Below are 55969 nucleotides of genomic sequence, written 5' to 3'. Positions count from 1 at the left end.
CCGTGCCGGGCGACCTGAGCGCCGCGGACAGCCCGGCCAAGCTCGCGGCCGCCGCCTTCGGCGGGCCGGCCGTCGACCGGGTCACGAAGGGCTTCAACGAGTTCGACGTCTCGGGCTCGGTGCGGCGCAACGGCACGTACACGTTCGCGCTGACACAGGAGAGCCTCAACACCCGGATCTACTGGGCGTCGCGGGAGAACTCGAAGGAGGGCCTGCACCCGGAGCTGGTCCTGTCCTACGAGACGGGGACCAAGCCGTCTGCGACGACGACCAGCGCCACGACGGCCGGGCCGACCACCTCCGCGCCCGAGCGTTGGCGGTTGGTCTGGGGCGACGAGTTCGCCTCCGGTGTCCTCGACACCTCGAAGTGGAACCTGCGCGGCCCCGAAGGCCGCAGCATCGATCTGGGCTGCAACGTCGACCATCCGCGGAACACGTTCGTCAGCGATGGGAAGCTGACGCTGCGTGCGCTGCGGGAGACCTCGTACTGCAGCTCGCAAACCCGGCAATACACCCAGTCCTACCTGGACACCAGGGGCAAGGCCTCGTTCACGTACGGCCGGTTCGAGATCCGGGCCAAGTCGCCGAACAAGCCGGAGACCTCGACCGGCCTGTGGCCCGCGTTCTGGCTGCGGCCCGACGACAGCGGCAACGGCGAGATCGACGTCACGGAGCTGCCCGGCGGCGCCGCCTGGTATGCCCAGTCCACCGCGGGGATCTTCTGGGACTACAGCCCGGTCAAGCAGGACACCCGGCTCGCCGTTCCCGGCGGCGGCTATCCGGGCGACGGATACCACACATACGCCACCGAATGGGACGCCAATGCGCTGAGGTGGTACATCGACGGCAAGCTGCTCTGGACCCGGGACCGCACCACCACGCCCTGGTACGACAAGGCGTTCAACAAGCCCTACAACCTGCGGCTGAACTTCCAGGTCGGCGGCTGGCTGGGCGACCCGGACGCGAGCACGAGCTTCCCGGCGGACTTCGTCGTCGATTACGTCCGCGTGTACCAACGGCCTATCGTCTAGGCCGTGCTGAGCGAGTCGAGACAGGCGTCGATCCCGGGCCAGCGCAGGCCGCCGGACCCACTGGTCACCGAGGCGGACCCGCGCGAGCGCCAGGACGGCCTCGGGTGGGTCACCCGGGCCATCTTCGGCGACCCCGGCGTCCGGGTCGCGGTCGGCGACGATCCGGCGGCCACCGTCCGGTACGCGGTCATCCCGTCGCTCGACGACGCCCGGTTCCTGCTCCCGCTGGCGTCCCGCCGGGTGACGGCGGCGTCGCTGCTCGCCTACAACGCGCTGCGCCCGCCCAAGGTGCGCGCCGGCCGGGCGGCGGTCGGCCTCCTCGCCCGCGCCGGCGCGCTCGGCCTGACCCGGGCCCCGATCCTTTCCGTGTACGCCGAACCGCCCGCAACGCTGCTCGCCGGGTTCCTCGCCGGCGAACTGGGCGAGCCGGAGCTGCACGCGGCCATCGGGATCCGGCCGCCGGACCCGCACCACAAGCCGACCCTCCAGCTCTTCGACGGCGCCGGGCGCCCCCGGGGGTACGCGAAGATCGGCTGGAACGACGGCACCCGGGCGATGGTCCGGGCGGAGGCCGCGACCCTCGCCGACCTGCCGGAGGGCAACGGTTTTCCGCCCGCGCCGCGGCTGATGCTGCACACCCGGTGGAACGGCCGCGAGATCGCCGTCATCGAGCCGATGCCGCGCCGCGTGCGCCGCATCCGCCGGCCCGGCCGCCCGCGCCTCGCGGCGATGCTGGCCGTCGCCCGGCGCGGTGGCCCGCCGGCGCCGCCGCGGCCGGCGCGCGACCTGGTCGCGGGCTGGCTCGGCCGGGCCGAGGGCGGCGACCCCCGCATTCACGCCGCCATCGCCCGGCTGGACCCGGACCTGGAGCTCGAGTTCGGCGACTGGCACGGCGACTGGGTGCCGTGGAACATGGCCCGGCACGGCCGCCGCCTGCTGGTCTGGGACTGGGAGAACAGCGCGCCCGGCGTGCCCGTCGGCTTCGACCTGGCGCACCAGGCGTTCCAGACCGCATTGTCGACGCACGGGCGACCCGCGGCCGAGTGCGCCACGGCCGTCGACGAGGCGCTGCGCCGGCACGGCCCGGCGCTGGGCCTGGACGCGGCCCGGCAGCGGTTCGTCGCCGACGCGTACCTGGTCGAGCTCTGGCTGCGCACCTACGAGCTGTCGGGCGGCGGCGCCGGCTGGAACCCGAAGCTGCACCCCGCCCTCCTCGACGTCCTCGACCAGCGGCAGAACGCCTAGCTGAGCGCGGATCTGCGGTTCGAGTCCTGCGCGAGACTTCAGGTCGTACGAGGCGCCGCCTGGAGGTGCCCGCAGAGCTCGGAGACAACGTCGAGGACGATCATCACTCGCCGAAGTCCGCCGCTCGGGGTGAGGTGGTCCTGGCCGGCACGTCGAGGTCCACGCCGGCCATCTGCGCGAAACGCTCGGCCAGTGCGCTGAAGAGGTCGCATCCCGGGCGTTCCTCGGCGGCTGCCGCAATGAGGATCATGCGAATCTCGACCTCCATGGAACGGCCGTGCCGAGCGGCCCGGAGACGCAGCTTCTCTTTGACGGAGTCATCCAGATCTCGAATGCTGAGGGCCGCCATCGCCTCATCTCCTCGTTGCTAGGCCTGATAGCGATGCTAGGCACGCGCACCCTCGGTGGCGGTCCGCCGCCTTGAGGGTGCGCGTACACGGGTCAGCAGCGCCAGAGGCGTGGGCCGCGGTTCTCGTTGTCGCTGTTCGTCGCCTGCCCCACGACCAGCCCGGCGTCGGAGACGTCCTGCGCGTTGCCGGTCTGACCGCGGGGGACCTCAAGCTCGACGACGGCGCCGTCACGCACCACCGTGCCGCCCGCGACGACCCAGCCGGAGGCGTTGACCGCGGTTCCCGGCCCGATGCCCTCTTTCCCCTTCTCGGGCTTGCCCAGCATCGTCACCTCGCCGGTCTCGAGGTTCCACAGCCCCGGGGTCATGGACGGCCACAGGCCGCCGGTCGCCCACTTGCCCTGCGCCGCGTAGAGGGTGCCGACCTGGCCGGCCGGCAGCTCCAGCTTCCTGCCTTTGCCCTTCTGGTCCCAGGCGTACGGCGTGGTGGCGGAGCCGTTCTTGTACATCCCGCCGACGATCGTGCCGTCGTCGGTGATGTCGTGCGAGTTGGCCTCGGTCGTCACCGGCAGCCGGACCGCCATCGTCGTGCCCGCCTTCCAGAGCAGGATGATGCTGTCCTTGCCCTCGATGTTGCCGCTCGGCTCCGCGTTGATGACGATGTCCCCGGCCGCGTTGATCGCCGGGTACGGATAGACGTGCCAGCTGCCCGCCGGCGTCTCCAGCCGCGTGTATGCGCCGTTCTCGTACCGGAAGACGTACTCCTGCCGCCCGTCCTCCACGAGGCCGACCACGACGCCGCTGGCGTTGACCGCGTTCGCCTGCACCGACTTGCCGGGCACCGGCAGCGCCCGCGGCCGCCCGTCGGTCCACAGGATGGGCCGGAAGTCCTGTTTGACGGTGTCGTTGCCGACGATGTACCGGCCGGTCGGGTCCACCGCCGCGGCCGTGGCGTCCCGCATGCCGGGCGGCACGGGCAGCTCCGTCATCCGGCACCGGACGGCCGGGACGGCCGCCGCCGGCGCCGAGGTGGCGGCCGGGCTCGCGTCCGCACGCACCGCCGGCTGCGACTGCGTCCGGGTGACCATCAGCGGCACCGCCAGCAGCACACCGGCGACCAGCGCCGTACTACCCGTCGCCTGCGCCGCGCGGCGGCGAAAGGCACGGCGGCGCCCGGCGCGGACCAGCGCGTCCATCTCCAAGCGGCTCGGCGGCACGTCGACCGCCGCGAGCCGGTCCCGCAGCTGTTCCTCGTTCATGACCTGTTCCTCGCTGTCTCTGCGGTCGCAACCTGAGGCCCCGCGTCCATCGCCGTGCGCAGCGCGGCGAGGCCGCGCGAGCACTGGCTCTTGACGTTGCCGGCCGAGCACCCGAGGGCCTCCGCGGTCGCCTCGACCGACAGGTCGCCGAAGTAGCGCAGCACCACGACGGCCCGCTGCCCCTTGGGCAGCGACCGCAGCGCCGTCACCAGCTCGTCCCGCTCCTCGGTGGCGTATTCGGCGGCGGCGGCCAGGTCCGGCACGCGGTCGCCGAGCAGCACCTTCGACCACCGGCGCCGCCGTTCGTCGAGGTAGCGCCGCATCATGATCCGGTGCACGTAGCCGTCGAGGTTCTCCGCGACACTGGCGCGCTTCCAGCTCACGTAGAGCGCCGTGAGCGTCGCCTGCACGATGTCGTCCGCCGCGAACGTGTCGGCGCAGAGTAGATACGCCGTGCGATGTAAGCGGGGTAACCGCGCCGTCACGTAGTCGACGTACTCCCGTTCAAGGTCGGGCCGCATCCTGCTCCCTTCTCACCCGTTGTCGTCTTCCTGTCGGAGCCGGCCGGGGAAAAGGTTGCATCCTCAGGGGCGCGGGGCCGCCCGGAATCCGGTCCAGCGCAGGTCGCCGGTCACGTGGCCGAGGTCGTTGAACATCACCAGGGTCGGCGCCAGCCCGGGACGGTACTCGATCACGGTGAGTCCCGTGTTCGCGCTGTCCAGCCCGAGCCAGCGGGTTAGCGGCGCCTCCAGCGCGTCGCGCACCAGCCACGCGATCGGGTACGCGTGGGTGATCAGCACCTCGTGCGAGTCGGGCGCGGTCCGCTCGGGGGCCTTGGCGAAGCGCGCCACCAGGGCGTCCGCGGTTCGCCGGCCCGCCGCCGCCTCGTCTTCGTCGAAGCCGTCGAAGAAGCCGGCCCAGGCCCGGGGCATCTCGTCCGGGCCCGGCACGTACGGCACGTGGTCGATCAGCTCGGCGGCCTCCGCCACCGGCACGTCCGGCAGGTGCCGGGCGAGTTCGCGCGCGCTCGCGGCGGCGCGCGGCAGCATCGAGTGCCACACCGCGTCGATCGGCAGCCCGGCGAGCCGCCGGGCGAGCAGTCCGGCCTGTTCGTACCCCGCGGGGGTCAGTTCGCCGAAGGCGTCCGCCGCGCCGTGCCTCGCCAGATAGAGATGCCGTGTGCCCATGCCGGCCCTACCGGCGCTGGAGGCCGAGCGTCGACAACAGGTCCTCGTGCAGCTCCATCCACACGGAGTGGCAGGACGCGACGCCGACCCCGGTCACCCACTGGCCCTCCCCCGCGCGGGCGCGGGCCAGTGCGGTCTCGAACCGCTCGTGGTAGCCGTCGAACCGGATCAGCACGCCGGTGAGCCCGCCGATCAGCCCGGTGAGCTCGCCGCCGATCGCGGTGAGCTCGTCGAGGACCCGGCCGTCCCACTGCGGGTCGCTGTGGTCGTTGGACGCCAGCCGGTTGCCCTCGGCCGGGCGCAGCTGCCAGTCGGTGCAGGCCTTCACCAGCCGGCCGTTCAGGACCTCGAACTCCTTGTGCGCCTGCTCGACGGCGGTCCGGGCGCCGGTCTGGTCGAGCTCCTCGCCGAGCTTGCGGGCGTCCTCGGCGCGGCCACGCTCGGTGAGCGTCCACCCGGCGGTGCCGCCGAACTCGGCGCGGGTCACCCACCCGTACGCCTCGAAGTCCTCGAGCAGCTCGGTGGTGGTGTCCAGGTCCAGGCCGGTGCGCAGGGCGACCGCCGCGTCGTCGGCCATACCCTTCACCCGCACGGCGTGCAGGACGGACAGATCCGGCGGTGAGGCGTGTGTCATGGCAGAGAGCATTCAGGCTCGCGCGGGCGGGCGTCAACGCGCCATGCATAATCCACGCATATCAGGTGAGGGGAGAAGCGGTTGCTGGTGGACCTGGCCGACGCTGAAACCGCGACGTCGGGCGGCAAGGCCGCCGTGCTCGCCCGGCTCCTGAAGGCGGGCCTGCCGGTGCCGCCCGGCTTGGTCGTGCCGACCACCGCGTACGAGCAATCGGCCGAGCTGGTCGAGGAGATCGGCCGGGCGCTGCCGCGGATCGGCGGCGGATATGTCGCCGTGCGCTCGTCGGCCTCCGGCGAGGACACCGCCGACGCCACCGCCGCGGGGCAGCACGACACCTTCCTCGGCGTACGCGGCCCGGATGAGGTGGCCGAGGCCGTGCGCGGCTGCTGGGCCTCGCTGTGGTCCGAGCGGGCCGTCGAGTACCGGCGCCGGCGCGGAGACACGGCGTCGCCGACGATCGCCGTGCTGGTGCAGCGCCTGATCGACGCCGACGTCGCCGGGGTGATGTTCACCGGCGACGACATCCGGCTCGAGGCGTCCTGGGGGCTCGGCGAGAGCGTCGTCGGCGGCCGCGTCACGCCGGACTCCTGGACGGTCACCGGCGACGACATCACCCGCCGGGCGCTCGGCACGAAGCAGACCCGGATCGACCGCGCCGTCACCCGCGAGGTGGCGCCGGCCGACCGCGACCGCTTCTGCCTCACCGACGACGAGGTCACCCGGCTCGCGGTGCTCGGCCGGCGGATCTCCGAGCTGCTCGGCGGACCGCAGGACATCGAATGGGCGATCGCCGATTCCCGGATCTGGATCCTGCAGGCCCGGCCGGTCACCAGCGCCCTGCCGGCCGCGGCGGCACCCGCCGCCGACGACGACAGCGCATTCACCGGTACGCCGGGAAGCCCGGGAACCGCCACCGGACCGGCGCGCGTGGTGCACGGCCCCGCCGACTTCGCCCGCGTCCGGCCCGGCGACGTGCTGGTGTGCCGGACCACGGACCCGGCCTGGACCCCGCTGTTCGGGGTCGTCGCCGCGGTCGTCACCGAGACCGGCGGCCTGCTCTCACACGCCGCGATCGTGGCCCGCGAGCTGGGCCTGCCGGCCGTCCTGGCGATCCCGGCCGCGACGACGACCCTGCCGGACGGCGTGCCACTCGAGGTGAACGGCAGCACCGGCCGGGTCGCGCTCCGCCATGGCTAACGCGCTGAACTGCATGAATGCCCGCCGGATCGTCGGCGCGTCGATCGCCGTCGTCATCGCGGCGGTCGGCGGCCTGTGGATCCTCGGCAGGCTGCCCGGCGCGCCGATGCGCGCCGGCCCTCTCGAGGGCACCGATTTCGAGGAGTTGTGGGCGCCGCTGAGACCAGCCGACACCGGCCTGCTGTGGGGATCGCTCGTACTGCACAACCCGACCGGACACGACATAGTCCTGGAAACGGTGACCCTCGCCGACAACCCGGGGAGGATCGCCCCGTCGGCCGGTCCGTACATCTGGGACGAGACGCGTGTCGCGCTGCTCGACACCGGCTCGGTCAGCGCATATCAGCTGCCGCTGCCGAACACCTGGAAGCTGCCGCGCAAGCACCCGGTGAAAGGCTTCACCGTTCCCCCGCACGACGAGGACGGCAGCGTCGAGGTGCTGTACGAACTGCCCGTACCCGACAGGCCCACCACCATCGACGGCATTGCCGTCCGCTATCGCACGTCCGGCATCACCTACCGCAGGACATTCGACGTCACCATCACCGTCTGCCCGCCCGCCGACACCCGACCCTGCGATCGCACGGGATGAGGGCCCGGGCCGTCAGGACCAGTCGAAGGACATGCCCAGGCGGTCGGCGAGCGCCGCGTTGTGCGGCCGGTAGTAGGCCGTCAGCTCGGCCCGGACGGCGTCGTCCATGCCCGCGCTGGGCCGGTCGTTGAAGACGTCGTACGCCGGCAACTGGTACGGCGGCAGCCCGATGAACTCCAGGATCCGCGCATAGGTGGCGGCCGGCTCCCGGTACAGCGTCTCGCTGGCGACGAAGAGCAGCTGACCCCGGTCGAAGTGGTCCAGCCAGGGCGTCAGGTGCTCCAGGTAGCGGCCCCGGGCCCGGTAGGAGTACCAGTCGTACGCCTCGCTGTGGTAGTTCTCGTCGGCGAGCAGCCGGTCCCGCTCCCCCGCCGTCCGGGACTCCTCGGCGGCCAGCGCCGCGGCGAAGTCGAGCGGCTCGGCACCCTCGGTGCGCCGCTCCTTCCAGTGCGAGTACGCCCGCTCGACCGGGTCGCGCAGCAGCACGATCATCCGGGCCTGCGGCATCAGCTCGGCCACCCGGGCCGGCACCAGCGGATGGAACATGTACAGCGGCGCGGCCTCGCCGACCTTCGGCGGCGCGCCGTGCTTGCGTTCCAGCGCCGCCCGCTGCCGCCGCGTCGGGAAGTGCGAGCGGTACCACGCCTCGCCGCGCGGCCAGTTCTCCTCGAAGTAGTGCGAGGTCTTCGTGTTCCACGCGGGGAAGAGCCGCGGCACCAGGGGGTGCTGGATCAGGTAGCGCCACAGCGACGTCGTGCCGCCGCGCTTCGTACCGATCACCAGGAAGTCGGGCAGCGGCCGCCGGTCGCTGGTCCGCTCGCCGTAGCGGACCATCAGCTCCCGGACCCCTTCCGTGGCGGCCCGCGGTGCGACGCTCTTGATCCGGTCCTTCACGGTCACGACGGCCTCAAGCCGTCTTATAGGCGATAAGGGACTTAGTGAGGCCCATGACCTTCTCCGAACGCAGAACGGCGTCCGGGAAGTAGGCGCGCATCTGTGTCTTGTCCACCAGTTCCGTCCACAGCACGCGGGACAGCGCCTCCTCGCGGGTGCGGCCGGGGGTGTAGGCCAGCGGCCATTTGCGGGCCACCTCTCGGCGCGCGATCACCGGCAGGAACTGCATTCCGGGCGCTATCCAGTGCGGCTCGATCGGGAAGTAGCGGTACGGCGTCTGCACCCAGTACGCCGGCGCCAGCGCGTGCACCGCCTCGGCGAAGCGCAGCCGGCGCTCGTGACCGCCGACGTGCTCGATGACCGAGTTGCTGAACACCAGGTCGTAGCGCCGGGCGGCGATCTCGGCCGGCAGGGCGCAGGCGTCGCCGTGGTCCACCTCGACCCACTCCGGCAGGTCCGCCGGGGCCGGTTCGAGGTTCACGACGTGCACGTGCTTGGGCCGCACCGGGAGCCGGCGCCAGAAACCGACCCGGCCACCCAGGTCCACAACGGACATGTCGGACAGATTTGGAAAGGTCTCCGCCAGCCACCGCGATCGCGCTTCCCGGCGTTTCGCGCCCCAGGAATCGGGCCGGTCGACCAAGCGCCAACGCAGGGAATGAAGGTCCATCGCGGCAGGGTACTCCTAGCAGGAAGGGGTTTAATTACTACGGTTTGCCGGGCCGGGTCCGAGCTGGGCCCGGAGGTCCTTGAGCGCGAGGCGGACCCGTCCGCTGCCGAGCGAGGCGATCGCGCCGAGGGCGAGGACCGCGAGCGCGACACCCAGGCCGGCCGGCCCCCGTCCGCCCGCGAGAACGCCGGCGGCGGAAGCAAGACAGGTCACCGCCGCCACGGCGAGCGCGGTGCCCACCAGGGCACGGCCGAAGAGCGGCTCGCCGAGCGCGCTCCGGGCGAGGCCCGCGGCGATCACGTTCTCGCAGACGATCCCGAGAGACCAGGCGATCGCCGCACCCAGCGCGCCGTGACCCGGGATGAGCACGAAGCAGAGAATCACGTTCACCGCGAGGCCGGCCATCGTGGCGAGCAGGTGGCCCCGGCTGTTGCCACTCATGAGCAGCACGGTCTGCACCAGTCCGACGCCGACGTTGACGAGCATCGCGGCGGCCAGCACCACCATCGGCGCGGATCCACCGGCGAACCCGGCGCCGAACAGGGTGAGGAAGGCGGGGGCGAAGGCCGCCAGCAGCAGATAGGCGGGCCAGGACAGCAGCACGATCCACAACGTCGTGCGCCGGTAGATCTGCGCCGCCTCCCGCCGCCGTTCCGCGCCCAGCAGCCGCGACAGCTGCGGTGCGACGGCGACCCGCAGGCCCTGCATGATCAGCAGTCCGGCGAGGGCGTAGCGACCCACGGCACCGAAGACCCCCGCCTCCGCCTGACCGGCCAGCGCGGAGGTGAGCAGCACGCCGACCCACATGCTGCTCGCGTCGATCGCCGTCGACAGGGCGCGCGGCAGGGCGAACGACCAGAACAGCCGGCGGTCCGCGGTGGACGGCCGCAGGCCGGCACCCCGGCGCAGGCCGAGCGGGCCGACCAGGAGCACGGCGGCCGCCACGGCGGCGACCGCGAGGGGCAGCAGCCAGCCCGCGAAGCCCAGGACGGCGGACCCGGCGCCGGCGGCGACCGCGCCGATGAGCAGCGGCCGGGAGATCGGCACGGCGACCAGTTGCAGACCGACATAGGCACCGACCGCGCGGGTCGCACGGACCCCGCTGACCAGCACGGTCGCGATGACGAACACCGGTATGCCCACGCAGGCGAGCCGGACCAGGGTCGTACCGTCCGGCCCGCCGTCGAGCAGTGCCGCGGCGAGCGCGGGAGCACCGATCCAGCCGGCCGCCGCGACGGCGACGGCCACGGCGGCCGTCGGGACCAGGGCGAGGGGCAGCAGCCGGGCGGCGTCGCCGGCCGGGCCCAGGGTGCGCCGGGGCAGCGCCCACACGAGGCCGGTGTCGGCGCCGAGGCAGCACAGCGGGCCGACGATGCTGACGATTCCGACGGCGGTGAAGAACGCGCCCGACTCGGCCGGGCCGAAGACGCGCACGATCACGGCGGTGAGCACGAATCCGCAGGCCCCGTTCACGGCGGCGCCGAGCAGGCCGATCGCGCCGCTGCGCGCGCTGCGCCGCGACTCGATGTCCGCGGGCCTCGCGACGGTGCTCATGTGATCGGCTCCTTGGCCTGCCGGTTGACCGGTCCGTCCAGCGCGGCCAGTCCCAGGGCCAGGGCGAAGCACAACACGGACATGTTCGGATCGATGTACGAGTAGAACGGCGTCACCACCACGGCGATCACAGGCAGCGCGCTGAGCCAGAGGCCGGCGGGGCTGACGGCCGCGGTCAGACGACGGCCGATGACCACGAGGAGCAGGTAGAAGCAGCACGTCGCGGGGATTCCGTGACTGAAGAGCAGTTGCCAGATCATGCCCTGGGTGCCCAGCGGCTCGGCGGCGTGCGTGGTGTCCACCGACGTCGGCTGTCCGTAGCCCAGCAGCGGCGAGTGCAGCACCGCGGTCCACGTCTGTGCGTACAGGTCGAAGCGGTCCTTGTTGGTGTCGGTCGAGGAGGTCCGGTTGTTGATCATCTCGAAGACCGGGATGAAGAGCATCACGATCCACCCGATCAAGGCGATGCCGACGACCGGCACCAGCATCCGGATCCGGCCGCGCAGCGCCTCCCGGCCGAGCAGGTAGACGACGCCGGCACCGAGCCCGATGAACATGCCGCGGTTCAGCGTCATGAACGCCGGGACCAGAGACAGCGGCAGCGACACGAGCAGGACCGTGCGCATCTTCCCGCGGCGCACCGACATCAGGTACGCCAGCACGAACGGCACCAGGAAGCAGTACGCGGTGCCCCAGTTGTTCGTGTACGGGTACGGCGCGGACGGCCGGTAGATCGGGTTCTCGCTCAGCGGGTTGAACTCGGTGACATCCAGGTGTGTCACGGCCAGGATGTAGCGCTCGGAGGCGACGCTGTGCGGCAGCGCGAGCTCGAACGGGCTCGGAAAGCTGAACTGGGGCAGCAGCACGCCGAGCCAGCCCAGCGCCACCATGCCCAGCCAGAAGAACGCCAGCGGATTGGCCACCCGGGTCCACGGGGTCCGGTCGCGGATCAGGTTGTAGACGTAGACCCCGACCAGCACGCCGGTGCACAGGTGGCCCAGCCGCAGGCCGTACACCAGCAACGCGGTGACCTTGTCGAGCAGGGTGGCGCTGATCGTCACCAGGCCGAGGAAGACCAGCCAGAACACCGTGCCGGTGGGCAGCCGGACGCTGCCGCGGACGGTCAGCAGGGCCAGCAGCAGCACCCCGAAGAACGGCCAGGCGAAGTAGAAGACGCCGAGTCCCCACCAGAGCGGCATCAGAGCGAACATCACGAAGATCGGCCACACCGGCAGCATCGGCGTACGGATCAGCCAGGCGCCGGGCTCGAGAACCCCGGGCTCGACCGGCGCGACCGCGCGGGCCCGGGCGGGCGCGGTCGCCCGCACCCGCCGGACGCGCAGTCCAGGCCGGGCCAACCTCAGATCCCCTTGCCGCGCTTCTGCGCCATCCGCAGCAACCGCTCGCCGGTCGCCAGGCCCAGGATCACCGGTACGGTGACCAGCACCCGCTTCTCGGTGGGGTTGAGCCGCACGACGGCGGCGAGCTCGCGCAGCGCCTCCATCCGCCGGTTGCCCGAGGCGAGCGCGAACGCGATCTGCCCGCGCAGCCGGGCCATGCCGCGGCGGCTGCGGGCCAGCTCCGGGTGCTTGTCGATGAGGTAGCGCTGCGCCTGCACGATGGTCGCCCAGCGGCCGAAGTAGAACGAGCCGCCGTGCCAGTCGACGATGACCAGCGCCTGCCGGACCACCGCGATCGGCGTGTGCGCGGTGACCCGCAGCAGCCACTCGTAGTCCTCGCTGTAGCCGCCCGGGATGTCCTCGTCGACGTCGCCGACGGCGGCCCAGGTCGAGCGCCGCACCAGCATGGTGCTGGAGTGCACCTCCATGACCCGGTCGGCGAGCAGCTCGTCGAGGACCACGCGGTCGCGGTCGAGCACGCGCTCCTTGTCGATGCCGGGGCCGCGCAGCCGCAGCCCGCAGCTCACCGCGCCGATCGCCGGGTCGGCGAGCAGCTCCACCTGCCGGCTGAGCTTGGCGGGCAGCCAGATGTCGTCGTCGTCGCAGAACGCCAGCAGCTCGCCGGTCGCCGCGTCGACGCCGCTGTTGCGCCCGCCGGGCAGGCCCGGCCGGCGGCCGTTGTTGATCAGCTTCAGCGCCCGGTTCGGCCCGACCGGCACGTTCAGCTCGCGCACGTCGACGTGGTCGTAGACCACGACGCACTCGACGTGGCCGGGGTAGTCCTGGCCGAGGATGCCGGCCACGGCCCGCTCCAGCAGCCCGGGGCGGTCGCGGGTGGCGACGATGACGCTGACGTCGGGATGGTCCTGCCGCACTAGCGTCCCCCGGTGAGAACGAAGCCGACCGTCTGCGCGCCGGCCGAGCGCAGCCGCTCGACGAGGCGGGTCAGCTCGGCGTTGCGGGTCCGGTCCCGGGCCACGACCAGGACCGCGACGCCCTCCTGCGCGGCGCGTACGCCCCGCTCGTCGGTGTCGGACGGCGGCGCGTCGATCACGACGACGCCGCTGTCGGGCTCCTCGCCGAGCGCGACGAGCCGCACCACGCCGGCGCCGATCAGCACCATCAGCCGGTTCTCGAGGTCGGCCGCCGGCCTGCCCTGCGCCGCCGGCGCGGGCGCGGACGCCGCCGGCTGCCGGACGGCCTCCATGATCAGGGTGGCCTCGGGGTCGTTACCCGACACCCGCATCTGCGCCGGGGCCATGCGCGTGGACGCGGCGGGTGCCCGCGTCGCGGTGCCGCCGAGCCGGTCCGCCGCCGGCGAGCCGTTCAGCGCCGCGGAACCGGCCTTGCGGGGCCGCGGCGGGGTGCGCTTCTGCGCCGAGAACAGCAGCCGCTTGAGCTCCTCCTGGCTCGCCGGGGGGCCGGCCAGCACGACGTCCTGGCCCGCCTCGGCGAGCGCGACCGCGAGATTGCCGGTCACGACGGTGCGGCCCTCGTCGTTGCGGCTGGAGAGCACGACCAGCGCCCGGTCCGGGTGCCGGTCGATCCACTTGAGCAGCGCGAGCGACACGTAGCGGGCGTCGGCGGCCGCCGCGTCGTCGTGGTCGTTGCGCCCGGCGGCCCGGACCACGCCGAGCGCGGGCAGGCCGACCAGGTCGGCGGCCTGCTCGATGGAGCGGACCCGGCGGTCCAGCGCCTCGCGGGCGTGCGCGGCGACCACGCCGAGCAGCAGGCCGCCCAGCACCGCGCCGAGCAGGTAGACCGCGGCGGCGTCGTGGCTGGACGGGATCGGCGAGCGGGCCGCGGCGGTGATCGAGCCGGGGCTCAGGTCGGCCGAGGCCACCTTGGCGCGCGCGTTCGCGAGCTGGGCGATCTGGTCGTTGAGCGCGCTGACCTGGTCCAGCGTCGCCTGCGTACGCGGGGACGCGGTATCCGTGCTGTTGTGCTGCGTGGGCAGGTCCTTCTGCGCGGAGAGCCGCTGCGCGGTCACCGACTTGATCGTGTTGTCGTACGACAGGATCAGCGCGGCCCGCTGCTGCTTGTAGATGTCCTCGCGGACCCGCAGGTAGGTCTCCGCCGCGGTGTTCGCGCCGGTGATCGCGCTGTCCTCGGTGTCGCTCGCGAACTGGAAACGGAGCACCTGGCCGCCGGTGGGCACCTCGATGGAGAGCGCCTCGCGGATCTCCTCCGAGTCCTGCTGAAGGATCTGGGCGGTCGTGTCGATGACGTCGTTACTGAGCGCGATGCCGTTCTCGGCGGTCATGTTGATGGCCCGGTCGGCGCCGCTGGACGGCAGGGTGAACGGGTCGGTGACCACGGGGCGCAGAACGACGACCGTCGTCGCCCGGTAGGTCGCCGGGAAGAAGAGGAGATATCCGAGCACGACGAGCGTGACAATGCCCGCGACGGCCAGCACGATCCGCCAGCGGCGCAGCGGAATCCGTACGACATCCGCGAAGCCGATGACCCGCTGCCGGCTCGCGGCGACGGAATCAGTCACATCCATGAGTCGTCTCTCCCCGACAGATTCTGCAGTTGTTGCCTTCCCGGCCGCGCGCCTTTGCACGGCCGGGAAGGTGACTCAACGGAGTCTCTTCGCTACATAGACGTATTTATTTACGAGGTTGCGAAGAACAGTGTCTGATTGGACCACGTTGCCGCCGCATTCGGGGCCGCGACAACGGTGGCGGTCGATCCGGTGACCGCGGTCGTGGCGGCCGGATCGAAGGCTACCGTGCGCAGCGAGCCGTCCGTTGAGCCGTAGACGAGCTTGCCGGCGACCCAGGTCATGCCCCGCACGGTGCGCCAGTCGATGCCCGAGGTGGGCAGCGTGAACGCGGTGCAGCCGATGACGTAGCCGTCCGGCGTCAGGTACCGGTAGAACAGCGAGTTGCTGGTCGACGTCGTGTAGTACATGCGGCCCTGCAGGTAGAACGCGCCGGTCATGCTGCCGGGCGTGAACCAGGAGTTGTAGCCGCTGCCCACCCACGGCGCACCGATCGCGCCGGCGCCGCTGACGATCGAGATGTTCAGCACGCTGCCGCTCGGCGCGGAGCTGTCGACCTTGGCCCAGTAGAGCTTGTTGGACACCATGAACGCCGAGCGCGCCGAGGTGAGCTGCGGCTGGCTGACCGTCGCCGGGGTGCCCACCCCGCCCGGGCCGTACGGCACCTTGGTGACCTGGCCGTTGCCGGCGCCGAGGTAGAGGTAGCCGGAGGCGGCCTGCGGCGCGTCCTGCACGGGCAGGCTGCGGCCGCCGGACTCCGGGAAGTAGCCCATCCGCCCGTGGTACTCGTTGCCGAGGCCGTCCGCGTCGAAGCCGGAGAAGAGGCCGTCCGGGCCCTTCCAGAGCTCCCACATGATCGGGCCCCACTCGGTGCCGCCGGCCGGCAGCTGGCTGCCGGGCGAGCGGGTCGGGTTCCAGTTCAGCGGCACGCCGTTCTGCTGGTCCAGCGCGGCGATGCCGTAGCGGCTGACGCCGCCGGCGCCCTGCGCGTCGTTGCCGTTGGCGTTGTTCTGCCAGCGGAAGTGGCCGCCGACGTAGACGACGCCGTCGGCGACCTCGAGCGAGGTGACCGAGTCGGCGCCGGTGAAGTTGACCCAGGTGGCCTTGACGTCGGAACCACGGTCCGCGGTCTCCCACCGGGCGGTGGCGTCGCAGTACGCGTCGCCGCGGCCGCCGTCGGCGATGATGACGAAGTATTTGCCGTCGTCGCCGAAGTCGACGTCGCGCGCGTAGAACGGGAACGTGCCGCTGTAGCAGGCGGGGATGTAGCGGTCGGTGTTCCAGTTCGCGACCGTCGGCGTGCCGCCGGTCTCGATCATGACGACCTGGTTGCGGGCGTTGCCGTTCACGGAGGTGAAGTTGCCGACCGCGACGACGGTCTTGCCGTCGGGCGCGACCGCGAGGCCCCAGACCAGCTCGGTGCTGTTCGCGTACGGCCGGGCGCCGCTCGCGTCGATCTGGAAGGTGGAGTCGATCGCGCCGGTGGTCGCGTTGAGCCGGGCCAGCAGCGAGTGCTGGGTGCCGTTGATCCAGTGGAAGGCGCCGGCGATGTAGAGGTGGTTGCCGTTCACGATCGCGCGGCGCACGACGCCGCCGTCGGCCCGGCCGACCCAGCCGGTGACCGTCGCGCCGGTGGTGGGGTCGAGCTCGACCAGGTTCTTGCGCGCGACGCCGTTGACGGTGCCGAAGCTGCCGCCGACGATGAGCTTGCCGTCGGGGCTGACCGCGAGCGTCTGCACCGCGCCGTCGAGGACCGGGGCGAAGCCGGTACGCAGCGCGCCGGTGCCGGCGTCGTAGGCGATCAGGTTCTCCCTGGGCGTCCAGGTGGTGGCGCCGGCCGGCTTCACGCCGGCGAACGAGCCGCCCGCGTAGACCGTGTTACCGATCTGCGCGAAGGCCCGCATGCTTCCGTTCTGCAGGTGTGGCGTGTTGTCCGCCGGGTTGGCCGAGACCAGGGTCGCCGGGGCGTTCGGGGGTACGTATACGGCGCTCGCCGGTACGGCGGTCAGAGCGACCGTCAAACTCATCACCGCGGCCGGCACCAGGAACCTGGCGGCCTGCCGTGGCCGGAGTCGACGCTTCAGGGACACGTGCCCTCCTAATCAGAACTTAAAGATTGACGAAGCCTGGTGCGGCCCCGCCGGTCGCGCTATCGACCGTCCGGACGAGGACCTGGTCTATCGGACGAACATGTATGCACAAGGACGGGGCCGAATCGTGCATTCACGACGGAGCCAGCCGGAACGGAGCCAGCCGGAACGGCGCCACGGTCGGGCTGGACCGTACCGACCAGGCGGCCGCCTCCTCGAGATCCACGAGACCGACCTCCTCCGCCTCCCGGGCCACGACCAGCCTCCTGCCTTCCAGCTCCCGCGCCATCTCGACCTGGTGGTCGTCGACGTGCTCGCCGAACGCCTTGCGGCGCGGCACGTACAGCGCCCGCTTGCCGGCCTGCATCGCCGCCAGCGCGGAGCCGACGCCGGCGTGCGAGATGACGACGTCGGCCTCGGCGAGCGCCTGCCGCATCTCGGCGAGAGGCACCTGCTTTCGGGCTTCGGCGGGCATTTTATCGATAACGGTCGAACCAACCTGCCACAGGACGTCCCAATCCGGCGGCAGGAGGGTAACGAGATGATTGAGCAGGCGCGGAAAGGTGTAGCGCTCGTGCGTACCAAGGGTCACCACGACCTTGCGGATCGGGCGGGGCGCCGCGATCGGCTCGGCCTCGAACGCGTCGAAGATGGACCCGCCGTAGCGCCAGGTGGCGTCGGCCCACCCCGGGTACTGCGTGTAGAGGCGGGCGCGCGGCACCCGGGCGGCGAGCCGGCCGGTCAGCGACGGCCCGCGGGTGCGGGTCGCACTCTCGATGTAGGAGCACGGCACCCCGGCCGAGGTCGCCGGCACGAAGAACGCCATCGCGACGCTGGCCCCGGTGCTGATCACCTGCTCGTAGCGCTCGGACCGGAACATCCTCCGGGCGACCAGCAGGTCACGGACCGCGCCGACCAGGTCCCGGCTGGTCGCCGGCGGGACGTAGACCACGTCCTCGCCGTCGAGAAGCGAGCGGCTCTGCGGGCTGTCGAAGGTGACCCACCGGCGGTCCTCGACGCCGAGCCGCGGCCGGAGATCGTGCAGCTCGGCCAGGTGGCCACCGGTGGAGGCGACGAGCAGCGTCGTCACGGCGCCGTCGCCGTGACGGGCACGGCCGCCTCCGCGACGGTGTCGCCGGGCCGCGCCGCGGCCGGCTCCGGCGGCGCCTGGCCCGGATAACGGCCGGCCAGGATGCAGACGGCGATCGCGTACCCGAGGAACAGCGCGGGCCCGAAGATCAGCCCGCTGATCACGTCGGTGATCCAGTGCTTCTGCACGTAGATCCGCGAGTAGCCCTCGTAGGTGGCCATGACCAGCACGATCGTGCCGAGGGCCACGTGCCAGCGCCGGCTCAGCCGCCAGGTGAGCGCGATGAAGAGCGCGATCGCCCCGAAGGTCATCACGATCCGGGCGATGCCGCCGGACGGGTACGAGCCGAGCCCGGTGGGCGGGTGCCCCCGGTTCACCATCCCGGCGAGGATGGCCTGCACGTACTGCTCGAGCGGGAAGCTGAGCAGGATCGCGACGAGCGGGATCCAGAACCGCCGGCGCCAGAACACGGCGAAGAACACCGCGGACACCACGACCACCTTCTTCAGCGGGTCGCGGTCGCCGAGCGCGGTGTACACCCAGTTGAAGTCCTCGAAGCCGGGGCTGCGCCGGTCGGTGACCCAGAGCAGGACGGGCCAGTCCACCGCGTCCTCGAGGGCGTGCGCGAGCAGGCCGACGGGCCAGAAGACCGCGACGACCAAGGCGGCCCAGAAGAGCACGAAGGCGAGCGCCGTCGCCGGCCGCCCGAGCGTCGTGATCAGGCCCGCAACGGATTCACGGGTCTTCGCCGCGAGCCTGCCCCGGGCCAGCCGCCGGCCCGGGCTCCGCGCGAGCAGCGGCCCGGCGACCGCCGGCACGATCACCGCGAACGCGGCGACGAAGTAGAGCAGTACCACCGAACAGTCCCCATCCCGCGGCATCCCGACCGCTTGAAACCGACGAACCTTGCAACGGCGCCCCACGCGCCGATCGATCAGTAGGCGCCCGCGCCCCGCATGACGACCGTCGCGGTCCGCATGAGGATCACCAGGTCGACGGTGAGTGACCAGTTCTCCACGTACCGCAGGTCGAGCCGGATCGAGTCCTCCCAGGACAGGTCCGAGCGCCCGCTCACCTGCCAGAGCCCGGTCATGCCGGGCTTGACCACCAGCCGCCGCCGCATGTCCTGCGGATACCGCTCGACCTCGCTCGGCAGCGGCGGGCGAGGACCGACCAGCGACATCTCGCCCAGCAGCACGTTGATCAGCTGGGGCAGCTCGTCGACCGAGTACCGGCGCAGGATCCGCCCGGACCGGGTCACCCGCGGGTCGTCGCGCATCTTGAACAGCACGCCGGTGAACTCGCTCTGCCCGCGCATCGCCTCGAGGCGGGCCTCGGCGTCGGTGTGCATCGTCCGGAACTTGTACATCCGGAACGACTCACCGCCGCGGCCGACCCGGACCTGGCGGAAGAACACCGGCCCGCCGCCGTCCAGCCGGACGACGAGCGCGACCAGCAGGAACAGCGGCGCGAGCAGCAGAAGCAGCAGCGCGGCGACCGAGATGTCGAAGATCGACTTGATCAGCCGCCGCCCGCCGGAGAGCCGGGGGTGCTCGATGTGCATCATCGGCAGCCCGTCGACCGGGCGCACGGTGATGCGGTCGCCCGCGGTGTCGACCAGCGACGACGAGACGATCAGGTCGATGTCGTCGCGCTCGAGCTCCCAGGCGAGGCGGCGCAGCATCGGGCCGTCGAGCTCCGGGCAGGACAGCACCATCACCGTGTCCGCGCCGGCCGCCGCCGCCGAGTTCGCGGCCGCGTCCAGGGCGCCGAAGACCGGGACGTCGACGGTCCGCGCCGCGTCGCCGAGCTGATCGTCGGGCAGGCAGGCGCCGACGACCTGGAGGCCGTGGTGCGAGCGGCGGTGCAGCTGGCCGGTCATCTGCGCGACGGCGCCGGCGTGGCCGAGCACCAGCACCCGGTGCATGCAGGCGCCGCGACGGCGTGCCTGGTGCAGCACCTTGCGCAGCACGAAGCGGCCGGTCAGCGACAGCACGGTGGTCAGCACGAGCGCGATGGACAGATAGCCGCGGGCCAGGTCCGCGTTGGCCACGTAGGAGGCCAGGGCGATGCCGAGCGTCAGGCGTACGCCGGCGCGCAGCACCAGCTGGTACTCCTCGCCGCCCATGAAGAGCACCCGCCGCTCGTAGGCGTGCGTGATCGCCAGCAGCCCGACCCACACCGGCGGGATGAGCGCGGAGAGCGCCAGGTACCAGTCCGCGTACGGCGCGCCCTGGAAGCGCAGCACGAACGCGGCGAGCGTGGCGATCAGCGTCGCCCCGAAGTCGATGACCAGGAGCAGCTTGACGTAGCGCGCCTCCCACACCCAGCGGTCGGCGTGCGCCCGTTCGCCGGATATGCCGAGGTCCCGCTCGGTGAATCCGGAATACGCGGTAGTTGGAATCGGTCCGGTCGCGGCGCTGTCCGCCGCCGTTTCCGTCGTTGTCACGACGCCCCTGCCTCCAGTGAGACCCCACGCCCACTCGGCAATTTCACGCACACGGTTGCCACGCCCCCCAAACCCTCGCCCCCGAACTGCAAGGCGCAAGGACGCTCAGGCGGTGAAGGCTAGACGAGGTTCAGGAGAATACCGACCCCTGGCGAGAAATGTTTAACGAAGCTCAACGTTGTTTTCGGATGCCGGATCGGGCGGCATCCAGGTGCATTGCAGGTTAACTCGGCACCACAGCGGACAAAATATCAGGCGTGCCGATGATGGCGGAAGTCTGCGCCGCGCGCAAACCATTGTCCGATTCCTCACGCATTGGCGCTCGTGATTTGTCCGGTAGATGAACCTGCGGCGTCGCACGGTAACACAACCGATTCGGAGCGCGTCCACGGGGCAGCCAGGATCATCGATGTCAGCGGCCGCCGCGCGACCCTCCCTGTGAGACACGCCCGCCGATCGGCCGACTTGACAGTGGAGCGATCCGTCAAGATCAGATCAGGCCGAGGCTCATCGCCCGGGTCACCGCGGCGGTACGGTCGGCGACCTCCAGCTTGGCGAAGGCCCGCAGCAGGTGCGTCTTCACCGTGGCCTCCGTGATGAACAGCGCGCGGCCGATGTCCGCGTTGGTCAGGCCCTGCGCCACCAGGCCCAGCACCTGCGCCTCCCGGGCGGACAGCGCCGGCGGCGCCGGGCCGCGGACCTGACGGACCAGGGTGGAGGCCACGCTGGGCGCGAGCACGGTCTCGCCGCGGGCGGCGGCCCGGACGGCGGCGGCCAGCTCGCCAGGCGAGGCGTCCTTGAGCAGGTATCCGCCGGCGCCGGCCTCGATCGCGCGCAGGATGTCGCGGTCCGACTCGTAGGTGGTCAGCACCAGCACGCGAACGCCGGGCACGGTCGCGAGGATCCGCGCGGTGGCCTCCACGCCGTCCCCGCCGGGCATCCGGAGGTCCATCAGCACGATGTCCGGCCGCAGCTCGGCCGCCAGCGCGGCGCCGTCCGGACCGGAGGCCGCCTCGCCGACCACGCCCAGGTCCGGCTCCGCCTCCAGCATGCCGCGCAGCCCGTGCCGGACCACGGGGTGGTCGTCGACCAGGATCAGCCGGATCACGCCGGCACCTCCACCTCGACGACGGTGCCGGCGCCCGGGTCGCTGTGCACCGCCACCGTGCCGTCCACCTGCTCGGCCCGGGCCCGCATGCCCGCCACCCCGAAGCCGTGCGCCGCCGCGGGCTCGAAGCCGCGGCCGTCGTCGCGGACCACCAGCCGTACCCGGTCCGCCCCGAACGCCAGCAGCACCGTGACGTTCTCCGCGTCCGCGTGCCGGCGGGCGTTGGCCAGGGCCTCCTGCGCGGCGCGCAGCAGCACGACCTCGACCGCGGTCGGCAGGGGCCGGGCCGCCCCGGTGATCCGGCACGTCGCCGCCGTACCGGTCTCCTCGGTGAAGCGTGCCGCCTGCCGGCGTACGGCATCGGGCAGCGAGCCGGCGGCCAACGCGGACGGCGACAGGGCCGCGACCAGCGACCGCGACTCGGCCAGGTTCTCCCGGGCGGTACGCACGGCCAGCGCGAGCCGCTCGTCGGCGAGCCCGGGATCGGCGGCCTGCAGCAGCGTGACGATGCTGGTGAAGCCCTGCGCCAGGGTGTCGTGGATCTCGCCGGCCAGCCGGGCCCGCTCGGCGGCGACGCCGGCCTCGTGCGACAGCCGCGCGACCTCGGCCCGGCTGCTCTCCAGCTCCGCGATCAGGACGGCCCGCTCGGCGCTCTGCTCGGTCACCCGGTTGATCCAGACGCCGAGCCAGACCGCGACGGCGGACGACATCACGAAGATCGGCCCGAGATGGGTGACGAAGCCGGCACCGAAGCGCAGCCAGCCGGCGACCGCCGGCAGCAGGTTCGCGCAGACGACCGCCACCACGGCGGGACGGATGTCGAGGACCATGAAGATCAGCGGAGAGAGCGCGAAGAGCAGGTAGCCGACGGTCGGCACCGCGAACACGCCGACCGCGAAGGCCACCAGGATCGCGACGACGAACGCCGCCCCGGCGTCCGGCCGCCGGCCCCAGAACGCGTACAGCCCGGCGATGAGCGCGATCGCGGCGACCGCGACGGCCCGCTGGCCGGCCGGGGTCCCGGACTGGGCGAGCACCGCCGCCGCCACCGCGAGGGCGACGACGGCGAAGCAGAGGCGCCACAGGTACGACCAGCGCTCGACGGCCTCCTCGCGGTCCGGCGGCGTCACGCCTCGCGCCGTTCCCTCCAGCGAAAGCTCACCAGGCATAACACCAATCCGACCACACACCAGCAGCACAGGACCAACGCGATCCGGCCGAGCTCCCAGGCGCCGCCGGCCTCGAGGCCGAGCGCGGTGTCCGGCAGGAACACCGAGCGGAACCCCTGCGCCATCCACTTCACGGGGAAGATCGAGGCCACCGTGATCATCCAGTCCGGCAGCCGCGTGATCGGGTGGATGAAGACGCCGGAGAGGAACTGGAGCGCCACCACCGGCGCGTTGAGCACGGCGCCGGCCGTCCGGGCCGAGCGGACCAGCGCGCTGGCGGCGATGCCGAGCAGTCCACAGGCGACGACCGAGAGCGCGAAGAGCCAGCCGAACGTGAACCACCGGCCGGCGTCGGTCGGCACCGGCACGTCGAAGAGGAACACCCCGACGGCCAGCAGGGCGGCCGCCTCGGCCGCGGTCAGGGCCGCGACCAGGACCAGCTTGCCCAGGAAGTACGCGGTGGCCGTCACCGGCGTGCCGCGCAGCCGCTTGAGCGTGCCGTCCTCGCGGTCGCCGGCGATGCCGACGCCCATGGTGATGAACGCCGTCGAGACGATCCCGTACGCGATCATGCTGGCCGAGAAGACCCGGGCGGCGCCGAGGCCGGGGTGGTCGTAGTCGTCGGAGAAGATCGTCCCGAAAAGCATCAGGAGCAGCGCCGGGAAGAAGAAGCTGAAGATCATCGCGGTCCGGTCCCGGACGAACTGCAGCAGCTCGATCCCGCCCCGGCGCAGCCCGGTCCGGGCGGTGGACGGCAGCGTCGCGGCGGTCATCGTGCCTCCCCGATCAGGGTCAGATAGGTGTCCTCGAGGCTCGGCCGGGTGACGGCGAGCGTGCTGAGGTCGGTGCCCGCGGCGGCCAGCCGGCCGATCAGCGCTGTCGGGTCGTCGGTGTGCTCCACCCGCGGGCCGTCCGCGCCGGCCCACGAGACGACGACGCCCGCGGCGGACCGGCCGCCGAGCGTGGCCGGGGTGCCCTCGGCGACGACGACCCCGCCGGCGATGACCGCCAGCCGGTCGGCGAGCGCCTCGGCCTCGTCGAGGTAGTGGGTGGTGAGCAGGATGGTGGTGCCCTCGGCGGCCAGCACCCGGACCAGCTCCCAGAACTTCCGGCGGGCCTGTGGGTCGAAGCCGGTCGTCGGCTCGTCGAGGAAGAGCACCTCGGGACGCCCGACGATGCCCAGCGCGACGTCGAGGCGGCGGCGCTGACCGCCCGACAGCGTGCGTACCCGGGCCCGGGTCTTGTCCGCGAGCCCGACCAGGTCGATGACCTCGGCGGCGCGCCGGGGCCGGGGATAGCAGCCGGCGAGGTGCCGGACGGTCTCGCCGACGGTGAGGTCGGCGGCGTCGGACGCCGACTGCGCCACGATGCCGATCCGGGCCCGCCAGGCCCGGCCCGCAGCGGCCGGATCGGTGCCGAGCACCCGGACCTCGCCGGCGTCGCGCCGGCGGTGCCCCTCGAGGATCTCTACGGTGGTGGTCTTCCCGGCGCCGTTCGGCCCGAGCAGGGCGAAGACCTCGCCGCCGGTGATGGCGAGGTCGATGCCGGCTACGGCCTCATGCCCGCCGTACGCCTTGCGGAGGCCGCGTGCCTCGATGGCTGTCATGCCGGAAAGCATCGCGCCCGGCGGGTGCCCGCCGGGACGACCGCGCGGTGGTCACCGGGTGTCCACCGTTCGACGGACACCCGCCCCGTGACGTCACTCCCAGCGGAACCAGCGGACGGCCGCGGTGAGCGACGCCGCGGCCCAGACGGTGAGGCTGAGCCAGGCGCTCGCCGGCACGGCGGCGCCGTCGGTCAGGGCCGCGCGCAGGGCCTCGGCGTGCGCGGCGAGCGGCAGCAGGAAGTGGCCCGCGGCGCCGAGGTCGGGCGCGGCGAACATGATGCCGCCGGCGGCCAGCATGAGCACGTAGATCAGGGTGGCCGCCGCCGTGGTCGTCTCGGGCCGCAGCACGCTGGCGATCAGCAGCGCTAGGCCGCAGTAGGCGGCCGTCGCCAGCACGGTCACGGCGAGCGCGGCCGGCAGCTGCGCGAGCTCCGGGCGCCAGCCGGCGATGACGCCGACCACGGCGAGGGCGACCAGCTGCAGGCCGACCAGGCACAGGATCGCCACGGTCTTGGCCAGCAGCAGGCCGGGGCGGGTGAGCGGGGACGCGCCGAGGCGCTTGAGCACGCCGTAGCCGCGCTCGTAGCCGGTGGTGATGGCCTGACCGGTGAAGGCCGTCGACATCACCGTCAGCGCGAGGACGCCGGGAACGACATAGCCCAGGCGGTCGTCGGTCGGCAGGTTGGTCGCGCGGGTCAGGCCCGCGCCGAGCAGGACCAGCAGGGGTACGCCCATGGCGAGCACCACGGCCTCGCCCCGGCGCGCGGTGAGCACCAGCTCCATGCGGATCTGCCGCAGCAGGACGGTCCGCATCGGCGCGCGGCCGGGCGCGGGGGTGAAGGTACCGGCGCTCGAACTCATCGCGCTGCTCCCGCGGTCAGTGCCAGATAGACGTCTTCGAGGGTGCGGCGCCGGGTGTCCACGGCGGTGACCTGCGCGCCCTCGGCGGCGAACCAGCCGAGCGCCGCCGCGATCGCGGCCGTGTCGAGGGCGCCGGCGATCTCGTACTCGCCGGGCGTGCTCTCGGTGACCTTCGCACCGACGCGCGCGGCGAGCTCGGCGACCGCGAGGCCGGGGTCCGCGCGTACCCGAAGGAGGTCGATGCCCGCCGCGGCCGTGAGCTCGGCCGGCGTGCCGGTTGCCGCGACCACGCCGGCGTCCATGATGACCACGTGGTCGGCGAGGCTCTCGGCCTCGTCGAGCAGGTGGGTGGTGAGCAGCACCGAGACGCCGTCCGCGCGCAGGTTCTCCACCAGCTCCCAGGTGGTCTGGCGGGCGCCGACGTCCATGCCCGCGGTCGGCTCGTCGAGGAAGACCAGCTCGGGGCGGCCGACCAGGGCGAGGGCCAGCGACAGCCGCTGCTGCTCGCCGCCGGAGAGCCGGCGGAACGTCGTCTTGGCGAACTTCCGCAGGCCGAGGCGGTCCAGCAGCATGTCGGTGTCGAGCGGGTTCGCGGCGAACGAGGCGAACAGGCGCAGGATCTCGCCGGCCGTGGCCCACGGGTAGACGCCGCCGGACTGCAGCATGATGCCGAGCCGGGGCATGAGCTCGTCGTGGTCGGCGACGGGATCGAGGCCGAGCACCCGGGCCGAGCCGGCGTCGGGGCCGCGGAAGCCCTCGCAAACCTGGAGCAGGCTGGTCTTGCCGGCGCCGTTGTTGCCGAGCAGGGCGAGGATCGAGCCGCGCGGGACGGTGAGCGACACGCCGTCGACGGCGACGACACCGCCGTATCTGACGACGACGTCCTTCACCTCGACGGCTGCTTCGCGCATGGCCGAAACTGTACCGACTGGGACGGACACCGCTCGGACGGCTCCGAGCGGTGTGGCTTTGCACCCATGCCTTGCGGACCCGCCGGAGTCCGATAGACTCACGCTGGGAGCGCTCCCAGAGGTTCCCGGTATTGCGGGGGCAGGCCGCCGGTCCGGTACCGGTTCCCCCCGGACGAGCCTGCGGCGTCACGCAGGCCCCGGCCCGGCGGCCTGACACCCGTCCGCCAAGCGCTTCGGTTAACAGCCCGTCACTCCGGGCAGGGCAGCACCCGGCGGCCTGACACCCGTGGGGTGGGTAGGGTTCTGGCCATGACAGCGCTGGCCACTCCGGTGGAGATCTACACCGATGGTGCGTGCATCCCCAACCCGGGACCCGGCGGCTGGGGCGCGGTCCTGCGCTGGGGCAGCACCGAGAAGGAGCTCTGCGGCGGCGAGGCCGGCACGACCACGAACAACCGGATGGAGCTCATGGCGCCGATCAGCGCCCTCGAGAGCCTGACCCGCGCGCCGCTGACCGTCCTGCTCTACACCGACAGCATCTACGTGCGCGACGGCATCACCAAGTGGATGCCCCGGTGGAAGACGAACGGCTGGCAGACCTCCGCGCGGCAGCCGGTCAAGAACGTCGACCTGTGGCAGCGCCTCGACGCCGCGGTCCGCCGGCACGACGTGCAGTGGCACTGGGTCAAGGGCCACGCGGGCCACCCGGAGAACGAGCGCGCCGACCGGCTCGCGGCCCGGGGCCTGCAGGAGGCGCTCGCCGCCGGCTGAAACCCGGGGAACCCCTACGTACGGACCCGGATCCGGAAATAAGGCCACGACCGCACGATGGGCTCGTGCCAGAGATCAGACCCGCCCGGCGATGGCCCATCGCCGTCATCCGTACGCTCACCGTCGTCCTGCTGCTGCAGGTGCTCACCCAGGCCGCGCTCGCCGGCGGCTTCGTCACCGGCAACGTCAAGCTGCTCGGCCTGCACAGCGCGAACGCGATCCTGCTCGTGCTCACCTCGGCGGCGCTGCTGCCCGCGACGATCCTGCTGGTCCGCCCGGGCCGCGGGCCGTGGTGGCCGATCGCGTTCAGCGTCGCGCTGTGGTGGACGATCGTGATGCAGGTCGGTCTCGGCTTCGCCCGCCAGGTCGGGCTGCACATCCCGCTCGGCATGGCCGTCATGGCCCTGACCGCGGCGCTCACCTGGTGGGCCTTCGCCTACCGCCCCGCCCTCGCCGCCGGCACCCCCTCGTGAACCCTGTCGTATCGCGGCGCGGCCTGCTCGCCCTGGCCGGCGCCGCCGCACTCGCCGGCTGCGGACGGCCCGCGGACGGCCCCGGCACCGGATCCCTGTTGACCAGCTCGGTGCCCCTGCCGGAGCGTTTCCGCACGCCGCTGGCGATCCCGCCGGTCGCCCGCCCGACGCTGACCAACTCCGCCGGCGACCACATCACCATCACCCAGCGCGTGGCCGACGCCCGCCTGCTGCCGGACCACACCACGCGGATCTGGGGCTACGACGGCATCTTCCCCGGCCCGACGATCCGCGCCCGCCGCGGCCGCCCGCTCACCGTGACCATGCGCAACGAGCTGCCCGTGCCGACCTCCACCCACCTGCACGGCGGCGTCACCCCGGCGGACTCCGACGGCTTCCCGCTCGACCTGACCACCCCGGCCGGCTACTCCCCCGCCCCGCCGCACCAGCACGGCGCCGGCGCGCGGGTGCACGAGGTCAGCCGCGACTACCGCTACCCGATGAACCAGCGGGCGGCGACGCTCTGGTACCACGACCACCGGATGGACTTCACCGCGCCGCAGGTGTGGCGCGGCCTCGCCGGCATGATGATCATCTCGGACGACGAGGAGGACGCGCTGCCGCTGCCGCGCGGCGACCGGGACCTGCCGCTGCTGATCTGCGACCGGGCGTTCGAGGCCGACGGCTCGCTGCGCTACCCGATGCGGGACATGTCGATGGCGTCCCCGGGCGCCGACGGCGAGTTCCGCTCCGGGCTCTTCGGCGACATCATCCTGGTCAACGGCGTCGCCTGGCCGCGCCACGAGGTGGCGAACGTCCGCTACCGCCTACGGCTGGTCAACGGCTCGAACGCCCGCCGCTACCGGCTCGGGCTCAGCACCGGCGCGGAGCTGATCCAGATCGGCACCGACGACGGCCTGCTGGCGGCGCCGGTCCCGCTCCCGGAGATCGTCCTGTCCCCCGGCGAACGCTGCGACGTGCTCGTCGACTTCTCCGGGTACCCGATCGGCACCGAGGTGACGCTGCTCAACGGCTTCGGGACCGGCCCGGCCGGGGAGGTCATGCGCTTCGTGGTCACCGGCAAGGCGAAGGACGACAGCCGGGTTCCCGCCCGGCTCTCGCGGGTGCCGGCGCTCACCCGGGCGGACGCGGTCCGGGTGCGCCAGTTCGACTTCCGCTACGGCGGCGGCCGGTGGCAGATCAACAATCAGCCGTACGACCCGGCCGGCTCGCTCGCCGCGCCGCGGCTCGGCACGGTCGAGCTGTGGCGCTTCACCAGCGACTTCCACCACCCGGTGCATGTGCACCTCGGGCACTTCCAGGTGCTGTCGCGCAGCGGACGGAGCCCGGAGCCGTGGGAGGGTGGGTGGAAGGACACCGTGGACGTGCGGCCGTACGAGGCGGTCGAGGTGCTGGTGCGGTTCGCCGGGTACCGCGGCCGGTACATGCTGCACTGCCACAACCTCGAGCACGAGGACATGGCGATGATGGCGAACTTCGACGTCGTCTGATCAGCCGTCGGCGGGGTCGAGGCGGCGCAGCACGCGCAGGAACGTGCGCCGGTCCGCCTCGGCCGGCCCGGCCGGGAGACGCTCCTCGCGCGGATGGCCTTCGCCGCGAACGAGCTCGACCTCCTGCTGCCCGAGATCCCGGGAACGCCGGTGCCCCGGCGGCTCGCCATCGGCTTCCACCTGGTCGACAACGTCGTGCACAGCTGGGACGTGGCGAGCCCGCTCGGCGCCGGCTACGCGCTGCCGGACGACGTGCTCGCCGCCGCCCTGCCGATCGCCGAGCCGGCTGGGGCCGGGCGCGGCCTTCGCGCCTCGGCCTGCCGGACCCCGGAGGCTCCCCGCTGGATCGGATTCTCGCGCTCCTCGGCCGCGATGTCGTACCCCGCCGCTAGCGTCCACACCATGAACTACGGCGTCATCCTGCCCGGCGGCACCGCCCCCGAGCAGCTGCAGCAAGCGGTCCTCGCCGAACAGTCCGGCTGGGACGGCGTCTTCGTCTGGGAGTCCGCGTCCGGCGTCGACGCCTGGAGCCTGCTCGCCGCGATCGCCGCCGCGACGACCCGGATCCGGCTCGGCACCATCCTGACGCCGCTGCCCTGGCGCCGCCCGTGGAAGGTGGCGAGCCAGGTGGCGACGGTCGACCAGCTCTCCGCCGGCCGGGCCGTCCTCGGCATAGGCGTCGGCGCGCTCGACGCCGGCCTGCCGCAGACCGGCGAGGTCACCGACCTGCGCGAACGAGCCGCCATGATGGACGAGGGCATCGACCTCATCCGCACCCTCTGGGCGGGCGGCACCAGCCACCACGGCCCGCACTACGACTACGAGGCACCGCGCGGCGACGACACCGGCGACCCGGTCGGCCGCCCGGTGCAGAAGCGCATCCCGATCTGGGTGGTGGCCGTCTGGCCCAGGCCGAAATCGCTGCGCCGCGTGCTCAAATGCGACGGCGTGATCCCCAACAACGCGAACGGCCCCGACGAGATCCGCGAGCTGCGCGCCTGGCTCATCGAACGGGGCGCACCGGAGACCCTCGACATCCTCGCCGAGGGCGAGACCCCCGGCCACGACCCCGCGGCCGCCTGGGCGCAGGTGTCGCCGCTGGCCGAGGCCGGCTGCACGTGGTGGATGGAGACCCGCTGGCAGCTGCCGCACCACAACGCGGCCCGCATGCACGAGATCCGCGAACGCATCGCCGCCGGCCCACCCAGGATCCCGGCATGACCACACCCACCAGGTCCGTTCCCGGCGCCCCGCTCACCGGCCCGCGCAGCCACCTACCTCACCAGCCCAACCGGCGCGTGTCTCGTGCCGCTCGCGGTTGCGCGAATCCGCATACCGATGCCGTTCACGCTGCTCGGCATTCGTCGGCGCGCAGCACGCGCCGGGCGGCGTGCTCCGCGCACCCGGCGGCGTGTCCCGCTAGGGCGCCGGATCGCCTGGCCGCACCCGACCTGCCCGCCCCCCTTCTCGTCACCGGCGGCGCGCCGAATCGCCGCCGGTGGGACAGGATGACCCGATGACCAAGCTGACCGGACGACAGATCGCCGACGCGGCGCTGGACGGGTGGGTCTACCTGCTCGGCGGCCTGCAGACCCGGATCAAGACCGCCGACTTCGCGGCCGGCCTCGCACTGGCCGGCGCCATCGGCGCCGCGGCCGACGAGCAGAACCACCACCCCGACCTCGACCTGCGCTACGACCACGTCGACGTCAGGCTCACCAGCCACGACACCGGCGGCGTCACCGAGCGGGACCTCCGCCTGGCCCGCACCGTCTCCACACTGGCCGCCGACGCCGGCACCCGAACCAGCGCCGAGGGCCTCTCCCGGCTCGAACTAGCGCTCGACTCACCGGCCTACTCGAAGGTCCTGCCGTTCTGGGGCGCGGTGCTGGGCCTGGAGCAGCCCCCAGGATCGGAGCCCACCGACGAGCTGAGCGACCCGACCGGCGTCCTACCCACCCTGTGGTTCCAGGAGTCCGGCGCCGACGAGCCGCGCCAACGCTGGCACCCCGACCTCTGGCTGGACCCCGCGGAGGTCGCGCCCCGCATCGACGCCGCCCTTGCGGCGGGCGGCACCCTGGTCAGCGACGCGGAGGCACCAAGCTTCTGGGTCCTCGCCGACCCGGAAGGCAACATGGTCTGCCTCTGCACCTGGCAAGACCGCACCTGACCCACCACACCAACCCAGCCCACCAAGCGGGATCCCCGCCAACCCGGCCCTCACCAACCCGAAGACCGACACCACCTGCCAACACACCCGGCCAGCTCCCGTAGCCGACCCACCACACCAGCCCGGACACCAATAAAATCCGCCGGCGCACCCGGCGGGACCCCAGTCAACCCGGCGCTCACCCACCCGAAGACCAACACAATCCGCCGGCGCACTCGGCAGGACCTCAGCCGCCCGGCCTCACCCACTAGCCCGGAGACCCACACGATCTGCCAGCACACTCGGCGGGACCGTGGCTGACCTATCGCCCGATCCGGTTCCGCGCGGGCGCCGGCGATGATTTGAACGGTGGTTGAGAGTGACCGCAGATGCGGACGGATTGCCCGAGGTGCGCCTCCGGACAGTCGAGGACGACGACGTTGCTGTGTTCTTCGCGCACCAGACAGACCCGGAGGCCACCGAGATGGCCGCGTTCCCCGCGCGCGACCGTGACCGGTTCGACGCGCACTGGGCGAAGATCCGTCTCGACGACTCGAAGATCCTGCGGACCATCCTGGCCGACGGCATCGTCGCCGGCTACATCTGCGGCTGGCAGGACGGCGGTCTGCGGCTGGTCGGCTACTGGATCGGGCGCGAACACTGGGGGCGGGCCGTAGCGACCCGGGCGCTCAGCCAATTCATCGACGAGGTCCCGGTGCGGCCGCTGCACGCCCACGTCGCCACCCGCAATGCCGGTTCGATCCGCGTGCTGCAGAAGTGTGGCTTCCGCCGCGACCATGCGCAGGAGGCCAGGACGCCCGCGCCCGCCGACGGGATCGAGGAATACATCTTCGTTCTCACCGAATAGGACCAGGGCCGGTCGCGGCTCAAGCGGATGACCCGGAGATCGTCTGGGCCGGCCTGCCGACGGTGGAGGGCGAGGAGCCGCTGCTCCTCGACGATGCCCGGGGCAGCCTACGTTCCGTGCGGGTCGGCCGCGTTGAGCATCGTGACGACCTGGTCGTAGTCGCCGCGCGCCTCGCCGTAGCGGAGGAACTTCACCCGCTCGACCTGGATCTCCTTCGCGTCGGGCCGCGACTCGAGCAGCCCGACCACCTCGGCCACGAACTCGTCGAGCGGCATCGCGAACTCGCTGCTCTCCTGCCCGGGCAGCAGCGAGGTACGCACGGAGGGCGGCACCAGCTCGACCACCTGCACGGAAGTGTCCGCCAGCTGCAGCCGGATCGACTCGCTGAGCATGTGGATCGCGGCCTTCGACGCGTTGTAGCTCGGGGTGGCTCTCAGCGGCGCGAACGCGAGGCCCGAGGACACCGTCACAATGGTGGCGTCCGGCCGCGCACGCAGGTGCTCGATGAACGCGGCGATGAGGCGGATCGGGCCGAGCACGTTGGTCGTGATGGTCGCCTCGGCCGACTCCAGAAACGACCCGGGTGTGTGCCAGTCCTCGACGCGCATGATGCCGGCCATGGTGACGAGGACGTTGAGGTCCGGGTGCCTCGCCAGCACCTCCTTGGCGGCGGCGTCGATGCTCGCGGGATCCGCCGTGTCGATCTGGACGGTGTCGACGTCGGGATGCTCGGCGGCGATCTGCTCAAGCAACTCGGCGCGCCGGCCACCGACGATGACTTGGTTGCCTCTGGCCCGCAGCGCGAGCGCGAGGGCCAGGCCGATGCCGCTCGTGGAGCCGGGGATGAAAACGGTGTTCCCGGAGATGTTCATGCGACGAGCCTCGCCGGTCTTCCCGGACGGATGAAGAGATTCACGATACCTGCTTCGCCCCTCGCCGCCGGCGGATACCGGGATCATGATCGTGCGGCACCGGCCAACTTCCTGCACCGTCGGAAGGCGCCGCAGCCGGAAGGCGCCGCAGCCGGAAGGCCCCGCAGCCCGGGGACGGTCTTCACCCAGGCGGTCCGCGCCGACGACGTGCGCGGGCCTCCGTGACCGGGTTGTAGTAGCCGTCCTCGTCGGGCTCACGACGGGCGCGCGCCGGCGCCGCCCCTGGCGAGGGTCGATTCCGGCACCGACGGCGCGGCTCCTACAGGTTGATCTCGTAGTCCATCAAGACCGGATATGGCGGGAACGTGCTTCGTGTCAGGCGCCGCGCCGAGGTCCAGCCCATCCGCTCGTAGAACCGGCGGGCCCGGTGATTCTGTTCGAAGACGCGAAGCCACGCCGCCGGATCACCGGCGCGCGCCAGGCGCTCGATGAGTTCGCCGTGGACGGCGGCGGCCAGCCCTGTCCCCCAGGTCTCCACCGCCGTGCCGAAGTGAAGGAGCTGGTTGCCGCGAACCGCCGCGAAGCCTTCGATTCTCCCTTCCTGCCGCACCACGACGTAGGCGTCCACATCCGGGCTTGTGATCTCCCGGGCCCACCGTGCCGACAACGCGGAACGCGGGAACGGATAGGCATCCTGGGGAAAAATGTGCGCCAGGCCGATACGCGCCCCCGTCTCCTGCACATCAAGCAGCCCCGGAAGATCCGCCGGCGTGGCACCGCGCAAGAGCATGTGAGCAGCATGGCGGAGCACACCCGGCGACGGCGACCGATATCGTGCGCGCCCGGCGCGCGCTGCACGGGGAACACGCAAGCCGCCCGCCAAGCGCTCCCTAGGAACGCGCAAGCCGCCTGCCGAGCGCTACCCGGGGATGCGCAGGCCGCCTGCCAAACGCTGCCCGAAGAACACGCAAGCCACCCGCCGAGCACTACCCGGGGATGCGCAGGCCGCCTGCCAAACGCTGCCCGAAGAACACGCAAGCCACCCACGGACACGCAGGCCGCGGACACACAGGCCACCCGCCGAACGCTTCCCGGGAACACGCAGACTGCCCGCCGAGCGCTTTCCCGGGAACGCGCAGGCCGCCGCCAAACGCTGTCCGGGGAACGCGCAAGCCGCCTGGGCGAGCGCTGACCTCAACCCCGCGCCGCGCAGCCCTGTCGGGGCGGTTCGGTGGGGCGGTCAGGGGTCGGGGAGGCCGGCGATGTAGGCCGCCGCCACGCGTTTGGGGACCACCATGCGCCAGGCGTCGATCACCAGTTCCTCCATCTGGCGGTGGTCCAGCGCCGTCATCCACGCCTGCACCCACTGGAAGCGCATGTTCGTCGCGTTCGGCAGGTGGAAGACCTCCGGCTGGGACGCCACCAGGGCCGCGCGCTCCTCCCTGGGAAAGCCGAATCCCATGATCGTCTCGTCGCGGGAGAACGCCACATAGACGATCTGGCCCACCCGGAACTTCACGCGGTCATAGATGAGGTGCTCGCTCGTGCGGGGCAGCCTCAGCGCGACCTGGCGGACATCCTCCACAGTGACCATGCCGGCAGGCTAACGCCGGCCTACGACACTTTCCGGCGCGTCAGGATGAGCGTGGCCGCGGCACGAAGGGCGGGCGGGCCTCGTCGTCGGCCGGGACCGCGCCGCGAACCTTGGCCCGGGCGACCCGGTCCGGCGCAAGCCGGTAAGTCGGCGCCTGCACCAACTCGTCCGGTACCAGGTGCCGCCCGATTCCCTCCTCCTCGATGGACCCCGGCACACCCCGATCCGGCGGCGCGTCGACGAGATCCGCCGCCGGGAGGATGGCCGGTCGGAGCACCGCAGACGGCGGCGTGACCGACGCCTCCCGCATCGAGGTGATGGAGGGTACCGACCGCGAGGACGCCGACGCGACCACCGCCGTGCCCCGGGCCGCGCGCCGCGGGCCGATCAGCCGGGCCGCCATGCTGAACACGCTCCGTGTCGCGGTGTCGTATCCGTCCCGGTATGCCTCGTCACGGTCCAGGCCGGTGCGGTACCACTGGTGCAGGCGGCCGGCGGCGTAGCCGGTGGAGGCCGTGAACACGGCCACCAGCGCGATCAGGACGGTGTCGTCAGCGGGGGCGGTCATAGTGCGATTCTCGCCAGCCGCATCGACCGTTAGCTATAGCCCGTTTGACGTACCACGATCGGTCGACGGCGGCGTGTTCGCCGAAGTCCAGCGACCGGGGCCGCGCCGTCCGATGCTGGAGGGATGGCGATGTTCATGGACGTGCACGACGGGTTCTTCGGCACGACTCACGAGGAGCTCGACGCGGCGCACCGCGCCGACCTGCGGATCGAGGCCGAGGAGGGCGTGCACTTCGAGCGGGCCTGGCTCGACCCGGAGCTCGGCAAGGTGTTCTGCCTGTCGAGCGGGCCGAGCAAGGAGGCGGTCATGCGGGTGCACGAGCGGGCCGGGCACCCGGCGGCGGAGATCTACGAGCTGACCGTCGAGGTCTGAGCCCGGGCGGGACCGGCGCTCACGAGGAGGAGGGCCGGGGCCCGGGCGCGCCACTGGGAGGCCCGCCGGGGCCACCGGGGCCGCCGCCGCCCGCCGGCGGTGCACCGCCGCCACCCGTCTCGGTGCCGGTGGGGTCGATCGCGATCGTCAGCGTGGCGACATAGCCGTCGGTGACACTGCCGCTGACGGTGGCGAGCTCCGTCGCGGCCGAGTCGTCGCCGAAGACGTTGTCGGTGGCGAGCGTGACCTTGCTCAGGTTGGCGACGCTCGCGCGATAACCGTCGGTCGCGTAGACCGTGGCGGAGACGTCCTGCGGCAGGGCGATCTGCGAGGTCTTCACGATCGGCCCGGCGCCGCTGGTCGCGTGCTCCAGCGACCGGTACACCTCGAAGTGGATGTGCGGCCAGCGGCCGGAGTAGCAGCCGGGGAAGATGCTGGTGAACGTCACGGTTCCGGTGTCGTCGGCCGCCTGAACGCCGCGCAGGTAGTTCTGGTCGGTGATCCCGGTGGAGTACAGCGAGTAGTTGCCGTCCCGGTCGCAGTGCCACGCGTAGACCGCGGCCCCGGCGACGGCGGCGCCGTTCAGGTCGGTCACCCGCAGCGAGAACTCCAGCGGCACCCCCTCGGCGGTGCCGGAAGCGGTGCCGGACGCGGTGCCGGACGCGGTCCCGAACGACGACCGGATGTCCTTGCGCACGACGCCCTGCTCGGTCCGTACGTCGGGCCCGTTCGACCCGTCCGCCGGGTAAGGGCCGGCGGTCTCGGAGGCGACCTCGCCGGTGGCCGACCCGCTCGCGGCCGCCGTCACCTCGCCGTCGGCCGTGCTGTCGCACGCGGCGACCCCGCCGATCAGCGCCAGGGCGCCCGCACCGCCGAACGCCGCGAGCAGCCGGCGCCGCGACATCGTGCGCATGTCGAACTGCAGCCCCTTGTCGTGCACCCTGCGCACGTACGCGGCGTTGTCCCGGTCCTCTTGCTCCTGCACGGCGGTGGCCTTCCCTCGGAAAAACGTGTGCCGCAAGCAAAACCGGCTGGGCTGTGCGTGACCTGTGCCTTCCCTATGCCAGGCCCTTCAAAGATAGTTAAGAGCTGTTGCGCAACAACTCTTAACCATGTCAGAGTGGCGGCATGCCTCAGATCAGGGACGCGGCCGTACTCAAGGCGGTGGCGCATCCGGTCCGCCGCCGCCTGCTGGACGTGCTGCGGGTCGACGGACCGTCGATGCCGAGCGTGCTCGCCCGCTGCACCGGGCAGGCGGTCGCCAACGTCAGTCATCACCTGCGGGTGCTCGCCGAGGCCGGCCTCATCGAGGAGGCGCCGGAGCTGGCCCGCAACCGCAAGGAGCACTGGTGGCGCATGCCGGACCGCAGCATCAGCTGGAGTCTCGCGGACTTCGGCGGCGACGCGGCCGACCTGGCCGCGGCCGACGCCGCGGTGGCGCTCGACCTCCAGCGCCAGGTCGATCTGGTCTCCACCTGGCTGGGCAGCCCGGCATCGCGGGAGGAGCCGTGGACCGAAGCCGCGTTCTCCACCGACGGCTTCCTGCGGCTGAGCCCGGCCGAGCTGGCGGAGCTCGGCGCCGAGATCCAGCAGGTCATCGACCGCTACGCGGGCCGCCCCGAGGCCCCCGACCGGGAGCCGGTCTTCGTGATCGGCCGGGGCTTCCCGGCCCGCCCATGACCGCCGGGCGACCGGCCGACCACGGCCTACGCCGAGACGCCCAAAACCGGGACGCGCAGCATCAGGACGCGCAGGGTCGGGGGACGCAGCGCCGGGGCGTGCTGCGCGACGTCGACTTCCGCAGGCTGTGGGCGGGCATGACGGTCAGCCGGCTCGGCAGCTCGGTCGCCGCCGTGACCACGCCGTTGATCGCCGTCCAGGTGCTCGACGCCGGCGCGTTCGGCGTCAGCCTGCTCACCGCGGCGGCCTGGCTGCCGTGGCTGCTGATCGGGCTGCCCGCCGGCGCCTGGATCGACCGGGTCGCCCGCAAGCCGGTGATGGTGATCAGTGACCTGATCGCCGCGGCGCTGGTGATCAGTGTGCCGGTCGCGGCCTGGCTCGGCCGCCTGACCATGGCGCACCTGCTGACCGTTGCGCTGCTGCTCGGCGTCGCCACCGTCCTCTTCACCGTGGCCTGGACGGCCTACCTGCCGGCGATGTTCGACGCCGACGACCTCGTCGAGGCGAACTCGGCACTGCAGGGCACCGAGTCCGCGGCCCAGGTCGCCGGCCCGGCGGCGGGCGGCCTGCTGATCGCGGCCGTCAGCGCGGTCGCCGGCCTGGTGGTGGACGCGTTCAGCTTCCTGTTCTCGGCGTTCATGCTGTGGCGCATCCGCCGCACCGAGCGCCGGCCGGCGGTCACCGGCGAGAAAAGCGGCATCGCGGCCGGTGTCCGCTGGCTGATCCGCGACCGCTTCCTGCGCAACCTGACCGCGTACGGCGCGGCGGCGAACCTCTGGCTGACCGGCATGAACGCCATCACCGTCGTCTTCCTGGTCCGCGAGGTCGGCGTCAGCACCGCCGGTGTCGGCCTGCTGCTGGCTGCGGTCGCCCTGGGCGGTGTCGGCGCGGCCGCGGTCACCCCGCGGCTGGTCAACGGCCTCGGCGGGGCCCGCGCGCTGGTCGCCTGCAAGGTCTTCGGCGGGGTGGCGTCGCTGCTCGTACCCCTCACCCAGCCGGGGCCGGGCCTGTGCGTCTTCGTCGCCGGCATGCTCGGCATCACGGCCGGCTCCATCGCGGGCAACGTGGTGACCGCGAGCTTCCGCCAGGCGTACGTCCCGGCCGGGCTGCTCGGCCGGGTGCTGACCGGCATGCAGTTCGTGAACTACGGCGCGATCCCGGCCGGCGCCGTCCTCGGTGGCGCGGCCGCCGGCCTGCTGGGCACCCGAGGCGCCATGTGGATCATGGCAATCGGGTACGCCCTGAGCGGCCTGATCCTCCTGCTGGGTCCGCTCCGCGGCCGCCGCGACCTGCCGGTGGCCGACGTGGCCCTCGCGGGCTGACCGCCGGTCGCTCAGTGCGCGGCCGGCGCGGGGTCGGGCGCGGCGACCACGGGCCCGCGCCGCCGGACGAACGGCGAGAGGCGCGGCCGCCGCCGGGCGGCGAGGTCCTCGACCCAGCCGAGGACGAGGACGGCGACCCCGACGAGCGCGATCGCGATCGAGAAGTCGGCGGCGGTCGCGAGACCTTCGCTGGGCAGCCGCCAGAGCTCGAACCGGTCGTAGAGCGCGACCGCGACGGTGATGGCCACGTTGTGCCACAGGTAGATCGTCACGGCCCGGTTGTTCACCATCGACACCAGGCCGTCCAGCGGGCGGAACCGGGCCAGCCAGTCCATCCGCGGCGTCCAGCGCAGCAGGGCGAGCACGAAACCGACCGAGAAGATCGCGTACGCGACCGGGCGGTCGGTCAGGCCGGAGCCGTGCAGATACGCCCAGCCGAGGCCGCCGCCGACGCAGGCGGCGGCGACGCCGAGGACCGTCGCGGTGCGCAGCTTGGCGAGGTCGCCCTCGCGGTGCGCGAAGCCGAGCACCCAGCAGGCGCCGAACATCAGGACGTTGTGCGCGACCCAGGTGACGGTGTCGCCGAGCAGGTCCCGGTGCGCCATCAGCAGCATCAGCCCGACCAGCGGCAGCAGCACGGTCGGCAGGTTCCACCGCCGGTAGAGGCGCAGCAGCAGCGGCGAGAGCAGCACCAGCCAGAGGTAGGTGACCAGGTACCAGAGCACCCCGGCGGCCGGATAGCCGAACTCGCTCGACGGCGGGTCCGCGACCGGGAACGCCCAGAGCAGCAGGTGCGGCCAGGACGGCCGGTCCGGCCAGCCCTGCCAGATCATCAGCGGCACGACGATCAGGGCCATCACCCACAGCGCGGGCAGCAGCCGCCGCAGGCGGTTCCGGACCGCCCGGACCTCGGAGCGGTCCAGGGACTTCACCATCAGCGAGCCGCCGAGCGCGAACATGACGGCCATCGAGGGAAAGACGAGCTCGAGCGCGGCGATCGGAAACGCGTGGAAGACGACCACCCGGACGATCGCGAGGGTACGCAGAGTGTCGAAGTAGCGATCCCGCCCGGCCGGATTTACCTCGGTCATAGCGCCCCCAACAGCCACTACCGGCAAATCGCACGGCAACGATGAGCACAGACGGTAACGGCTTCACGATCAACACAGCGGGACCGAACGGACCGTACCGATCACCGGTCCGGCTCGGACACAGCGACCGGACGGACCGCAGCCGGGCGGTTACCGAGGTCGACATCGATGTCATAATTGCGGCCTGCGCCGGATTCGCCCGTCCGCGCACCACCGCCGAAGAGTTCGGAGCAGCATGTCCGCAGCCCGGTCCGCCGACGGGACCGTCGATGCCCCGGCCGAGCGCCGGCCGACGCTCACCCAGGTGGCCGCCCTCGCCGGGGTGAGCCTCAAGACGGCCTCGCGGGCGCTGAACAGCGAGCCGAACGTGGCCGAGGCCACCGGCCGGCGGGTCCGCGACGCGGCGGACCACCTCGGCTACCGGCTCAACGGCATCGCCCGGGAGCTGCGCCGCGGCGCGACCTCCGCGCTCGTCGGCCTGATCAGCGGCGACCTGACCAACCCGTTCTACTCGGCGGTGGCCAGCGGCATCGAGCGCGAGCTGCGCCAGCACGGCCTGCAGCTGGTGACGGCCAACAACGACGAGGACGCCGAGCTGGAGCACGCGCTGATCGACGCGTTCCTCGAGCGGCGGGTACGCGCCCTGCTGGTGGTGCCGAGCGCGGACCGGCACGCGTACCTGGCGATCGAGGGCAGCCGCGGCGTGCCGTTCGTCTTCCTGGACCGGCCGCCGGTCGGCCTCGACGCCGACGTGGTCGTTATCGACAACGCGGGCGGGGCGCGGGCCGCCGCGGAGCACCTGCTGACCCGCGGGCACCGGCGCATCGCGCTGGTCGCCGACCTGGCCCGGATGGTGCCGCAGCGCGGCCGGATCGAGGGCTTCCAGCAGGCGATGCGCGCCGCCGGCAACGACGAGTGGGAGCCGTTCCTGCGCACCGACGTGCACGACGTGAGCGGCGCCGAGCGGACGGTCCGCGAGCTGCTGGCGCTGGATCCGGCGCCGACGGCGCTGTTCACCACGAACAACCGGCTGACCACCGGCGCGCTGCGGGCGCTGAAGGAGCACGCCGACCCGCCGGCGCTGATCGGCTTCGACGACTTCGACCTGGCCGAGGTGATCGGCACGACGGTGGTGGCGCACGACGCGGTCGCGATGGGCCGCGAGGCGGCCCGGCTCGCCCTCGAGCGGATCGGCGGCCACTCGGGCCCGGCCCGTTCGATCGTCATCTCCACCTCCGTCATCGCCCGGGGCAGCGGGGAGCGGACGCCACGGACCGGTGACTGAACCGGGCGGACGGGCGCCGCCTCCCCTAGAGTTCGAGGGGTGACGCTGGAGATCGAACGTGCGCCGCTGTCGCGCATCGCCGTCACGGTGAAATCCGAGCAGGAGATCCGCGACGAGCGCCGCGCCGCCGCGCTGCGCACCGAGGTCGCCCTCAAGGTCACCCTGGTCACCCTCGCCTGGCTGGTCTCCACGTCGCTGCTGCTCGGCTGGGGAGTCACCGGCCAGCAGCGGCAGCCGGGCGCCATCCTGCTGGCGGCGCTGGTCGCCGTCGTCGGCCCGTTCGTCGGCGCGGTCATCGCGACCCGGCACGGCCAGTTCCGGCTCGGCGGGGTCTATGTGGTGCTGACGCTCGTCATGGTCCTTCCCGCGCTGAGCATGGTCCGGGCAGGATGAGGCCATGGCCGAGAAGGAAGAGCGTGACGGCGTACCGCTGACGAACCTGGACCAGGAGCTCTTCCCCGGCGCCGGCGCGACCAAGCGCGACCTGGTGGACTACCTGGACGCGGTCCGCGACCGGATCGTCCCGGTCCTGGCCGACCGGCCGCTGTCGGTGGTCCGGGTGCTGCGCGGCCAGGACCGCTTCATGCAGAAGAACCTGCCGAAGTACACGCCGGAGTGGGTTCCGCGCACCGCGGTGTGGGCCGAGGCGTCACACCGCGAGGTGCAGTACGCCCTCTGCAACGACCGCCGCACGCTGCTGTGGTTCGCCAACCAGCGCGCTGTCGAGTACCACCCGACGCTGATGACCATCGACGACCGCGACCGGCCCACCCACCTGATCATGGATCTGGATCCGCCGGAGGGCGCCGCGTTCGACGCGGTCGTGCGGGCGGCCGGGCTGGTCCGGCGGGCGCTGACCGACGCGGGCATGTCCGGCGCCGTGAAGACCAGCGGGTCCAAGGGCGTGCACATCTTCGTGCCGCTCGACGGCAACGCCGCCACCGTCGACGTGGCCGCCGCGACCCGGGCGCTCGCGGCCCGCGCCGAACGGCTCGACCCGGAGCTCGCCACCACCGCGTTCATCCGCGAGGACCGGCACGGCAAGGTCTTCCTGGACGCCACCCGCGCGGGCGGCGCCACCGTGGTGGCCGCGTACAGCCCGCGGATCCGGCCGGGTGTTCCGGTGTCGTTCCCGGTCGGGTGGGACGACCTCGGCGACGTGACACCGGCCGACTTCACCGTGCACACCGCGCCCGGCCTGCTGAAGGACCGCGACCCCTGGGCGGACGCGATGCCGGCGCCGCAGCCGCTCGACGCGGGCCTGGTCGAGGAGGGCCACACCATCCCGGTGGCCCGGGTGGCCGCGATGCACGAGGGCAAACGCCGCGCCCGGGCGAAGCGCGCCGAGGGCGACGGCTAGGAGACCAGGTCGCGCCAGAAGGCGACGCTCGGCCGGCCGGGCTCGGCCCGCGCGCCGCCGAACTCGGCGCTCAGGTAGGCGGGCAGGTTCGCGCCGTAGCTGATGATGTCGGTCTGCATCACCGATAGCACTGGGTGTCCCGAAACGCCGTGTCCGGCCGGCAGGTAGCGGTGCGAATAGACCGGGATCAGCCGCGGCACGGTCAGCAGCAGCCGGCGGGCGGCCAGCACCGCGTCCGCCGCCGACTCGGGGCACGGGCCCCAGCCCTCGTACCAGAAGCCGTTCTCGGCCACGTCGAAGAGCACGCCCTCGACCGGCATGGCCAGGCGCTCGCGCAGCTGGCCGCGGTCGCCGTCGCGCCAGTCGGGCCAGCCGCGGCCGACGGGCAGCGCGGCGCTGAGGAAGGCGCGGTGGTCGTCGGCGAACGTGAACCCGAACTCCTGCTCGACCCCGGCTATCTCGGAGTCGGAGAGCCCCGGGCGGAGCGTGAAGCGGCCGTATGAGGCGAGCAGTTCTGCGGCGGCGGCACCATCGGCGATCACGGCATCAGCCTAGGGCGACATACGTCGATCGGTGTAGACCCGTACTCCGGGGGAGTCACTCGCAGAGACGCCGCGGGGACGACGCGCCTGGACACCGCGCGACCGTAATTTTCCGGCATGACATTCAGACACCTGACAATGGCCGCGCTGGCCGGGTGTGCCGCGGCTCCGGCCGTCGCCGCCCTCGGCGTCGCCACGGATCCGAGACTGGGGCTCGCCGACCATGAGACGCTCGTGTCGTTGACCGGGCGGACGGCGCTGTGGGCGCTGACGGGATGCCTGGCCTTCGCGGCGGCCCGCCCGCTGCGACCGGCCGCGAGGGCGGAGAGGTGAGGACCGTGCCACGATCGCTGCCCTGGGCGGCCGCCGCCCTCACCCTGATCGGCGTGCCCGCCGGGCTCGCACTCACCGGCGGCAACGTGCAGGGCGTCATGACGGCCGCGCTAGCGCTGTGGCTGTCGATGCTGATGCTGCTGGTCGGCCGGTGGCCGCTGACCGTCCTGACCGTCTCCGTGCTGACCGTCATCGCCTGGCGCACGTCGGGCCTGATCGGCAGCGGCTGGGCCTGGCCGGCTACCGCCGCCTTCGCCGCGCTCGCCCTCGCCGGCCGGCTGCGGACCGCCGTGGTGGCCGGGGCGCTCACCCTCACCTACGGCCTGGTGTGGGACGGCGTCGTCGAGCAGCAGTCGTCCGACTGGGTGCTGGGACACATCGGCGGGGAGGCGCTGTGGCTGGCCGCGGTGCTCGCCGCCACCGTCGCCTACCGCAACACCCGGCGCTGGCAGGAGGAGGTCGCGGCCCGGCTCCAGCAGAGCCTGCACGAGCAGGAGCTGGACGCCCTGCGGCGGCGCGCCGAGGAGCGGGTCGGCATCGCCCGTGACCTGCACGATGTCGTCTCGCACACGCTCGCCGTGGTGGGCGTGCACCTGAACGTCGCCCTGGACTCGTTCGACGACGAGCCCGAGGAGGCCCGCGGCGCGCTGCGGCTGGCGCAGGACGTCCGGGGCCGGGCGATGACCGACCTGAAGTCCCTGGTCGACGTGCTGCGCGAGGGAAACCGGATCGAGCCGCCGGCGGCCGGCCTGGAGGGGCTGACCGGGCTGGCCGAGCAGGTTCGCGCCGCCGGCGTCGAGGTGGCCGTCACCGAGCTGGGCGAGCGCGCCGAGGTGCCCGCGCCGGTCGCCACCGCGGTCTACCGCGTGGTGCAGGAGTCGCTCACCAACACCGTCCGGCACGCCGGCGCCACCCGGGTGACCGTGACGCTGCGATACACCGCCGCGAACGTGGTGGTGGAGATCGTCGACAACGGCGACAGTGGCGGCCGCACCTTCGCGGCGGGGCACGGGATCATGGGCATGCGGGAACGGGTCGCCGCGCTCGGCGGCGAGCTGGCCACCGGACCGGACCCGCAAGGCGGCTTCGCCGTCCGGGCGATGATCCCGATCGTGGCCTGACATGACCATCACCGTCCTGCTCGCCGACGATCAGCACCTGGTCCGGGCCGGGTTCCGCAGCCTGCTCAAGCGCGACCGCGGCATCGCGGTCGCGGGCGAGGCGTCCACCGGGGACGAGGCGGTGCGCACCGCCCGCGCGCTGCGGCCGGACGTCGTGCTGATGGACATCCGGATGCCCGGGCTGGACGGGATAGCGGCGACCCGGCAGATCATGGCGGACCCGGACCTGCGGGACTGCCGGGTGATCATTCTGACCACGTTCGAGACCGACGAGTACGTGTTCGCGGCGCTCGAGGCCGGCGCCAGCGGCTTCCTGACCAAGGAGGTCGACCCGGACGGCCTGCGGCACGCCGTCCGGGTGGTGGCGGCCGGGGAGGCGCTGCTCTCCCCCAGCGTCACCCGCCGGGTGGTCAAGCAGTTCGCGCACCGCCCGGCCCCGGCGCCGGGCGGCGGCACGCGGCTCGCGGCGCTGACGGCGCGCGAGCTCGAGGTGGTGCGGCTGGTCGCCTGCGGGCTGTCCAACGAGGACATCGCCCGGGAACTGGTGATCAGCCCGCTGACCGCGAAGACCCACATCACCCGGGCGATCTCCCGGCTCGGCGTCCGGGACCGGGTCCAGCTGGTGATCCTCGCGTACGAGGAGGGCCTGGTCGGCGGCGGCCCGGCGTAGGCCTGCCCGAACTGACATCGATGTCAAAGGAACCCTTGCACATCGATGAATGTAGACGTAACGATGTGTCCCGAAGGTTTCCTGCGCATTCGGGAAGGAGACGGCATGCACCGGCCACGTTGGGGTGTCGCCCTGTTATCCGTCACGTTGATCGCGGCGGCCGCGGCACTCGCGCCGGGCGGCGGCGCCCGGGCGGCGGCGGCCGGCGCGTTCGCCTCGTCGTTCGAGACCGATGATCCGCAGCCGGACTGGACGGACACGGTCGACGCGGACGCCGGCAGCTCCGGCGTCGACGGCAACGTCGCCACCGGCATGCCGGGCAGCCTGCGTGGCAACGTCACGGCCATCGCCGTCAACGCGGAGCCGAACGGCAACGAGGGCGCCGGCAACCTCAACGACGGCGACTCGGCCACCAAGTGGCTCGTCGACACGCCGACCAGCTGGGCGCAGTACACCCTCGACGCGCCCGCCGAGGTGGTCAAGTACGCGCTGACCTCCGCCAACGACGCACCCGAGCGGGACCCGCGGGACTGGACGCTGCAGGGCTCCGCCGACGGCACCGCCTGGACCACGGTCGACACCCGGACCGGGCAGACGTTCTCCGAGCGGTTCGAGACGAAGACCTACGAGGTGGCGAACCCGGCCACCTTCCGGTTCTACCGGCTCGACATCACCGGGCATCCGTCCGGCAACCTCACCCAGCTCGCCGAGCTGGAGCTCGCCGGCGACGACGTGACCGCCCCGCCGGCCGGGCCGATGCAGAGCCGGATCGGCCCCGGGCCCGCCAGCTCACCGACCGCCAAGGCGGGCGCCGGCTGGACCGGGCTCCGGGCGTTCCAGATCTCGGGGCGGCACACCGCCGACGGCCGCGGGTACTCGTACAACAAGGTCTTCGACGTCGATGTCGCCGTGACCGCCAAGACCGAGCTCTCCTACCTGGTGCTGCCGGAATTCAACCGCGAGGATCTGTCGAATCCGGCCACCTACACCGCGGTGGACCTGGTCTTCACCGACGGCACCCGGCTGTCGCGGCTCGGCGCGCTCGACCAGAACGGCATCGTGGTCAGCCCCGCCGCGCAGGGCGCGTCGAAGACCCTCTACACCGCGCAGTGGAACAAGCGGACCGCGCGGATCGGCGAGGTCGCGGCCGGCAAGACCATCGACCGCATCCTGATCGGCTACGACAAGCCCTCCGGCCCGACGGCCTTCCGGGCCTGGTTCGACGACATCTCCGTCGCGGAGGTCCCGGCCCCGCGACCCCGGGCACACCTTTCCGAGTACGCGGAGACGAGGCGCGGCACCCAGTCGTCGGGCGACTTCTCCCGCGGCAACAACTTCCCCGCCACCGCGGTGCCGCACGGCTTCAACTTCTGGACCCCGGTGACCAACGCCGGCACCACGAGCTGGCTGTACGAGTACCACCGCCGCAACAACGCGGCGAACCGCCCGACCCTGCAGGCGTTCTCCGCCAGCCACGAGCCCAGCCCGTGGATGGGCGACCGGCAGACGTTCCAGGTGATGCCGAGCGCGGCCGCCGGCGTACCGGATGCCAACCGCGCCAACCGGGCGCTGGCGTTCGGTCACGAGAACGAGGTCGCGAAGCCCTACTACTACGGCGTCACGTTCGACAACGGGCTCAAGACCGAGTTCGCGCCGGCCGACCACGCGGCGCTGTTCCAGTTCACCTTCACCGGCGACAGCTCCAACCTCATCCTGGACAACGTCAACAACGGCGCCGGCCTCACCATCGACGCGGCGAACGGGACCGTGTCGGGCTGGTCGGACGTGAACAGCGGCGGCCTCTCCGCGGGCTGGACCCGGATGTTCATGTACGCCACCTTCGACCGGCCGGTCGCGTCGAGCGGGATGCTGGCGACCGGCAACCGGCCGTCGACGGGCTACCTGAAGTTCGACACCACGGGCGACAAGACCGTGCGGATGCGCATCGCCACCTCGCTCATCAGCGTCGAGCAGGCCCGGCACAACCTGGACCTGGAGATCGCGGCCGACGCCACCCTCGAGTCGGTGCGCGATCGCGCGCAGGCGCTGTGGGACGCCAAGATGCGCACCGTCGAGGTCGAGGGCGCGTCCGAGGACCAGCTGGTCACGCTCTACTCCAACCTGTACCGGCTGTTCCTGTACCCGAACTCCGGCTTCGAGAACACCGGCAGCGCCGCCGAGCCGGTGTACCGGCACACCGTGCAGTCCGCGGTGACCAGCCCGGCCAGCACGCCGACCGAGACCGGCGCACCGGTCAAGGACGGGAAGGTGTACGTCAACAACGGCTTCTGGGACACCTACCGCACGACGTGGCCGGCGTACTCGCTGCTCACGCCGGAGCAGGCCGGCGAGATGGTGGACGGCTTCGTCCAGCAGTACCGCGACGGCGGGTGGATCTCCCGCTGGTCCTCGCCGGGCTACGCCAACCTGATGGTCGGCACGAGCTCCGACGTGGCGTTCGCGGACGCGTACCTCAAGGGTGTTCCCGGCATTCCCGCGGAGACCGCCTACCAGGCCGCGCTGAAGAACGCGACCGTGGCGCCGCCGAACTCCAACGTCGGCCGCAAGGGCATGGCGAGCGCGATCTTCAAGGGTTACACGCCGAGCGACGCGACCGGCGAGGCCATGTCCTGGGCCATGGACGGCTACATCAACGACTTCGGCATCGCGAACATGGCCGGGGCGCTGGCCGAGAAGGGCGGCCCGAAGGCGGCGGAGTACGCCGAACAGGCCGAGTACTTCCGCAACCGGGCCCAGAACTACGTGAACATGTTCGACCCGTCGGTCGACTTCTTCCAGGGCAAGAACTCCTCCGGCGCGTGGCGCAACCCGGCGTCCACCTACGACCCGCGGGTCTGGGGCTACGACTACACCGAGACCAACGGCTGGAACATGGCGTTCCACGTGCCGCAGGACGGCCAGGGCCTGGCCAACCTGTACGGCGGCCGGGACGGCCTGGCGGAGAAGCTGGACAAGTTCTTCGACACCCCGGAGACGGCCACCTTCTACGGCTCGTACGGCGGCCCGATCCACGAGATGTACGAGGCCCGCGACGTCCGGATGGGCCAGTACGGCCACAGCAACCAGCCGTCGCACCACATCATCTACATGTACGACTACGTGGGACAGCCGTACAAGACGCAGAAGCTGGTCCGCGAGGCGACGTCCCGGCTCTACCTGGGCAGCGAGATCGGCCAGGGCTACCCGGGCGACGAGGACAACGGCGAGATGAGCGCGTGGCAGATCTTCAGCGCGCTCGGGTTCTACCCGCTGCGGATGGGCAGCCCCGAGTACGCGATCGGCTCGCCGCTGTTCACCAAGGCGACCGTGAACCTCGGCGGGGGCAAGAAGATCGTTGTGAACGCGCCGGGCAACAGCCGGTCGAACGTCTACGTGCAGTCGCTGAAGGTCAACGGCAAGGCGTACGACTCGACGTCGCTGCCGCACTCGCTGCTGGCCGACGGCGCGACGCTCGACTTCACCATGGGCGCCGAGCCGTCGCGGTGGGGCACGGCCGCGGACGCGGCGCCGCCGTCGCTCACCTCGGGCGCCGCGGCACCCGCCCCGCTGCGGGACCTGACCGGCCCGGGCCGCGGCACCGCGTCGGACCCGGCGCTGGTCGACGACACCTCCACCACGCAGGCGACGTTCGCGTCGCAGACGCCGACCTGGCAGTACCGGTTCGCCGGCGCCGGCGAACGGGCCGCCTACTACACCCTCACCTCGGGCGCGGTAGCCGGCGACCCGAAGGCCTGGAAGCTGAAGGGCTCGTACGACGGCACCGCCTGGACGACCATCGACGAACGCGCCGACCAGGTCTTCGACTGGCGGCTGCAGACCCGCCCATTCAAGATCGCCCGGCCCGGCCGGTACGCGTACTACCGCCTGGAGGTCACCGCCAACACCGGCGAGGCGAGCACCACGCTCGCCGAGGTGGAGCTGCTCGGCGTGCCGGAACCGGCCTGCACCACGGTGATCTCCGACAAGGTCGTCGGCGCGCTGTCGGTGCGCTCGGGCGTCACCTGCATCCAGGCGGGCGCGCAGATCACCGGCCTGGTGTCGGTGTCCCGGGGCGCCTCGCTCTACGCCACCGGCGCCACCCTGCGGGCGGCGGTGACGGCGAACGGCGCCGGCACGGTCGCGCTGCTGCACTCCACCGTGTCCGGCCCGCTGACGGTCAGCGGCTCGGGGCCGGTCAGCGTGGAGAACTCCACGCTGACCCGCGCGGTCACCCTGCGCACCAACACCGGGTCGACGGTGGTCGCGGGCAACACCATCGGCGGAGCGCTGACCTGCACGGGCAACAACCCGGCGCCGGTCGACAACGGCCTGCCGAACACCGTCGCCGGCGCCCGCCTCGGCCAGTGCGGCGGGCTCTGACGCTCAGGGTCGCAGCAGCTGCCCGGCGAGGTCCGCGGTGCGGAGGGGCTCTCGCCGGGCGCGCAGGTCCGCGTACGCGGTGACGGTGAGCGGCCCGGTGAGGATCACGCCCGCGGCGGCGGCCACGCTGGACAGGGCCACGGCCAGCGGGTCGATGTCGGCGCCCGGGCGCAGCTCCGCGGTGCCGACCGCGGCCTCGACGAATCCCAGCACCGTGAAGCCGAGCGCGGTGAGTGCCAGCAGGGTGCCGTTGCGGGTCCAGCCGACGCTCCCGGCGGGGAACAGCTCGAAGCAGCGCCCGACGCCCTGGCGGCGTTCGACGGCGACGACCGGGACTAGCGGGATCAGCACCAGGAGGAAGTAGACGCCGGGCAGGATGCACAGCGCCAGCCCGACGGTGACCAGCAGGGCTGCCACGACGGACCAGCCGAGCACGGGCAGCAGCCGGCGCAGGGCACCGCGCAGGCACTCGGGAAGGGTCGGCTCCCGGCCGTCGGCGGAGAGGATCACTACGAACACCATCACGAGCGTCATCAGACTGGTCACCGTCGTGTCGACGATGGAGGCGGTGACCTCGGTGACGACCCGGAGGCCCCGCGACTGATCGGACTCGACGAACCAGCCGGCCAGCCGGCTCAGGACGAGGTCGCTCACGAACAGCGCGACGGCACCGATCACCTGCACCGCCAGCAACCGCGGCCAGGTCCGCCCGATGACGCGCAGGCTGCGCCGCCACCAGCCGACGTAGTCGGCGCTGATCAGGGGGTCCGCGGGATCGAAGTCGGGCCGGCTGTACGGCGGGCCGTACCCGGGAGGCTCGGCCAAGCGTGTCGCCCCTTCCAGCGTGGATCACCCATGCCTACCGGCCCGGGGCGCCGCCGGCAGGCGTTTCGCGCCGAGTCAACTGAACGGACCAGAACCGAGGTCGGCCGAATCGGCTAGCGTGGCGATGTGTCCGACGACAACCTCTGGGCCGTCATCGCCGCGGCCAACCTGTGCACGCTCGCGACCGTCAAGCGCGACGGCCGGCCGCAGCTGTCCGACGTGAACTACACCGCCGACGAGAAGACCCGCGTGCTGCGCGCGTCCACCCGGTCCTCGCTGGCCAAGGTGCACAACCTGCGCCGCGACCCGCGCGGCAGCCTGCGGGTCGCGGGACCGGGCGGCGCCGGCTACGTCGTCGCCGAGGTGCACGCCACGTTCTCGCCGCCCTCGACCGACGAGCACGACGCGACGGTCGAGGAGCTGATCGAGGTCTACCGCCTGATCAGCGGCAAGGAGCACCCGGACTGGGACGACTACCGCCGCGCGATGGTCGCGGACGGCCGCCTCGTCCTGAGCCTGCGCGTCGAGCGCCTCTACGGCTGGGTGCTGTAGACGCGCGCAGCGCGGCTCAGCCCGCGACTCTGGCGGGCCGTGGCGGCCAGGACGAGGATCGCCAGTCCTGCTGCCAGGGTTCCGCCGACCAGCATGGCCGGGGGATCGACAACGACCCAGCAGTAGGCCGGAGCCGTGCCGTAGACGCCGAGTTCGGTGAAGGTGAGCTTGAAAAGCGTGTGGTACAGGCCGATGGTGGGAAAGGCGGCGAGGCCGAGCGCGGCGAGGCCGAGCGTAAGAACGGCCAGCCGGCGCGGCAACGCCCGGCGCCGGAGACGGTAGCCGGCCCAACCGGTGAGCAGCCAGCCGGCGACCGCGCCGACGAGCCAACCCAGCAGGATCGCCACAGGTTCCCAGCTCGGCACGGCCAGGTGGACATCGGTGTTCAGCTGTGTGCCCGCGAGGTCCGGCGTGAAGTCCGTGAGCGCGTACACGGTGACCGCGTGGCCGTCTCGGGTCGCCCGGAACACCTGGTAGACAGCGTCGAGCCGCTCGTCGCCCCGGTACAGGTCGGGGATGGACTTCTCGACCGGGCCGAGCGTCCAGCCGCCGGCCCGCAGGCGCGCCTGCGCCGTTTCGATCGTCCAGTTCGGAAGCGACAGCTCATCGGACACGTACACCGCGCGCCAGTAGTCTCGCCGCCCGTCGAGCCGTTGGACATGGGGCGCGGTCATCGGCGCGCCCGCCGCGGTTTCGGTGATCTCGAGGGCGGTGGCGTTGGAAGGCAGCTCGTTCGCCTGCCAGGCCAGCCAGGAACCCGCGGACGCTCCGACGGCGCCGAGCACCACGGCGGCCAGCACGGCCGCCACCATGGTCGAGAGCCCGACCGGCAGCCGGAACCACTGCCGCACCGCGCCCCGCCCCAGATCCGCCACGTCGGCGCGGCTGGGCCGGCGCCGGCCCGGCTCCGCCGAGTCCATCAGCATGGCGAGGATCTCCTCGCCGTTGGCGCGGCGGTACCCGATCGGGTACGCCCACAGCAGACGCCGGTACCAGCGCTCCAGCTCGGCGTGTGTCGGCTGCTTCCGCATGACCTCCCCCGAGGCGGTCATGCGGAAGCCCCGAACGAGCCGGCCGTGAACCCGAGAGCCAGGTTCGGTCGCGTCCGCAGGCGGCTCTCCGCCGCCTCCGCCTGCTTGCGTAGGCGGCGGGCCCGCTCGGCGAGCCGGCCGGCGCCGGCGTCGGTGAGCCGGTAGTAGCGGCGTAACCGACCGTCGACGACCTCCTGGCGGTCGACCGTGATGAGTTCCTGCTCCACCAGGCGGTCGAGGGCTCCGTAGAGGGTGCCGGCCCGCAACTTGACCGTTCCCTCGGAGAGCTCGGCGACCTCCTGAGTCACCCCATAGCCATGCTTGGGCCCCGTCGCCAACGCGGTGAGGATCAAGAACGTCGGCTCTTGCATCGCTGCCACGGAGGCAGACTACGTTCACCGGTATATAACGTCAACTTGCGCCTGAAGCGCCTGGTGGTCAGGACAGAGTCAGGGCGTACAGATGCAGGCGGGGGTCGTTCGGCAGGGTGAGTGAGCGGATCTGGCGGCCCGGGGCCATCGGCAGACTCAGGCCGAACAGGTTCACCGGCGGGCCGTCGACGCCCTTGCCGGCCTTGATGCGGTGGGGCATCGCGAGCACCGTGGTGGTGCCCGTCGACGCCGTGCCGCACCAGTCGGCGACGGTCACCGGGACCGCCGCGCTCGTGCCGTCCGCGTACCCGATGGTCAGGGCGGCCGTGACCGGGCCGTTGTGGGTGGTCGCGACCAGCTTGACCGCCGTGTGGTCGCCGGCCGGCAGCAGGAGTGACTGGCCGCGGGCCCGGACCAGGTTCTTCGCCGTTCCGGCCGGGTCCGGTGCCTGGTAGGTGACGCCGGCCCAGGTGACCGGGCCGGCGGCGGGCAGCAGGTCGGCGTCGTAGCTCCAGCCGCCGCCGTCGAAGTCACCCTCCGCGGGCGCGGCCACGGTCGCCGTGCCGTCGGCGTTGCGCTCGGCGCCGAGGTCGACCAGGCAGGCGCCGGCCTGGGTCGAGGCGCAGGTGACCGGTTCGCGGACGGTGATCTTGGCCGTCCGCCGCACGGTCGGTGCGCCGGGCGCGGAGACCGAGACCTCCACCGGGTACTCGCCGGCGGCCGTTCCGGCCGGGGCCCGCACGGTGAGGGTCGCGGTGGTGCCGACCGGCAGGCGCCGGCTGACCAGGGTCTTGGGCTGGCGGGGGCTGACCGTCGCCTGCCAGCCGGCCGGGACCGCGGCGGTGACCCGGGTCGCGATGGTCTGCGGTGCCTGCGCGACCACGTCGACCTCGAAGGCCGCCTGCTGTGCGGTGGGTGAGCCGGCGGGCAGGGCCGCTGCGGACGGGCGGACGGCGGCGGCGACGTGGGTGCGGCCGTCCGCCGGCGCCCGGTTGACCGACGGCGGCTGGGCCGCGGCCGACGTGCCCCAGCTCGACGGTGTGGCGCCCAGGGTGTGTGCGAGCGTGCCGCCGGCGGTGACCGCCGACCAGTCGAGCCAGGTGCGGGCGACGGGCGCGCCGTCGAGCCGGACCCGCTGGATGTAGCGGTTGGTGTCGGAGGCGCCCGGCGCGGTGATCACGAGCCGGCGGTCGCCGATCGTGACGGTCGCCTCGGGGAACTGCGGGCTGGAGAGCGCCAGGAAGCCGGCGCCGCTCATCGTCGGGTAGAGGCCGAGCGAGGAGAAGACGTACCAGGCGCTCATCGTGCCGAGGTCGTCGTTGCCGGTCATGCCGTCGGGCCCGGTGGTGAACAGCGTCATCGCGGCCCGGACCACGGTCGCGGTCTTCGCCGGCGCGCCGGCCCACAGATACAGGTACGGCGCCAGCAGGTCCGGCTCGTTGTTCGGGTTGTACGTCGCCTTGGCGTAGTAGTCGTAGGGGCTGGCGATCCAGTCGGTGCGCGCGGTGCCGGCGGGGTCGGCGAGCAGCCGGTCGTAGACGAAGAAGTCGTCCAGCCGCTGCTCGGTCGCCCGGCGCCCGCCCATCAGCGAGACCAGCCCGGCCGGGTCCTGCGGCACCAGCCACTGGTACTGGTACGCGCCGCCCTCGTGGAACTGCTCGCCCGCCGCCACCGGGTCGTACGGCGTCAGCCAGGTCCCGTCGACCGTGCGCGGGCGGAACTGCCCGATCGAGGAGTCCCACAGGTTGCGGTACCACTGCCCGCGCCCGGCGAACAGCTCGGCGTCGGCGGTCCGGCCCAGGCCCGCGGCCATCAGCGCCAGCGCCGCGTCGGCGGCCGCGTACTCCAGCGTCGCGGAGGCCGGGTGGTCGCAGTCGTTGTCGCCGCCCTTGTCGGCGCAGTCCACGCCGTCGTCGAGCCCGGACGGGATGTAGCCGCGGTCGGCGTAGTAGTCCTGGCCCGTCCGCCCGTTGTAGGGCGAGTCCGCCGGTGGCTGTGCGGTCGCGTTGGCGCGCAGCAGCGCGTACGCCTCCTGCTCGTGGCCGGCGAGCAGGCCCTTGGACCAGGCCTCGACCAGGAACGGGGTGACCGGGTCACCGGTCATGATGTTGGTCTCGCTGTTGGCGAGCGCCCAGCGCGGCAGCCAGCCGCCGTCGCGCCCGATCGCGATCACCGACAGCGCGACGTCGCGGGCCACGTCCGGCACCAGCAGCTCGAGCAGCTGGTTCTGCGGCCGGTAGGTGTCCCAGAGCGAGAGGTTCTGGTACGGCGTGTACCCGTCCGCGATGTGCACCCGCCGGTCGAAGCCGACGTAGCCGCCGTCGACGTCGCCGGCCAGGTTCGGGTGCAGCAGCGAGTGGTAGAGCGCGGTGTAGAAGGCGCCGCGCCGCTGTTCGGTCCCGCCGCCGATCTCGATCCGGCTGAGCTCGCGGGCCCAGGTCGCGCGCAGCCTCGCCCGGGTGGCGTCGAAGTCGTACGAGTCGGCGGTCTCGGCGGCGAGGTTGCGCCGCGCGCCGTCCGGCCCGGTGTAGGAGAGCGCGACCTTGACGACGACGTCGCGGTCCTGCGTCGCGTCGAAGGTGACCCACGCGCCGTTGTCGCCGGTGCCGGCGGCGTCCCGGCCGCCGGGGGTCAGCGCCGCGCCACGCCACGTGCCGGTGTCCGCGAACGGGCGGTCGAAGCTCGCCGTGAAGTAGACGGTGTGGTCGTCCTTGCCGGCGCAGAATCCGCCGGCGTGCACACGGCCCTCGACGGTCCGGTCGCCGACGACGTGAATCTCGGAGTCGAAGACGGACTGGTTGGCCCGGCCGGTGTTGAACAGCACATTCGCCGCGCCGGTCGCCGGGAACGTGTAGCGCTGCCAGCCGGTGCGCGGCGTCGCCGTCAGCTCGGCCCGGGTCTGGTACCTCGACAGGCCGACCCGGTAGTAGCCGGGCGAGGCCTCCTCGTCGTCGTGCGAGTACGGCGAGGAGTAGGACCTCGGGTCGGACGTGCTGACCGCACCCGTCGTCGGCAGCATGGGCAGCTCGCCGGCGACGCCGCAGCCGACGCCGGAGAGGTGCGTCTGGCTGAACCCGAGGATGCTGCCCTGCTGGTAGTCGTATCCGCCCTGGCCGCCGGTGTCGGGGCTGACCTGGACCATGCCGAACGGCGCGCTCGCGCCCGGGAACGTGTTGCCGAAGTTCTGCGTGCCGACGAAGGGGTGCACCAGGTCGACGGGGTCGTCCGCGGCGGCGCCGGCCCTGGCTGGGCTCGCGTAGCACGCGGAGGCGGCGAGCAGCACGGCCACCAGGAACCGACGGGTCATCGGGAAACCTCCGGTCAACGACGTCATCGTCCGTTGACAACGTTGTCACGATCCAGCGACACCTGTCAATGGAACCGCCCGGCGGACACCCGGATTGCACCCGGGTGCAACTTAGATCGGGCGGTCCGTGCCCGATCTCACCTGGTACGACCGTCCAGCAGCGGGTGGTTTCCACGTACCGGAGATGAGCTGATGGCAGCGACCACCCGATCGCAGGCCCCGCCCGGACCCACCGAGCGGAGCCCGCGCCGCGCCGTGCGCGGCTGGGCGTGGACCTGCATCGCCATCGCCGTGGCCGTCGCCGCCTTCGGCGCCGTGCTGAGCACGGGCGTGCTCGGGCCGGGCGCATCGTCGATCTTCGCAAACGTCGGGCTCTGCCTCGCCGCGCTCGCCGCTGCCGGCGCCTGCGTACACCGCGCCGCGACGGTCCGCGGCCGGATGCGCGCCGGCTGGACCCTCATCGCGCTCGGCGCCCTGTCCTGGGGTGCCGGCCGGGTGTTCGCCTTCCGGCTGGAGCTCGTCACGGGCGCCGTACCGCTGCCGTCCGAGGCCGACCTCGGCTACCAGGGCATGATCGTGCTGACCGCGGCCGGCCTGCTGGTGCTGCCCGTCGCCGCGCAGACCATGGCCAACCGGGCCCGCAGCGTCCTGGACGGCATGATGGTCGCGGCGTCGCTGCTGCTGATGGCCTCGCACGTCTTCTACGAGCCGCTGCGCGAGCTCGGCGCGACCAACGGGCGCGGCCTGCTCGTCAACGTCGGCTACCCGGTCGCCGACATCGTCATCGTCACCATCGTCGTCTACATGCTGGCCCTGCAGCGCCGGCACGGGAACACCTTCGCCCGGCTCGCGCTGATCATCGCCGGCGTCACCGCCTTCGCCGTGTCCGACATCGGGTACGCGTACCTGAACCTGACCGACGTGTACTACTCCGGCGGCGCCGTGGACGTCGGCTGGTTCGCGGGCCTGCTGATGATCCTGCTCGCCGCCGCGAGGCCGGTCGGCGCCAGCCCGGCCGTCGACTCCGACAGCGTCGAGGGCGCACAGCCGTTCGGCGTGCTGCTGCCGTACATCGCCGTGCTCGCCGCGTTGCTGACCAGCGTCGTCTGGTTCCTGCGC

General features: G+C 72.4%; 54 protein-coding genes (2 of these 54 only partly in view). 22 read left to right on the top strand and 32 right to left on the bottom strand.

Annotated features, from left to right (window positions below; all coding sequences use genetic code 11):
* Together ACIBSW_RS28800 and ACIBSW_RS28795 are read left to right on the top strand one after the other, a co-directional pair.
* Positions 1-1031, top strand: partial view of a family 16 glycosylhydrolase gene (locus tag ACIBSW_RS28800; protein WP_354718760.1) — the 3' portion only. 355 nt of this gene lie to the left of the window's left edge; only the last 1031 of its 1386 coding nucleotides appear in the window; its start codon lies off the left edge, out of view; its stop codon occupies positions 1029-1031.
* A 60-nt stretch (positions 1032-1091) separates the two neighbouring features.
* Positions 1092-2276, top strand: a complete 1185-nt coding sequence (locus ACIBSW_RS28795; protein WP_354718951.1) for a hypothetical protein — start codon at positions 1092-1094, stop codon at positions 2274-2276.
* A gap of 103 nt (positions 2277-2379) precedes the next feature.
* Here the strand turns inward: ACIBSW_RS28795 and ACIBSW_RS28790 are convergent, their stop codons facing one another.
* The 5 genes from ACIBSW_RS28790 to ACIBSW_RS28770 form a co-directional block, all read right to left on the bottom strand.
* Entirely contained in the window at positions 2380-2625 is a 246-nt protein-coding gene (locus tag ACIBSW_RS28790; RefSeq protein ID WP_354718762.1) for a FitA-like ribbon-helix-helix domain-containing protein, read from the bottom strand.
* Between the two features lie 92 nt (positions 2626-2717).
* Positions 2718-3884 carry a hypothetical protein gene (locus ACIBSW_RS28785; RefSeq protein WP_354718764.1) on the bottom strand — a complete coding sequence of 389 codons (1167 nt, stop codon included), beginning with the start codon at positions 3882-3884 and terminating at the stop codon, positions 2718-2720.
* Positions 3881-4405: a SigE family RNA polymerase sigma factor gene (locus ACIBSW_RS28780; protein ID WP_354718766.1), complete on the bottom strand. Its 525-nt coding sequence runs from the start codon at positions 4403-4405 to the stop codon at positions 3881-3883. The genes ACIBSW_RS28785 and ACIBSW_RS28780 overlap by 4 nt, the downstream gene beginning before the upstream one ends.
* 63 nt (positions 4406-4468) lie before the next feature.
* Positions 4469-5071, bottom strand: coding sequence for a histidine phosphatase family protein (locus tag ACIBSW_RS28775; RefSeq protein WP_354718768.1), 603 nt, complete (start codon positions 5069-5071; stop codon positions 4469-4471).
* A 7-nt stretch (positions 5072-5078) separates the two neighbouring features.
* The gene (locus ACIBSW_RS28770) at positions 5079-5705 is read right to left on the bottom strand and encodes a transcriptional regulator (RefSeq protein ID WP_354718770.1); all 627 of its coding nucleotides are present in this window, start codon (positions 5703-5705) and stop codon (positions 5079-5081) included.
* A gap of 87 nt (positions 5706-5792) precedes the next feature.
* Between ACIBSW_RS28770 and ACIBSW_RS28765 the strand changes: the two genes are divergently transcribed.
* Both ACIBSW_RS28765 and ACIBSW_RS28760 read left to right on the top strand, forming a co-directional pair.
* Positions 5793-6902 carry a PEP/pyruvate-binding domain-containing protein gene (locus ACIBSW_RS28765; protein ID WP_354718953.1) on the top strand — a complete coding sequence of 370 codons (1110 nt, stop codon included), beginning with the start codon at positions 5793-5795 and terminating at the stop codon, positions 6900-6902.
* Entirely contained in the window at positions 6895-7494 is a 600-nt protein-coding gene (locus ACIBSW_RS28760; RefSeq protein WP_354718771.1) for a hypothetical protein, read from the top strand. The genes ACIBSW_RS28765 and ACIBSW_RS28760 overlap by 8 nt, the downstream gene beginning before the upstream one ends.
* Before the next feature lie 12 nt (positions 7495-7506).
* On the opposite strand, the gene ACIBSW_RS28755 is transcribed toward ACIBSW_RS28760, so the two are convergent.
* From ACIBSW_RS28755 to ACIBSW_RS28680, 16 genes are all read right to left on the bottom strand, one after another.
* Entirely contained in the window at positions 7507-8388 is an 882-nt protein-coding gene (locus tag ACIBSW_RS28755) for a sulfotransferase domain-containing protein (protein WP_354718955.1), read from the bottom strand.
* A gap of 13 nt (positions 8389-8401) precedes the next feature.
* Positions 8402-9058 (bottom strand): class I SAM-dependent methyltransferase, encoded by a 657-nt coding sequence (locus tag ACIBSW_RS28750; protein ID WP_354718773.1) that lies wholly within the window; start codon positions 9056-9058, stop codon positions 8402-8404.
* Positions 9059-9088: 30 nt separating this feature from the next.
* Positions 9089-10612: a polysaccharide biosynthesis C-terminal domain-containing protein gene (locus tag ACIBSW_RS28745; protein WP_354718774.1), complete on the bottom strand. Its 1524-nt coding sequence runs from the start codon at positions 10610-10612 to the stop codon at positions 9089-9091.
* Positions 10609-11970 (bottom strand): O-antigen ligase family protein, encoded by a 1362-nt coding sequence (locus ACIBSW_RS28740; protein WP_354718776.1) that lies wholly within the window; start codon positions 11968-11970, stop codon positions 10609-10611. The genes ACIBSW_RS28745 and ACIBSW_RS28740 overlap by 4 nt, the downstream gene beginning before the upstream one ends.
* A 2-nt stretch (positions 11971-11972) precedes the next feature.
* Entirely contained in the window at positions 11973-12887 is a 915-nt protein-coding gene (locus tag ACIBSW_RS28735) for a glycosyltransferase family A protein (protein ID WP_354718778.1), read from the bottom strand.
* Positions 12887-14518 (bottom strand): hypothetical protein, encoded by a 1632-nt coding sequence (locus tag ACIBSW_RS28730; protein ID WP_354718779.1) that lies wholly within the window; start codon positions 14516-14518, stop codon positions 12887-12889. Before ACIBSW_RS28730 ends, ACIBSW_RS28735 begins: the two co-directional genes overlap by 1 nt.
* Before the next feature lie 110 nt (positions 14519-14628).
* A complete protein-coding gene (locus ACIBSW_RS28725; RefSeq protein ID WP_354718957.1) occupies positions 14629-16545 on the bottom strand; it encodes a delta-60 repeat domain-containing protein in 1917 nt (638 codons plus the stop codon).
* Between the two features lie 196 nt (positions 16546-16741).
* Entirely contained in the window at positions 16742-17698 is a 957-nt protein-coding gene (locus tag ACIBSW_RS28720; RefSeq protein WP_354718781.1) for a glycosyltransferase, read from the bottom strand.
* Positions 17695-18555 (bottom strand): phosphatase PAP2 family protein, encoded by an 861-nt coding sequence (locus tag ACIBSW_RS28715; RefSeq protein WP_354718782.1) that lies wholly within the window; start codon positions 18553-18555, stop codon positions 17695-17697. The genes ACIBSW_RS28720 and ACIBSW_RS28715 overlap by 4 nt, the downstream gene beginning before the upstream one ends.
* A 77-nt stretch (positions 18556-18632) precedes the next feature.
* Complete coding sequence (locus ACIBSW_RS28710; RefSeq protein WP_354718784.1) at positions 18633-20147, bottom strand: sugar transferase; 1515 nt, start codon at positions 20145-20147, stop codon at positions 18633-18635.
* Between the two features lie 490 nt (positions 20148-20637).
* The gene (locus ACIBSW_RS28705) at positions 20638-21255 is read right to left on the bottom strand and encodes a response regulator transcription factor (protein ID WP_354718786.1); all 618 of its coding nucleotides are present in this window, start codon (positions 21253-21255) and stop codon (positions 20638-20640) included.
* Positions 21252-22385 (bottom strand): sensor histidine kinase, encoded by a 1134-nt coding sequence (locus ACIBSW_RS28700; protein ID WP_354718788.1) that lies wholly within the window; start codon positions 22383-22385, stop codon positions 21252-21254. The genes ACIBSW_RS28705 and ACIBSW_RS28700 overlap by 4 nt, the downstream gene beginning before the upstream one ends.
* Positions 22382-23197, bottom strand: coding sequence for an ABC transporter permease (locus ACIBSW_RS28695; protein WP_354718790.1), 816 nt, complete (start codon positions 23195-23197; stop codon positions 22382-22384). The genes ACIBSW_RS28700 and ACIBSW_RS28695 overlap by 4 nt, the downstream gene beginning before the upstream one ends.
* Positions 23194-24030 (bottom strand): ABC transporter ATP-binding protein, encoded by an 837-nt coding sequence (locus ACIBSW_RS28690; protein ID WP_354718791.1) that lies wholly within the window; start codon positions 24028-24030, stop codon positions 23194-23196. The genes ACIBSW_RS28695 and ACIBSW_RS28690 overlap by 4 nt, the downstream gene beginning before the upstream one ends.
* 93 nt (positions 24031-24123) lie before the next feature.
* On the bottom strand, positions 24124-24891 hold the full coding sequence (locus tag ACIBSW_RS28685) for an ABC transporter permease (protein WP_354718793.1): 768 nt from the start codon (positions 24889-24891) through the stop codon (positions 24124-24126).
* Entirely contained in the window at positions 24888-25802 is a 915-nt protein-coding gene (locus tag ACIBSW_RS28680; protein WP_354718795.1) for an ABC transporter ATP-binding protein, read from the bottom strand. Before ACIBSW_RS28680 ends, ACIBSW_RS28685 begins: the two co-directional genes overlap by 4 nt.
* A 309-nt stretch (positions 25803-26111) precedes the next feature.
* Here ACIBSW_RS28680 and rnhA point away from each other — a divergent pair, with 309 nt between their 5' ends.
* The 6 genes from rnhA (at position 26112) to ACIBSW_RS28650 (ending at position 31574) form a co-directional block, all read left to right on the top strand.
* Positions 26112-26573, top strand: a complete 462-nt coding sequence (rnhA, locus tag ACIBSW_RS28675) for a ribonuclease HI (protein ID WP_354718797.1) — start codon at positions 26112-26114, stop codon at positions 26571-26573.
* Between the two features lie 65 nt (positions 26574-26638).
* Entirely contained in the window at positions 26639-27046 is a 408-nt protein-coding gene (locus ACIBSW_RS28670) for a hypothetical protein (RefSeq protein ID WP_354718799.1), read from the top strand.
* Positions 27043-28557 (top strand): multicopper oxidase domain-containing protein, encoded by a 1515-nt coding sequence (locus ACIBSW_RS28665; RefSeq protein WP_354718800.1) that lies wholly within the window; start codon positions 27043-27045, stop codon positions 28555-28557. Before ACIBSW_RS28670 ends, ACIBSW_RS28665 begins: the two co-directional genes overlap by 4 nt.
* 93 nt (positions 28558-28650) lie before the next feature.
* The gene (locus ACIBSW_RS28660) at positions 28651-29778 is read left to right on the top strand and encodes an LLM class flavin-dependent oxidoreductase (protein WP_354718802.1); all 1128 of its coding nucleotides are present in this window, start codon (positions 28651-28653) and stop codon (positions 29776-29778) included.
* Positions 29779-30073: 295 nt separating this feature from the next.
* Positions 30074-30727: a 4a-hydroxytetrahydrobiopterin dehydratase gene (locus ACIBSW_RS28655; protein ID WP_354718804.1), complete on the top strand. Its 654-nt coding sequence runs from the start codon at positions 30074-30076 to the stop codon at positions 30725-30727.
* Positions 30728-31085: 358 nt separating this feature from the next.
* Positions 31086-31574, top strand: coding sequence for a GNAT family N-acetyltransferase (locus tag ACIBSW_RS28650; protein ID WP_354718806.1), 489 nt, complete (start codon positions 31086-31088; stop codon positions 31572-31574).
* 107 nt (positions 31575-31681) lie between these two features.
* Here ACIBSW_RS28650 and ACIBSW_RS28645 read toward each other — a convergent pair whose 3' ends face one another.
* The 4 genes from ACIBSW_RS28645 to ACIBSW_RS28630 all read right to left on the bottom strand — a co-directional run bounded on the left by ACIBSW_RS28645 (position 31682) and on the right by ACIBSW_RS28630 (position 34608).
* Positions 31682-32446 carry an SDR family NAD(P)-dependent oxidoreductase gene (locus tag ACIBSW_RS28645; protein WP_354718807.1) on the bottom strand — a complete coding sequence of 255 codons (765 nt, stop codon included), beginning with the start codon at positions 32444-32446 and terminating at the stop codon, positions 31682-31684.
* A gap of 319 nt (positions 32447-32765) precedes the next feature.
* Complete coding sequence (locus ACIBSW_RS28640) at positions 32766-33236, bottom strand: GNAT family N-acetyltransferase (protein ID WP_354718809.1); 471 nt, start codon at positions 33234-33236, stop codon at positions 32766-32768.
* 450 nt (positions 33237-33686) lie between these two features.
* A complete protein-coding gene (locus ACIBSW_RS28635; protein ID WP_354718811.1) occupies positions 33687-34040 on the bottom strand; it encodes an MmcQ/YjbR family DNA-binding protein in 354 nt (117 codons plus the stop codon).
* Between the two features lie 40 nt (positions 34041-34080).
* Positions 34081-34608 (bottom strand): hypothetical protein, encoded by a 528-nt coding sequence (locus ACIBSW_RS28630; protein ID WP_354718813.1) that lies wholly within the window; start codon positions 34606-34608, stop codon positions 34081-34083.
* A 123-nt stretch (positions 34609-34731) separates the two neighbouring features.
* Here ACIBSW_RS28630 and ACIBSW_RS28625 point away from each other — a divergent pair, with 123 nt between their 5' ends.
* On the top strand, positions 34732-34980 hold the full coding sequence (locus ACIBSW_RS28625) for an SCO4226 family nickel-binding protein (RefSeq protein WP_354718814.1): 249 nt from the start codon (positions 34732-34734) through the stop codon (positions 34978-34980).
* 19 nt (positions 34981-34999) lie between these two features.
* Here the strand turns inward: ACIBSW_RS28625 and ACIBSW_RS28620 are convergent, their stop codons facing one another.
* Complete coding sequence (locus tag ACIBSW_RS28620; protein ID WP_354718816.1) at positions 35000-35965, bottom strand: intradiol ring-cleavage dioxygenase; 966 nt, start codon at positions 35963-35965, stop codon at positions 35000-35002.
* Between the two features lie 143 nt (positions 35966-36108).
* Between ACIBSW_RS28620 and ACIBSW_RS28615 the strand changes: the two genes are divergently transcribed.
* Positions 36109-36660 (top strand): helix-turn-helix domain-containing protein, encoded by a 552-nt coding sequence (locus ACIBSW_RS28615; RefSeq protein ID WP_354718818.1) that lies wholly within the window; start codon positions 36109-36111, stop codon positions 36658-36660.
* Entirely contained in the window at positions 36657-37982 is a 1326-nt protein-coding gene (locus ACIBSW_RS28610) for an MFS transporter (RefSeq protein WP_354718820.1), read from the top strand. The genes ACIBSW_RS28615 and ACIBSW_RS28610 overlap by 4 nt, the downstream gene beginning before the upstream one ends.
* Before the next feature lie 11 nt (positions 37983-37993).
* Here ACIBSW_RS28610 and ACIBSW_RS28605 read toward each other — a convergent pair whose 3' ends face one another.
* The gene (locus ACIBSW_RS28605) at positions 37994-39073 is read right to left on the bottom strand and encodes an acyltransferase (RefSeq protein ID WP_354718822.1); all 1080 of its coding nucleotides are present in this window, start codon (positions 39071-39073) and stop codon (positions 37994-37996) included.
* A 235-nt stretch (positions 39074-39308) separates the two neighbouring features.
* On the opposite strand from ACIBSW_RS28605, the gene ACIBSW_RS28600 reads away from it, so the two are divergent.
* Genes ACIBSW_RS28600 through ligD form a run of 3 tightly spaced genes read left to right on the top strand, consistent with a single transcriptional unit; the run spans position 39309 to position 41718 of the window.
* The gene (locus ACIBSW_RS28600; protein WP_354718824.1) at positions 39309-40358 is read left to right on the top strand and encodes a LacI family DNA-binding transcriptional regulator; all 1050 of its coding nucleotides are present in this window, start codon (positions 39309-39311) and stop codon (positions 40356-40358) included.
* Positions 40359-40397: 39 nt separating this feature from the next.
* Positions 40398-40751 carry a hypothetical protein gene (locus tag ACIBSW_RS28595; protein WP_354718826.1) on the top strand — a complete coding sequence of 118 codons (354 nt, stop codon included), beginning with the start codon at positions 40398-40400 and terminating at the stop codon, positions 40749-40751.
* 4 nt (positions 40752-40755) lie between these two features.
* Entirely contained in the window at positions 40756-41718 is a 963-nt protein-coding gene (gene ligD / locus ACIBSW_RS28590) for a non-homologous end-joining DNA ligase (RefSeq protein ID WP_354718828.1), read from the top strand.
* On the opposite strand, the gene ACIBSW_RS28585 is transcribed toward ligD, so the two are convergent.
* Positions 41715-42260, bottom strand: coding sequence for a hypothetical protein (locus ACIBSW_RS28585; RefSeq protein WP_354718830.1), 546 nt, complete (start codon positions 42258-42260; stop codon positions 41715-41717). The two genes, ligD and ACIBSW_RS28585, sit on opposite strands and share 4 nt — an antisense overlap.
* A gap of 117 nt (positions 42261-42377) precedes the next feature.
* Here ACIBSW_RS28585 and ACIBSW_RS28580 point away from each other — a divergent pair, with 117 nt between their 5' ends.
* The 4 genes from ACIBSW_RS28580 (at position 42378) to ACIBSW_RS28565 (ending at position 48764) form a co-directional block, all read left to right on the top strand.
* Positions 42378-42593 carry a hypothetical protein gene (locus ACIBSW_RS28580; protein WP_354718832.1) on the top strand — a complete coding sequence of 72 codons (216 nt, stop codon included), beginning with the start codon at positions 42378-42380 and terminating at the stop codon, positions 42591-42593.
* 5 nt (positions 42594-42598) lie between these two features.
* Positions 42599-43714 (top strand): sensor histidine kinase, encoded by a 1116-nt coding sequence (locus tag ACIBSW_RS28575; protein WP_354718834.1) that lies wholly within the window; start codon positions 42599-42601, stop codon positions 43712-43714.
* Position 43715: 1 nt separating this feature from the next.
* Positions 43716-44384, top strand: a complete 669-nt coding sequence (locus tag ACIBSW_RS28570) for a response regulator transcription factor (RefSeq protein ID WP_354718836.1) — start codon at positions 43716-43718, stop codon at positions 44382-44384.
* A 150-nt stretch (positions 44385-44534) separates the two neighbouring features.
* Entirely contained in the window at positions 44535-48764 is a 4230-nt protein-coding gene (locus tag ACIBSW_RS28565) for a GH92 family glycosyl hydrolase (protein WP_404799506.1), read from the top strand.
* Positions 48765-48767: 3 nt separating this feature from the next.
* Here the strand turns inward: ACIBSW_RS28565 and ACIBSW_RS28560 are convergent, their stop codons facing one another.
* Positions 48768-49589, bottom strand: a complete 822-nt coding sequence (locus ACIBSW_RS28560; protein ID WP_354718840.1) for a hypothetical protein — start codon at positions 49587-49589, stop codon at positions 48768-48770.
* A gap of 126 nt (positions 49590-49715) precedes the next feature.
* Here ACIBSW_RS28560 and ACIBSW_RS28555 point away from each other — a divergent pair, with 126 nt between their 5' ends.
* Positions 49716-50141: a PPOX class F420-dependent oxidoreductase gene (locus ACIBSW_RS28555; RefSeq protein ID WP_354718842.1), complete on the top strand. Its 426-nt coding sequence runs from the start codon at positions 49716-49718 to the stop codon at positions 50139-50141.
* Here ACIBSW_RS28555 and ACIBSW_RS28550 read toward each other — a convergent pair.
* The 3 genes from ACIBSW_RS28550 to ACIBSW_RS28540 form a co-directional block, all read right to left on the bottom strand.
* A complete protein-coding gene (locus tag ACIBSW_RS28550) occupies positions 50123-51193 on the bottom strand; it encodes a hypothetical protein (protein ID WP_354718844.1) in 1071 nt (356 codons plus the stop codon). The genes ACIBSW_RS28555 and ACIBSW_RS28550 overlap by 19 nt on opposite strands.
* On the bottom strand, positions 51190-51543 hold the full coding sequence (locus ACIBSW_RS28545) for a PadR family transcriptional regulator (protein WP_354718959.1): 354 nt from the start codon (positions 51541-51543) through the stop codon (positions 51190-51192). Before ACIBSW_RS28545 ends, ACIBSW_RS28550 begins: the two co-directional genes overlap by 4 nt.
* A 67-nt stretch (positions 51544-51610) precedes the next feature.
* Positions 51611-54850: a GH92 family glycosyl hydrolase gene (locus ACIBSW_RS28540; RefSeq protein ID WP_354718846.1), complete on the bottom strand. Its 3240-nt coding sequence runs from the start codon at positions 54848-54850 to the stop codon at positions 51611-51613.
* A 192-nt stretch (positions 54851-55042) separates the two neighbouring features.
* Here ACIBSW_RS28540 and ACIBSW_RS28535 point away from each other — a divergent pair, with 192 nt between their 5' ends.
* Positions 55043-55969 carry the 5' portion of a bifunctional diguanylate cyclase/phosphodiesterase gene (locus tag ACIBSW_RS28535; RefSeq protein WP_354718848.1) on the top strand. It continues 1851 nt past the right edge of the window, so only the first 927 of its 2778 coding nucleotides appear in the window; the start codon lies at positions 55043-55045; its stop codon lies beyond the right edge, outside the window.

Origin of the sequence: Actinoplanes sp. NPDC049668 (assembly GCF_044465445.1) — a bacterium.
Lineage (GTDB): Bacteria > Actinomycetota > Actinomycetes > Mycobacteriales > Micromonosporaceae > Actinoplanes.
This window is presented reverse-complemented; position numbering and strand designations above follow the sequence as displayed.

Excerpts from the sequence above, each read along its gene's own strand:
- ACIBSW_RS28790 (WP_354718762.1), bottom strand. The coding sequence starts at position 2,625 with ATGGCGGCCCTCAGCATTCGAGATCTGGATGACTCCGTCAAAGAGAAG.
- ACIBSW_RS28785 (WP_354718764.1), bottom strand. The coding sequence starts at position 3,884 with ATGAACGAGGAACAGCTGCGGGACCGGCTCGCGGCGGTCGACGTGCCG.
- ACIBSW_RS28780 (WP_354718766.1), bottom strand. The coding sequence starts at position 4,405 with ATGCGGCCCGACCTTGAACGGGAGTACGTCGACTACGTGACGGCGCGG.
- ACIBSW_RS28775 (WP_354718768.1), bottom strand. The coding sequence starts at position 5,071 with ATGGGCACACGGCATCTCTATCTGGCGAGGCACGGCGCGGCGGACGCC.
- ACIBSW_RS28770 (WP_354718770.1), bottom strand. The coding sequence starts at position 5,705 with ATGACACACGCCTCACCGCCGGATCTGTCCGTCCTGCACGCCGTGCGG.
- ACIBSW_RS28760 (WP_354718771.1), top strand. The coding sequence starts at position 6,895 with ATGGCTAACGCGCTGAACTGCATGAATGCCCGCCGGATCGTCGGCGCG.
- ACIBSW_RS28750 (WP_354718773.1), bottom strand. The coding sequence starts at position 9,058 with ATGGACCTTCATTCCCTGCGTTGGCGCTTGGTCGACCGGCCCGATTCC.
- ACIBSW_RS28745 (WP_354718774.1), bottom strand. The coding sequence starts at position 10,612 with ATGAGCACCGTCGCGAGGCCCGCGGACATCGAGTCGCGGCGCAGCGCG.
- ACIBSW_RS28730 (WP_354718779.1), bottom strand. The coding sequence starts at position 14,518 with ATGGATGTGACTGATTCCGTCGCCGCGAGCCGGCAGCGGGTCATCGGC.
- ACIBSW_RS28725 (WP_354718957.1), bottom strand. The coding sequence starts at position 16,545 with ATGAGTTTGACGGTCGCTCTGACCGCCGTACCGGCGAGCGCCGTATAC.
- ACIBSW_RS28695 (WP_354718790.1), bottom strand. The coding sequence starts at position 23,197 with ATGACCGCCGCGACGCTGCCGTCCACCGCCCGGACCGGGCTGCGCCGG.
- ACIBSW_RS28690 (WP_354718791.1), bottom strand. The coding sequence starts at position 24,030 with ATGACAGCCATCGAGGCACGCGGCCTCCGCAAGGCGTACGGCGGGCAT.
- ACIBSW_RS28685 (WP_354718793.1), bottom strand. The coding sequence starts at position 24,891 with ATGAGTTCGAGCGCCGGTACCTTCACCCCCGCGCCCGGCCGCGCGCCG.
- ACIBSW_RS28680 (WP_354718795.1), bottom strand. The coding sequence starts at position 25,802 with ATGCGCGAAGCAGCCGTCGAGGTGAAGGACGTCGTCGTCAGATACGGC.
- rnhA (WP_354718797.1), top strand. The coding sequence starts at position 26,112 with ATGACAGCGCTGGCCACTCCGGTGGAGATCTACACCGATGGTGCGTGC.
- ACIBSW_RS28660 (WP_354718802.1), top strand. The coding sequence starts at position 28,651 with ATGGCCTTCGCCGCGAACGAGCTCGACCTCCTGCTGCCCGAGATCCCG.
- ACIBSW_RS28655 (WP_354718804.1), top strand. The coding sequence starts at position 30,074 with ATGACCAAGCTGACCGGACGACAGATCGCCGACGCGGCGCTGGACGGG.
- ACIBSW_RS28645 (WP_354718807.1), bottom strand. The coding sequence starts at position 32,446 with ATGAACATCTCCGGGAACACCGTTTTCATCCCCGGCTCCACGAGCGGC.
- ACIBSW_RS28640 (WP_354718809.1), bottom strand. The coding sequence starts at position 33,236 with ATGCTCTTGCGCGGTGCCACGCCGGCGGATCTTCCGGGGCTGCTTGAT.
- ACIBSW_RS28635 (WP_354718811.1), bottom strand. The coding sequence starts at position 34,040 with ATGGTCACTGTGGAGGATGTCCGCCAGGTCGCGCTGAGGCTGCCCCGC.
- ACIBSW_RS28630 (WP_354718813.1), bottom strand. The coding sequence starts at position 34,608 with ATGACCGCCCCCGCTGACGACACCGTCCTGATCGCGCTGGTGGCCGTG.
- ACIBSW_RS28625 (WP_354718814.1), top strand. The coding sequence starts at position 34,732 with ATGGCGATGTTCATGGACGTGCACGACGGGTTCTTCGGCACGACTCAC.
- ACIBSW_RS28615 (WP_354718818.1), top strand. The coding sequence starts at position 36,109 with ATGCCTCAGATCAGGGACGCGGCCGTACTCAAGGCGGTGGCGCATCCG.
- ACIBSW_RS28610 (WP_354718820.1), top strand. The coding sequence starts at position 36,657 with ATGACCGCCGGGCGACCGGCCGACCACGGCCTACGCCGAGACGCCCAA.
- ACIBSW_RS28605 (WP_354718822.1), bottom strand. The coding sequence starts at position 39,073 with ATGACCGAGGTAAATCCGGCCGGGCGGGATCGCTACTTCGACACTCTG.
- ACIBSW_RS28600 (WP_354718824.1), top strand. The coding sequence starts at position 39,309 with ATGTCCGCAGCCCGGTCCGCCGACGGGACCGTCGATGCCCCGGCCGAG.
- ligD (WP_354718828.1), top strand. The coding sequence starts at position 40,756 with ATGGCCGAGAAGGAAGAGCGTGACGGCGTACCGCTGACGAACCTGGAC.
- ACIBSW_RS28580 (WP_354718832.1), top strand. The coding sequence starts at position 42,378 with ATGACATTCAGACACCTGACAATGGCCGCGCTGGCCGGGTGTGCCGCG.
- ACIBSW_RS28570 (WP_354718836.1), top strand. The coding sequence starts at position 43,716 with ATGACCATCACCGTCCTGCTCGCCGACGATCAGCACCTGGTCCGGGCC.
- ACIBSW_RS28550 (WP_354718844.1), bottom strand. The coding sequence starts at position 51,193 with ATGACCGCCTCGGGGGAGGTCATGCGGAAGCAGCCGACACACGCCGAG.
- ACIBSW_RS28545 (WP_354718959.1), bottom strand. The coding sequence starts at position 51,543 with ATGCAAGAGCCGACGTTCTTGATCCTCACCGCGTTGGCGACGGGGCCC.
- ACIBSW_RS28540 (WP_354718846.1), bottom strand. The coding sequence starts at position 54,850 with ATGACCCGTCGGTTCCTGGTGGCCGTGCTGCTCGCCGCCTCCGCGTGC.